This window comes from Caballeronia sp. INML2, assembly GCF_023631365.1.
Taxonomy (GTDB): domain Bacteria; phylum Pseudomonadota; class Gammaproteobacteria; order Burkholderiales; family Burkholderiaceae; genus Caballeronia; species Caballeronia turbans.
Window position 1 is genome coordinate 1 of the sequence record NZ_JALQDH010000007.1, and the last position, 53,082, is coordinate 53,082.

Sequence of the window (53,082 nt, forward strand, 5' to 3'; positions counted from 1 at the left end):
GGCGGCCGACGCCCCGATCCCGTAGCGCCGGGGCGGGGGGGGGGGGGTGGATACGACGAGCCGCCGCGTAAACACACCCACCCCCCCCCCCCCCCCCCCCCCGCCCCCCCCCGCCCCCCCGCGTCGCGTTTTTGACCGCGCTAAAGACGGTGAAAGTGGCGCGGACCAGAGTGATCGCGCGGCGCGTCTGGCGCAAGCGCGCGCTCTGCTGAAACAGGCAACCGAGCAGCCGAAGGCGCGTCCCACTGATCGCGCGCCGCAGCCCGCCGAGCCTGCAAGCAAACCGTCCGAACCCGAGCCCATTCCCTTCACGGATCCGTTCGAAGACGCCGATCCTTTCGAGCCCTTCGAACAGTGCGTGCCTTGCGAAGGACCGCACGCCGAATCGGCCGAGCCGGTCTACAGCCGCTCCAGTCAGCGCACTCGAAAGACTTCGGCTACCGAAGTCGGCAATTCCAAACGCCCGCAACGCTCCCTGAAGGGGCGCGCGCTCGCGTTTCTCTCGCGGCGCGAATACAGCCGCGCGGAGTTGTCGCGCAAACTGCGCCCGTACGTCGACGAGGCCGATTCGCTCGAATCCCTTCTCGACGGCCTCGAGCGCGACGGCTGGCTGTCGAATGAGCGCTTTGTCGAAAGCGTCGTGCATCGGCGGGCGTCGCGCATGGGCGGCAGCAGGATCATCGACGAGTTGAAGCGTCACGCCGTCGGCGATGCGCTCATCAGCGAAACCGCCGACAAGCTCGCGCAATCCGAGACCGCGCGCGCCCGGGCCGTTTGGGAGAAGAAATACGGCATGCCGCCCGAGACGCCTGCCGAGCGCGCCAAGCAGGCCCGTTTCCTGGCCGCGCGGGGTTTTTCGAGCGGCACGATCGGCAAGATCCTGAAAGGCGGCGAGGAAGACTGGAGCGAAGAGATCGTCGACGACTGAGCGCCGTCCATCTCCTGCGAACCGCACGCGCGTTTCATTCGTCACGCGTATGCCCGGCTCCAAATACCCAATATGCTAAAATTCCACGGTTTTCCCCGTACCGGCTCACTTTCAGCATGCCTCTCTCGCCTCCCGCTCCCCGACAATTGCGCCATCGTCGCGCGATTCGGCTGGAAGCGTTCGAGCGTGACGATGGCCTGTGGGATATCGAAGCCTGTCTAACCGATGAGAAGCCGCGCGACTTTCGCCTCGCGACGGGCGTCCGGCCACACGGCCTGCCGATCCATGAACTCTGGCTGCGCATCACCATCGACCGCAAGCTCACCATCGTCGACGTCGAAGCATCGTCGGACTGGTCGCCCTATGGCGGTCTGTGCGCCGAGTCCAATCCGGTTTATCGCAAGCTCATCGGGCTCAATCTCCTCCAAAGTTTTCGCCGCGAAGCCAACAAGCTGCTGCGCGGCGCGGCCGGCTGCACGCATCTCACCGAATTGTGCGGCGTTTTGCCGACCGCAGCCATTCAGGCATTCGCCGGCGACGTCTGGAAGATCGAGAACGGCAATCCGTTCAATCAATCCGACGCAGTTCATTCCTCCACGACCGCAGCGCGGGACGAGCCGCCGTTTCAGCTCGGCCGATGCCACGCATTGCGCTTCGACGGTCCCGCAGTCAAGGAGTATTACCCGCGCTGGTTCGGTCACGCACCCGCCGGGCAAACGGATACCGGCACAACGGTACAGGACAGGCCGGAGACAAAGTCCGCCTCGTAGCGCGCAGGCTGCGCTTGCGCGTACGCACGGAATTCAAACAAGAATCGAAGAAGATCAGCGGTTCAAACACATAGAAGTTCACTCCAACTCTCAGACTGAAGGAATCACGCATGAAGATTCACGAGTACCAGGGTAAGGAAATCCTGCGGAAATTCGGCGTCGCGGTCCCGCGCGGCAAACCCGTGTTCTCGGTGGATGATGCGGTCAAGGCCGCGGAAGAGCTGGGCGGCCCGGTTTGGGTCGTCAAGGCGCAGATTCACGCCGGCGGCCGCGGTAAGGGCGGCGGCGTGAAGGTCGCGAAGTCGATCGAGCAGGTCCGCGAGTACGCGAACCAGATCCTCGGCATGCAGCTCGTCACCCACCAGACCGGCCCCGAAGGCCAGAAGGTGAATCGCCTCCTGATCGAAGAAGGCGCGGACATCAAGAAGGAACTGTACGTCGGCCTCGTGCTCGACCGCGTTTCGCAGAAGGTCGTCGTGATGGCGTCGAGCGAAGGCGGCATGGACATCGAAGAAGTCGCGGAAAAGACGCCCGAGCTGCTGCACAAGTTCGCCGTCGAGCCGTCGACGGGTCTGCAGGACGCAGACGCGGATGACCTCGCACGCAAGATCGGCATCCCCGACGCATCGATCCCGCAAGCGCGCGCGATCCTGCAAGGCCTGTACAAGGCGTTCTACGAAACTGATGCATCGCTCGCGGAAATCAACCCGCTGATCGTGACCGGCGAAGGCAAGGTCATCGCGCTCGACGCCAAGTTCAACTTCGATTCGAATGCGCTCTTCCGTCACCCGGAAATCGTCGCGTACCGCGATCTGGACGAAGAAGATCCGGCTGAAGTCGAAGCGTCGAAGTTCGACCTTGCGTACATCTCGCTCGACGGCAACATCGGCTGCCTCGTGAACGGCGCGGGTCTGGCGATGGCGACGATGGACACCATCAAGCTGTTCGGCGGCGAGCCGGCCAACTTCCTCGACGTCGGCGGCGGCGCGACGACGGAGAAGGTGACCGAAGCGTTCAAGCTGATGCTGAAGAATCCGAACCTGAAGGCGATTCTCGTGAACATCTTCGGCGGCATCATGCGCTGCGACGTGATCGCGGAAGGCGTGATCGCGGCGTCGAAGGCAGTGCATCTGCAAGTGCCGCTCGTCGTGCGCATGAAGGGCACGAACGAAGACCTCGGCAAGAAGATGCTGGCTGATTCGGGCTTGCCGATCATCTCGGCGGACAGCATGGAAGAAGCCGCGCAGAAGGTCGTCGCGGCAGCCGAAGGCAAGTAAGCGCGTTTTCGCTTACCGAGCCTAAGAGAGCGTTCCACCAGATACGAATGGCGGCGCCGGGCGCGAGCCTGAGCGACGCCAAACGAACAGAGGTCACTACATGTCGATTCTGATCAACAAAGACACGAAGGTCATCACGCAGGGCATCACCGGCAAGACCGGCCAGTTCCACACGCGGGCGTGCCGCGAATACGCGAACGGCCGCGAAGCGTACGTCGCGGGCGTGAACCCGAAGAAGGCCGGAGAGGACTTCGAAGGCATTCCTATCTATGCGTCCGTCAAGGAAGCGAAGGCTGAAACGGGCGCCACCGTTTCGGTGATCTACGTGCCGCCCGCAGGCGCAGCCGCTGCGATCTGGGAAGCCGTCGAGGCCGATCTCGATCTCGCGATCTGCATCACGGAAGGCATTCCGGTTCGCGACATGCTCGAAATCAAGGACCGCATGCGCCGCGAAAACCGCAAGACGCTGCTGCTCGGACCGAACTGCCCCGGCACGATCACGCCGGACGAGCTGAAGATCGGCATCATGCCGGGTCACATCCACAAGAAGGGCCGCATCGGCGTGGTGTCGCGTTCGGGCACGCTGACGTATGAAGCGGTCGGTCAGTTGACGGCGCTCGGCCTCGGCCAGTCGTCGGCGGTCGGTATCGGCGGCGATCCGATCAACGGTCTCAAGCACATCGACGTGATGAAGATGTTCAACGACGATCCGGAGACGGACGCCGTCATCATGATCGGCGAGATCGGCGGTCCGGACGAAGCGAATGCCGCTTACTGGATCAAAGACAACATGAAGAAGCCGGTCGTCGGCTTCATCGCGGGCGTGACGGCGCCCCCGGGCAAGCGCATGGGCCACGCTGGCGCGCTGATCTCGGGCGGGGCGGACACGGCGGACGCCAAGCTGGAAATCATGGACGCGTGCGGCATCAAGGTCACGAAGAATCCGTCGGAGATGGCGCGTCTGCTGAAGTCGGTTCTCTGACATCGAGCGGGCAAATTACGCGAGGGTTTGGTACTCTTACTGATTCCTTTCGTATAAAGCCGATCAAAAGCGAGGGAGCGTTGCTTCCTCGCTTTTTCATTTCGGCGCCTGCTTTCTCTTTGCTACATGCTCGAATTCTTCTCAACGCTTCATTGGGGCGCGGTCGTTCAGATCATCGTGATCGACATTCTGCTCGGCGGCGATAACGCCGTCGTGATCGCGCTCGCTTGCCGCAACCTCCCCGATCAGCAGCGCACGCGCGGCATCGTGCTCGGTACGCTCGGCGCGATCATCCTGCGCGTCGTGCTGATTGCGTTCGCCGTGATGTTGCTCGACGTTCCGTTCCTCAAGTTCGTGGGCGGCATGCTGCTTTTGTGGATCGGCGTGAAGTTGATGCAGCCGGATCACGACGAGCATCAGATCACCGCATCGGACCGTCTGTGGGCGGCGGTGAAGACGATCATCATCGCGGATGCCGTGATGAGCCTCGACAACGTGATCGCGATCGCCGGCGCGGCCGAAGCCGCCGATCCGCGTCATCGGCTCGCATTGGTGATCTTCGGGCTGATCGTGAGCATTCCGCTCATCGTGTGGGGCAGCACGCTGGTGTTGAAGCTGCTCGACCGCTTCCCGGTCGTCGTGCTGCTCGGAGCGGGCCTGCTCGGATGGATCGCGGGCGGGCTCATCATCGACGATCCGTTCATCGACCGATGGCCCGCGCTCAACACCGAACTCGCCGGCTATACGGCACGCGCCGCCGGCGCGTTGTTCGTCCTTGCGCTGGGCTGGCTGCTCAAGCGCCGCGCGCTCGCCGAGGGCAATCGCGCGGCTGGCTGAGCACACGTCCGCGAAATTGCCTAGGCCGTTCGGCCGACTGTCGCCCGTTGCGCTCCCTCAATACGATCGAAGCGTCCTGACCGCATCGCGCGGCAGGGCGCTTTCTTGTTTTCTTGGAGCAGCAATGACGACGATGGCTTGTAGTTTGGGCGCGCCGTGCGAACGGCGCGCAGGGTGGTTCGGGAGGCGCGCGCAAGAAGTGCTGACGCGCGGCTTCACGTTGATCGAACTGATGATCGTGCTCGCGATCGTCGGCGTGGTCGCGGCGTATGCGATACCCGCTTACCAGGATTATCTGGCGCGAAGCCGCGTGGGCGAGGGCATCACGCTCGCGGCGGCCGCGCGGCTCGCGGTCGCTGAGAACGCGGCGAGCGGCGCGGATCTCGCGGGCGGGTTTTCGTCGCCGCCGGGCACGCGCAACGTCGAGTCCATTCACGTCGACAGCGACACCGGGCAGATTACGATCGCCTACACGACGCGCGTCGCGCCCGCGGGTTCGAACACGCTCGTGCTCGTACCCTCGACGCCCGATAACGCCGATACCCCGACCGCGCGCGTCGCGTTGAGCCGCGGCGTCGTGCAGGCAGGCTCGGTGACATGGGAATGCTTCGCGGCCGCAAAGACGGACTCGTCGCTGCCCGCGCCGGGCGCCGGTCCGTTGCCGGCGCAGGCGCCGACGCTCCGGGCGAACCTCGCACCGCCGGAGTGCCGCGCGTAAGCGGTGCGAAAGTTCGGCACGAGAGGTAAGCGCGGCGGCAGGATTTACGGCGCCGCCGCGTCTTTGCGACGTCGTTTTTGCACGATAAGCAGCGATTTCGTTGCAATTCCGGCCGTTCGACGGACAGCGGGGGCAAAGTTTTGTATAGTGCGCCGGTTGGTGCGACACGCACGCTCGTGTCCGTATGCCCCACGTTACGGGGCATCGACTAGAGGGTTATTGAATCGGCCTCGGCCGGATCACCATGCCCTCCACAGGCGGCCCCCTTGTGGGCCGCAATTTAGGCAGTAGACGTGCTGTTTGTGAGCACGGTTTCTTTTAGTGAAAGCGGGACCCGGAGTAGTTTGCCGGATACCGCATTGCATTGACCTGATTACCGTCAGGTCCCGCCCAGTCAGCGGCTTCCTCTCCGCCGACAGGGCGGAATGATGTGTGCATTTCCTGCGCCACTAGGCGACGGAGTCGCTAGCCGATACGAGCGAAAGCTCGGTGTGTCATTGTTTTGCCTCACCTGCAGTCTGGGCGAGGAAGTGAACCTGCTGTACGACCAGCAGTAGCCTAGGAAGACATGCGTCACTGGCAACGGTGGGGTGTGAAGCTCTTCTGACAACGTAGCCCCTGGACGTTTCGGGCAGACCGGTTCCGCGAGGAACGATCTGGAGACTCCCAGCAGCAAGGGGGTTGAGGAGCTAGGCTGGCTGATAAGGTTAACGTACGTGAACTGCTGATAAACCTCGTAAGCACTGAGGAGCCAAAGCTGCTTGAACATCGGGCTCTAACCAAAAGGTACGTGGCTGGTTAATCCGCTCAACCGTCGGATTACGTCGTCATCAAGCCACCGGGGAAGAGGCAGAACCTACGTCAGTCGTGTGACATGCCGGGAACGTGGTAAGCCTGTATGGTTGCCAGTGCTGTACTGCTGGCAGGCGAACCGTAAGGGACGCTGTTGATTGTGCAGGTATGGGAGGACGGAAAAAGCGAATGCTGGGCTGTAATGGTTCGGATAGGGGCTTAGACATCGCCCCACGCGAAAGCGGGCAGACTTCCGTCTGGTCTACCGTCGTAAGACGGCTGACTACCCTCTGTAACTTGGTGAGGTACGGGCGCATGCGCTCGTACTGAGGTGTTTGATCGAGATATGGGTGCATGCGCCCATATTGAGGTGTTTGTTGTTCCCCAGCGGGGTGTGTCTTCCCGCTGGGGAAGATGCGCCTCCTGCCGGGGATCTAATCCAAGGTAGGAGAGCAGCATGAAAGTATCCAGTCGAAAGACCGGATCTGCGCTTTCCCACGCGCCGGATAACTGGTACGCCGTCGATTGGCGTCGGGTTGAACGGAACGTGAGAGGGATGCAGATCCGAATTGCGAAGGCGACGCGGGAAGGCGACTGGCGCAGGGTGAAAGCCTTGCAACGGATGCTTACCCGCACGTTGTCCGCAAAGTTGTACGCGGTACGACGTGTTACGCAGAACCAGGGTGCGCGAACGGCTGGAGTCGATCGCGAACTGTGGGATTCGCCTGAAAGCCGATGGCGTGCCGTCGGCAGGTTAAAGCGGCGTGGATACAGGCCTCTGCCTTTACGGAGAGTCTTTATCCCCAAAGCCAATGGAAAGGAGCGCCCTTTGGGCATCCCAACCATGCGGGACAGGGCGATGCAAGCCCTGTATTTGCTGGCTTTGGAGCCGGCGTCGGAGTCGACGAGCGATCCGAACTCGTATGGGTTCAGGTTAAACCGCTCGACGGCCGACGCCATGTCCCAGATTTTCGTTGTCATGGCCCGGCGCAGTTCATCGCAATGGGTGCTCGAAGCGGATATCAAGGGGTGCTTTGACCACATCAACCACGACTGGCTGGAACGACATGTCCCGATGGATAGGGAAGTCCTTCGGAAGTGGTTGAAGGCTGGCCTGATTTACAAGGGACAGCTACAGGCGACTGAGGCCGGTACGCCGCAGGGAGGCATCATCTCCCCGACGCTGGCAAACGTGACGCTGAACGGGCTGGAGCGTGAACTGATTGCGCACCTCGGTGCGAAATTCGGGATCGCAAAGGCAAAGAAGCTGAAAGTGAATGTGGTTCGATATGCGGATGACTTCGTGATCACCGGCGACTCGAAAGAGATTCTGGAAAACGAGGTCAGGCCTTGGGTGGAAGCATTCCTTGCTGTACGAGGCTTGCGACTGTCCGAGGCGAAAACGCGTATCACACACATTGACGAAGGCTTCGATTTCCTTGGGTGGAATTTCCGGAAGTACTCGGGGACACTGCTCATCAAGCCGAGCCGGAAGAATGTGCAGACGTTCTACCGAAAGGTGGCGGATACGATCAGCGGTCACAAGACGGTGAAACAGGCGGAACTGATCCGCCTGCTGAACCCGATGTTACGGGGCTGGGCGCAGTATCACAGCTCGGTGGTTGCCAAGCAGGCCTACAGCCGCATGGAGTCGCTGGTGTTTTTCCGACTCTGGCGGTGGTCGAAACGGCGGCATCCGAACAAGAACACCGATTGGGTGAAGCAGAAGTACTTTCACTCGACCGGTAGTCGAAATTGGGTGTTCGCTGTCCCGATAGTTCGGGACGATGGGAGTACGGGGTTGCTTGAGCTGTACCAACTCAGCGGTATGGAAATCAGGCGACACAAGAAGGTCAAGGGTGACTTCAATCCCTTTGATCCGCAGTGGGAGCAATACGGGGAGCAGTTGCGACAGATGCGCATGTGGGAATCAATGCGCTATCGCAAGCAATGGGCTTCGCTGTATATGTCACAGAGCGGGATGTGTGCGCACTGTGGTAGTGCCCTGACGGAAGAGACTGGCTGGCACGATCATCATCTTGAATACCGGATGCATGGCGGATCAGACGCTCTCTCCAACCGGGTTTTGCTCCATCCGGACTGCCACCGGCAGGTGCACGTTGGTAAACTTGTCGTAACTAAGCCGGCCCCGTCGTTGCAATGACGGGGCTTTGTATAAGAAATCTGTAGGCTCGAGCCGTATGCGGGGAAACTCGCACGTACGGTTCCTAGGGGGCTCCTCTTTCGCAAGGAGGGGGGGCTACCCTACCCGACGTTCCTTGCCCTCATGCCTTCCCACTACGCACGCTTTCTTTGTTTTGCTGTCCTGTGTCTTGCGTTGACGATTCCTTTCGCGGTCGTCAACCATACGTATCCGATTCCGACTTTCTACGCTGAATACAGCGCGCTCGCGCTCTATCTGGCGCTCGGCGCGACGGTTGCGCTGCTCGTGCGCGTATCGGAGCCAAAGGTGCCGTTCGCGTCGCCGGTCGTCGCGCTGATGCCGCTCGCGTTCGGCGTGCTGCTCGTCGCGCAGACGCTGTTGTTGCCGGTCGCTCAGCCATCGATGAACTGGCTCGGCGGCGCGTATCTGCTTGCATCGTTCGTCGCGGTGCATACGGGCTTCGGACTCGTGCGGGCAGGGCTTGCCGAGAAGACGCTGAGAATCGGCGCGGCGGCGCTGATGGTCGGCGGACTGTTCGCAGTCTTCTGCCAGATCGTGCAGTTGCTGCATCTCGAAGTGAAGTTCACGCCATTCGTGGTCGCGTACAACGTGATGGTCGAAAGGCGCCCCTTCGGCAATATGGCGCAGGCGAATCACCTCGCGACCGTGATCGCGTTCGCGCTGGCGGCGGCGTTGTATTTCGTGCAGGCGCGGCGGCTGCCGATCGTGTTGTGGCTGATTCTGTCGGCGGCTTACTCACTCGGGCTCGCGCTCACGGTGTCGCGCGGTCCGTGGCTGCAAACGGCGGTGATCGTCGTCGCCGGATTCTGGATGGCGTTCGTTATCGGGCGTCCGGTTGCGTCGGAGGGTTTCGACGGCCCGGGCCGGCGTGATGTGCGTGCGTGGATCGTCCCGATTCTGCTTGCAATCGTCTTCTTCGCCGTGAACGCGGCGGTGCGCTGGGCGAACGTGCGCTACGACTTCGGTCTTGCGCAATCGGCGGCGGAGCGCATGCAGGAAGCCAGTCAGATCGCGCCGCGCCTCGCGCTCTGGAAATACGGCTGGACGATGTTCAAGACGCATCCGTTGCTGGGCGTCGGCTGGGGCGAGTTTCCGCGCTATCAGTTCGATCTCGTCCGCGATCTCGGCGGTGTCGAGGTTGCGAATAATGCGCACGACATCTTCATCGACCTGCTCGCAAAAACGGGCGCGCTCGGGATGGCGATTCTCGTCGCGGGCATCGTGTTCTGGCTGATTCGCGTGCTGCGCGCGCCGCAGACGCCGGCGCGCATTTTCGCCCTGTCGCTGCTCGGCGTGCTGATGATGCACGCGCTCGTCGAGTATCCGCAGCAGTACATGTTCTTTCTCATGCCGGCGATGCTCGTCATCGGGCTGCTGGAGACGCGGCCGCTGCGCCTCGTCGCGCGTCCGCTGTCGTATGGCGTGTACGTCGTGCTCGTGCTCGGCGGGCTCGCAGCGCTCTATCCGACGATGCGTGACTACAACCGCGCCGAAGTGCTCTATTACGGATCGCGGCCGGCGGAGCAATATCGGGACAATCCGTCGTTCCTGTTCACGGCGTGGGGCGAATACGGTGCGGCGACGCTGTTGCCGATCAACGCGCAGAACGTCGAGGAGAAGCTCGCCGCGCATCGGAAGGCAATCGCGCTGCTGCCGGGCGAGACGGTGTTGCGCCGATACGCGGTGCTGCAGGCGCTTGCCGGACAGCGCGCCGAAGCGCTCGACACGATGGCGCGCCTGAAGATCTTCGCCACTCAGTTACACGACTGGCCGAAGCAACTTGCCGCCGTCTACGATCTGGTCGACGAGGCGGGCAAGCCGCTCGCTTCCTTCAGGGCGGATCTGGTGAAGCTGTATGGGGTGCCGGCGCAGAGTCAGGAGTCTTCGGCGGACGACGACGAGGAGTGAGGCGGATCAGGGTGTCGGCGATGTGTGATCGTCCGCCACCCAATCGCCGGATTTTCCTCCGTGCTTCTCCATCACGCGCACGTTCGTGATGGTCATCCCCCGATCCACCGCCTTGCACATGTCGTAAATGGTCAGGAGCCCGACCTGCACGGCGGTCAGCGCTTCCATCTCCACACCCGTGCGTCCGACCGTCTCCACACGCACTTCGCAATGCACGCCGGGCAGCGCCTCGTCGATCGTGAAATCCACCGCGACGCGCGTCAGCGCCAACGGATGACACAGCGGGATCAGATCGGCCGTGCGCTTCGCCCCCTGAATCGCGGCGATGCGCGCGACGCCGAGCACGTCGCCTTTTTTCGCGCGGCCTTCGCGGATCAGCGCGAGCGTGCCGTCGAGCATCGCGATCGAGCCGCGCGCCACGGCGACCCGCCGCGTTTCGTTCTTTGCGCCGACATCGACCATGTGCGCCTCGCCGGCGGCATCGAAATGGGTGAGTCCGGACATAGCGTCTCCTTCGAATGGGCGCCTATCATACCAGCGTGATTTCGCGCGGTTTTTCGCGAAAGGTCGCGCTCCGGCGCGACGCAGGGCCGACGCGGGACGCCCCCCGCGCAACACTTGATACGATAAGCTCGTTTCAGTTTTCGAGCCGACCATCGGCGCTTCGACCGTTTCGCGCCATGCATCCGACACGTCCGAGCCGCGTGCTCATCTCCCTGCTGTGTGTTGCCCTCGCCATGCCGCCCGCGGCGCTGGCGCAATCGAGTGCGCCTTCCGCGAGTTCGACCGGCACGCTCGCGGCCTCGCAACTGCGTTCATCGCAGGAAAGCACTGTCAGCGACGTGCCAGCCAATGTCGCGGATGGCGTGTTCGGCGTATACGGCGGCGCGCAAAGCCGTTTCGCGAATCGTCCGGGCACGATGTCGGGCCTGCGCGCACCGCTCTCGTCGGTGCAGCTTCCGGATCTCGGCGATGGCTCTGGCGGCTCGCTCACCCCACAGGCCGAGCGCAAGGTCGGCGAGCGGATGATGCGTGAAGTGCGCGCCGATCCCGACTATCTCGACGACTGGCTGCTGCGGGATTACCTCGATTCGATCTCCTCGAAGCTCTCCGCGGCCGCAGCGACACAGTATCTCGGCGGCTATCGGCCGGATTTCGATCTTTTTGCCGTGCGCGATCCGCAGATCAACGCATTCTCGATGCCGGGCGGCTTCATCGGCGTGAATACGGGCTTGGTCGCCGCGACGCAGACCGAGTCGGAACTGGCGTCGGTGATCGGCCACGAAATGGGGCATGTGCTTCAGCGCCACATCGCGCGCATGCTCGGCACGCAGGAAAAGAGCACCTACGCGGCGCTCGCGGCGATGGTCGCCGGCATGCTCGCGGGGCTGCTCGCGCACAGCGGAGATCTGGGCATGGGCATCGCGATGGGCGGACAGGCGTTCGCCGTCGACAATCAACTGCGCTTCTCGCGCGCGGCCGAGCACGAGGCCGATCGCGTCGGGTTCCAGATGCTCGCCGCCGCCGGATACGATCCATACGCGATGGTGGCGTTCTTCGAGCGCCTCGACCGCGCGTCGATGGCCGATAACGGCGTGCCGCCCTACGTGCGCACGCATCCGCTCACGACCGATCGCATCGCCGACATGGAAGGCCGCGCGCGGCGCGTGCCGTACCGGCAGCCACGCCAATCGGCGGAATATGCGTTCGTGCGTGCCCGCGCGCGCGCGCTGCAGGTGAATTACGCGAGCGATTATCGCGAGGTCGCGAGCCGGCTCAAATCGGAAATCGAGGATCAGACGGCGCTCAATCCGGCATCGAACTGGTATGGAATTGCACTCGCGCAATCGTTGATGGGCAATTTCGATGCGGCCAACGACGCACTCGCCAAAGCACGCCAGCTGTTCGAGGGCGAGGAGGCGAGCGCGGCGGCGGCATCGGCGCAGGTTCAGCAGGAGGATCGCGCGCATGCGCCGCAGGACGTGGCCGCGACCGCGCCGCCCGTGCCTTCGCGAAAGGGCGGCGCGCAGTCGCTGCGCAACGCCGATCCTTCGATGACCGCAACGCCGCTCGATCACGCACGCGCGGCGCTGAATCTCGGCCACGCACCGCAGCCCGATTCGACGCCGGCGACGGCGCCTCGCGCGAGCAGCGACATTGCGCTGGCGCCGGTTCACGTCGAAGGCCGAACGGCACCGGCGCCAAAACCGCAGCCCGCGCCGCAAGCATTACGCAGCACGCCGAGCCTCGACGTGCTCGCCGCTGACATCGCCCGCCGCGCGGGCCGCAACGACGACGCGATCCGCCTCGCGGACATCGCGCAGAAACGCTGGCCGGCGTCCCACGCGGCCATCGACGTGCATCTGCAGACGCTGCTTTCCGCACGCCGCTTCGCCGAAGCGCAGACGCTCGCACGCCGCGAAACGCGCGCCGAGCCGACGCGGCCCGACTGGTGGTTCTATCTCGCGCAGGCGAGCGCGGGTCTGAACGATCCGCTGCAACAACATCAGGCGATGGCGGAGAAGTTCGCGCTGGACGGCGCGTGGCTATCCGCGATCCGGCAACTGAAGGAAGCGCGCGATGTGAAGACCGCGAGCTTCTACGATCTTTCAACGATTTCCGCGCGCCTGCGCGATTTTGAAATGCGCTACAGGGAAGAGCGCGAGCTGGAGAAGAACGGCTAGGTCAGTCTTTCTTCGCGGCGGCGCGGTTTGCCGGACTCGCGACGAAGCCGAAACGCGTCGCGACGTCGGCGCGTGCGATCGGCTGCACGGGCAGATCGACGCCATCGCGCCAATGGAAAATGCCGCCCTTGCCCGCATCGTCGAGCGACGCGTGATTCGCGAACAGTTCGAGATCGTGGTCGTGCATGGCGGCCACGCGCGCCGGCGATGCGTCGTCGGAAAAGAGGATGCCGCCTTCGTCGTCGATGTACGCCTGCGCCGGCTCGAATGCCGCGCCGGCCTGATCCGTCAGGCGTAATACGCCGTCCGCCGCGTGCAGGCGCACGATCCACGGCGTGTAGGCCAGTTCCACATAGACGCGCTGCGGACCGTTCTGGAAGAACCACTGGCCGTCTGCATCGCTTTCGTAGTTGCGGTTGATGAAGCCCAGCAGCGCTTCATGCCGGATCGGCGTCCCGAGTTCGCCGGCAGCCTGGGCGGCGTCGTCGCGCATGCGCCACTGGCCGCGTCGGTCGAGCAGCAGCCAGCCCGTGCAGTGCGGAACGTTGGGCCATTTGGCGAGCGCCTGTTTGACGATTTCATCCATGATCGTTCACGAAACGAAGTTCTCCAGATAGCCGAACACACGCAGCGACAGCCAGTCGATCCGGCCGGGAAACGGCCCCGTCATGAAGCCGACGTGCCCGCCGTGGTTCGGCTGGTCGAGCGTGACTCGCTCGGACACTTCAGCAAGCGAGGGCAGCGCGAACTCGGGCAGGAACGGATCGTTGCGCGCGTTCAGCAGCAGCGCGGGCACTTCGATGTGCTTCAGATGCGCGCGGGTGGTCGCCGTCGACCAATAGTGATCGGTGTCGCGAAAGCCGTGCAGCGGCGCCGTGACGACGTTGTCGAACTCGTACAGCGTGCGCGCCGCGAGCACGGCGTTGCGATCGTAAAGACCAGGATACTGGCCGAGCTTCGCGAGCGCCTTCTTCTTGAGCGATTTCAGGAAGCTGCGCGTATAGACCATGCCGAAGCCCTGCGAGATCGCGAGGCCGCCGGCGTGGACGTCGAGCGGCGCGGAGATGGCCGCGGCCGCGCTGACGATCGACGCATCCTTGCCGCTTTGGCATAGCCAGTGCAAAAGCACATTGCCGCCGAGCGAGACGCCCGCCGCGACGACCGGCCCGGGATGCGTCTGCGCGAGCCGACGCAGGATCCAGTCGACTTCTGCGCTATCCGCGAGATGGTAGAAGCGCGGCAGCAGGTTGAGCGGGCCGCTGCAACTGCGAAAATGCGGCACGACACCACGCCAGCCGCGCGCGCGGGCGGCGGCCATCATCGTGCGCGCGTAGTGCGAATCTGAATTGCCTTCGAGGCCGTGAAAGAGCACGAAGAGCGGGGCATTCGCGGCGGGTTCGTCGCCGGTTTCGTGCGCGAGGAAGTCGAGATCGATGAAATCGCCATCGGGCGTGTTCCAGCGCTCGCGCCGATAGCCCACATCGGGTTTTCGACCGAACAGGGCAGGGACGATGGTCTGTGCGTGGCTCGTCGGCAGCCAGCGCGGCGCGTTGTACAGCCATTCCGAGCCCGGCAGCCCCGGAACGCGCGCGGTTGCCTTCAGCGCGACGGCAGGCGCTTTGTCCACGAATGACGAATCGTGTTTCATCAACGGATCGCGCTTCATGGCCCCTCCCCGACAGACGTCTTCTTCAGCGCTTCAAATCTACCTTCAGTGCAGCGGCCCCTGGCCGTGACGCAGCCTGGCCGCGAACTGGCCCGCCGTATCCGGCGGCATCTCGCTCGCGTGAATGTGCGCGATGCGCCACTCGCCGCGCTCGTGAACCATCACGTAGGTCGTGTAGATCATGCGCGGTACGCTCGCGGGCGCGGCCTGCTGGTGCGCCTCGGCGATCGCATAGACCACCGTGCCTAAGCTGTCGTACACGCGGATATCGAGCGGCTCGATGGTCACCGCCTGCGTTTCGAATTGCTTGCCGAGACCGGCGCGGATGCTTTCCAGCCCGTGCAGATGCGTGCCGTCCGCGCAGACGCAGGTGGCGAACTCCTCGTCGATCCACAACGACATGACACTGTCGATGCTGTTGTCCGCGACCGCCTGATAGTAAGCGTTGAGAGTATCGGCTGCGGCTTCGAAGAGGCGGGCGAAACGTGGCATGGCTCGTGGGTCTCTGGCATTCGGTGCTCGGCGCCGCGCGAAGCCGCTGATGGCGGCAGGCGACGGAACGGCGCGCTGCATCGGTCATTGGTCAAAGCATGCCCCCGTTCGGAGACATTCGCGTGTCCGCACCCGCACACACGGCTGGAAACCGTCGAGTTGGACACGCGTTTTCGACGCGTGAGCGCAACATCAACGATGCGCGAGCAGCATCCCGCGCAAATCGCCGAAGACCTGTTCGGCCGAGAGTTCGCGCAAGCAGTTCAGATGGCCGAGCGGACACTCGCGGGCAAAGCACGGACTGCATTCAAGATGCAGCCATTGTACCTTTGCGAGATCGGACAAGGGCGGCGTGTGGCGCGGATCGGTCGAGCCGTAGACCGCGACGAGCGGCCGGCGCGACGCGGCCGCGACGTGCATGAGGCCGGAATCGTTGGTGACGACCGCGCTCGCCCGTGAAATGAGCGCGCACGCTTCGCCGAGCGACGTCTGGCCGCACAGGTTGCGCACCATCGGCGCACGCTCCGCGATGGCCTGCGCGATCGGCGCATCCTTCTTCGAGCCGAGCGCGATGATGCGCGCATACGGGAACGACTGCGCGATGAATTGCGCGAGCGACGCGAAATGCTCCGGCGGCCAGCGCTTGGCGGGCCCGTACTCCGCGCCCGGGCAGAACACGACGAGCGGCGCCCGCGTGTCGAGATTGAAGCGCGTCGAGACGCGCGCGGCTTCGTTCGGATCGAATTCGAGACGCGGCACGGGAAGCGTCTGCGCCTCGGGCTCTCCGGCGGCATCGGGCTGGGCGAATTTGTCGACGAACGGCAGCTTCGCGCCCGGCGCGTAGGCGAGCGCGGCGTAATGCGCGGTCATCGGCGGACGCTCGGTCTTCGGCGGATTCGCGTGACGCACGTTCAAGAGCCCGTAGCGGCTCTCGCCCGTGTAGCCGATACGCAAATTGATGCCAGCCATCCACGGAATCAGCGCGGATTTGACGGAGTTGGGCAGCACGTAGGCGGCGTCGTAGCCGACATCGCGCAAATCGCTCGCGAGCTGCCAGCGGCGCAGCAGTTGCAGCTTGCCGTGGGCGAGATCCGTCGCGTAGACGTCGCGGATCTCGGGCATGCGCTCGAGCACGGGCGCGACCCAGCCCGGCGCGACGGCATCGATCGCGATGCGCGGATGCAGTTTGCGCAAGAGCGTAAAGAGCGGCTGCGCCATCAATGCGTCACCGATCCAGTTCGGTGCTATAACCAGCGCACGGCGCATCTGTCGTTATCCGATCTCAAAATGAACGCGGCCCGCCGCCTTGGGGCGAGCCGTCGATTGTCGTGGGTCTGATGTGCGCCTTTTGCTACGGCGCGGAAACAGGGCGGCGGCGCCCGGCGCGTTTTCAGTGACCGCCCTTGAGCACTTCGCCGTCTTTCAGCTTGTAGCGCGTGCCGCAGTACGGGCAGCGCGCTTCGCCGTGCGTCACGTCGATGAACACGCGCGGATGCGTGCTCCAGCGCTGCATCTTCGGGTTCGGGCAGAAGGCGGGCAGATCTTTCGCCGACAATTCCACCAGCGGCATTTCCTTCAGGTCGCTCATTGCTATCTCTTGTCAGATGTCCTGCTAGCGGCGAGTGTCAGGCTCGCCGCGTCGCATGAGGTCGGTTAAACCTTCGCGAGCCAGCTCGCGTATTTCTCGTTCTTGCCGCCGACGACGTCGAAGAACGCGCTTTGCAGCTTCTCCGTGATCGGACCGCGCTTGCCGGAGCCGATCGTGCGGTTGTCGAGCTCGCGGATCGGCGTGACTTCGGCGGCGGTGCCGGTGAAGAACGCTTCGTCGCAGGTGTACACCTCGTCGCGGGTGATGCGCTTTTCGATCACCGGGATGCCGAAATCGCGCGCGAGCGTGATGACGGTATCGCGCGTGATGCCGTCGAGGCACGAGGCGAGATCGGGCGTGTAGATCTTGCCGTTGTTCACGAGGAAGAAGTTCTCGCCGGAGCCCTCGGACACGTACCCGTCCACGTCGAGCAGCAGGGCTTCGTCGTAGCCGTCGGCGACGGCTTCCTGATTCGCGAGAATCGAGTTCACGTACCAGCCGGATGCCTTCGCGCGGACCATCGACACGTTCACGTGATGGCGCGTGAACGACGACGTCTTCACGCGAATACCCTTCGCGAGTCCGTCTTCACCGAGATACGCGCCCCACGGCCAGGCGGCGATGGCCACGTGAATCGTGTTGCCCTTGGCCGACACGCCGAGCTTTTCCGAGCCGACCCAGATGATCGGGCGGATGTAGCAGCTTTCCAGATTGTTCGCCTTGACGACTTCCAGTTGCGCGGCTTCGAGCGTGGCAGCGTCGAACGGGACCTCCATCTGGAAAATCTTCGCGGAGTTCAGCAGGCGCTTCGTGTGTTCCTTCAGGCGGAAGATCGCCGTGCCCTGCGCGGTCTTGTACGCGCGCACGCCTTCGAAAACGCCCATGCCGTAGTGCAACGTGTGGGTCAGAACGTGGATCTTGGCATCACGCCAGTCGATCAGCTTGCCATCCATCCAGATCTTGCCGTCGCGGTCGGCCATTGACATACGGTTCTCCTAGCTGTCTCGGTTCAAGTGGGTTTCGGCAGGCCGCCCGCGTTCTGAAGGGGCGGCGGCGCCCGGCGCGCTTTCTTGCTCGGATTCCGTAGGGGAAGTCGCGTGTCGAGGGCGCAAAGGCGGCGAAAGACCGTCATTTTAGCGTCTTTTCACGACGAAACCGACCTTGGCACGCCTTTCACGCCGCTATAATTTGCCTTTCGCCGTCCGCTGAAAAACCGCGGGCTGAAACGGCGAAGCTCACCATTCCCGATTTTCCCGGTTTTTCCCGATCCATCGCGCATTCGATCGAGGCCGCGCAATGGCATCACGGGTTGTCTTGTTCGCCTCGCATTTGCTCATGCTCGACCGGCTGTCCGACACGAATCGCCGCGCGTTTTTCGAGGGCGTGCGCACCTTCTCTCCCGCCGTCCTGGCGACGTTCTCCTGGGGCCTCGTGACCGGCGTCGCGATGACGAAGTCCGTACTCACCGTGCCGCAGGCGCTCGGCATGTCGTTCGCGGTGTACGCGGGCTCGTCGCAGCTCGCGGTGCTGCCGCTCTTCGCCGCCAAGCTGCCGCTCTGGACGATTCTCCTGACCGCCGCGATGGTCAACCTGCGCTTCGTCATCTTCAGCGCGGGCCTCGCGCCGCATTTCTCCTACTTGCCGCTCAAGCGGCGTTTGCTGCTCGGCTATTTCAACGGCGACATCATCTATCTGATGTTCTCGAAGCGAAATTTTCCGGTCGGCTGGCAGCCCGGCAAGGAGGCGTTCTTCTGGGGACTGGCGGTGTCGAGCTGGCTGTCCTGGCAGAGTTCGTCGGTGATCGGCATTCTGCTCGCGAGCCTGATTCCGGATAACTGGGGCCTCGAGCTCGCGGGCACGCTCGCGCTGATTCCGCTCATCGTTTCTGCGATCGCCACGCGCTCGACGCTCGCGGCCGTCGCCGTCGCCAGCGTGGTCGCGCTGCTGGCGTTCGATCTGCCGTATCGCTTCGGCTTGCCGCTCGCGGTATTCGCGGCGCTGTTCGCGGGCACGCTCGCGGACGTGATAGCGGAGCGCACCGGCCCTAAGCAGGCCACCGACGAAAAGAAAGCCGACAAACCCGCCGCCACGAGGCCACTCCGATGAGCGCCCTGCATGTCTGGCTCGCGATTGTCGGCATGGGCCTCGTCACCGCGGTGACGCGGGCACTGTTTCTGGCCGGCGGCGAACGCATGGTGCTGCCGCCGCGCGTGCAGCGCGTGCTGCGCTACGCGCCGGCCGCGGCGCTGGCGGGCGTCGTCGTGCCCGACCTGCTGGAGACGTCGGCGGGCATTTCGCTCGCGCTGTCGAATCATGCGCTATGGGCGTCGGCGGCCGGACTCGCGTACTACCTGTGGCGGCGCGGCATGATGGGCACGATCGCCGTCGGCATGCTCGTGTTCACGCTGCTGCGGCTCGCGGCGTGAACGCGCCACGCCCGGGTCGCATGCGTCGGCGCCAAATACGCGTCATCAACGATTGCCCGCTAAAAGCGGACAGGGCGATCGGTTAAAATGATGGTCTTTCCCGAGTGAGCGAGGTCGAAAGTGTCTCCGGCAGTCACCGCGCCAGGATGGTCCAACCCGCTGTCCAACCCGCCGCTCCCGGCTGCGTGCACGCGCCCGAGCGCCGCTCGCGCGCCTCTCCGGATTCATCTGTCCGATCCCTTTCTCCCGCTTCTTGCACGCGCGTTCGGCTTCACCGCGCGCCCTTCGCCTCCAGCCTGATCCGCGCGCGAGCCGTCCTGCCCGGCGGCCCGCGCGCGGCGACTCCACGAACCGGCCGCCCCGACGGCCGTCCCCGCCCGAACCGCTTCTTTACCTACGTTGACTCCCATGACGAAAGTACTGCGTTTCACCGATCTGATCGCCGAAGGCAAAGTCTCCGGCAAGCGTGTGTTCATCCGCGCGGATCTCAACGTGCCGCAAGACGATGACGGCAACATCACCGAAGACACGCGCGTGCGCGCCTCTGTCCCGGCAATCAAGGCCGCCCTCGACGCGGGCGCGGCCGTGATGGTCACGTCCCATCTGGGCCGCCCGACCGAAGGCCAGTTCAAGCCGGAAGACTCGCTGGCCCCGGTCGCGAAGCGTCTGTCGGAGCTGCTCGGCCGCGACGTGCCGCTCGTCGCCGATTGGGTCGACGGCGTCCAGGTGCAGCCGGGCAACGTCGTGCTGCTCGAAAACTGCCGCTGCAACAAGGGCGAGAAGAAGAACGACGACGGCCTCGCGCAGAAAATGGCGAAGCTCTGCGACGTCTACGTGAATGACGCGTTCGGCACCGCGCACCGCGCCGAAGCCACGACGCACGGCATCGCGAAGTACGCGCCGGTGGCATGCGCGGGCCCGCTGCTCGCCGCCGAGCTCGACGCGCTCGGCAAGGCGCTCGGCAACCCGAAGCGACCGCTCGTCGCGATCGTCGCGGGCTCGAAGGTGTCGACCAAGCTCACCATTCTGAAGTCGCTCGCCGAGAAGGTCGATCAACTGATCGTCGGTGGCGGCATCGCGAACACGTTCATGCTGGCGTCGGGCCTCAAGATCGGCAAGTCGCTCGCGGAGGCCGATCTCGTCGACGAAGCGAAGGAAATCATCGAGCAGGCGCGCACGCGCGGCGCATCGGTGCCGATTCCGAGCGACGTCGTGACGGCCAAGGAATTCGCCCCGACCGCGAAGGCGCAGATCAAGCCCGTCGCGGATGTCGCCGACGACGACCTGATCCTCGACATCGGCCCGGATACGGCGAAGGCGCTCGCGGCGCAGCTCGAAACCGCCGGCACGATCGTCTGGAACGGCCCGGTCGGCGTGTTCGAGTTCGACCAGTTCGGCAACGGCACGAAGACGCTCGCGCAGGCGATCGCCAATTCGTCGGCGTTCTCGATCGCGGGCGGCGGCGACACGCTCGCGGCCATCGCGAAGTACAACATCCACGACAAAGTGAGCTACATCTCGACCGGCGGCGGCGCGTTCCTGGAGTTCCTGGAAGGCAAGAAGCTGCCCGCGGTGGAAGTGCTCGAGTCGCGGGCCTGAGGCGTTGGCGGCCCGAGGCAATCCGGCGAAAGCAGGTAAGAAGGGCGCGCAAGCAGCCGGCGGCGCGCAAGACGATGTGACGCAGGACGTGATCGACAGCGGCGCGCCCGATGCCGCCCCTGAAGCAGCGCTGGCGATCGCGCAAGCGGCGCAAACAGATCAGGCAGCATCCGAAGGCGAAGCCGCGGCCGCAGTGCCGCCCCCGCCTCCGGTCATCATTGGCGGCATGCCCGCCCATGCCCTGAAGGAAATCGACAAAGCGACGCCGGCACGAACCGGCGCGCGCGCGCAACCGGTGAGCAACACCTCACTGCAAGCGCAACGTGCTCGCAGCGTAGTTACGGGCGATCCTACTGAGACGAGGAATTCCATGCATCGCGCTACAAAGATTGTTGCCACCATCGGCCCGGCTTCCACTAGCCCGGACATCCTGCTGCAAATGCTGCAGGCGGGTCTCGACGTCGTACGTTTCAACTTTTCGCACGGCACCGCCGACGACCATCGCCAGCGCGCTGAAATCGTCCGCGAGGCGGCGCGTCAGGTGGGCCGCGAAGTCGCGATCATGGCGGACCTGCAAGGCCCGAAGATCCGCGTCGGCAAGTTCGAGAACAACAAGACGATGCTCGTCGCGGGCAACCCGTTCATCCTCGACGCCAACTGCACGCTCGGCAATAACGAGCGCGTCGGCCTCGACTACAAGGATCTGCCGCGCGACCTGCGCGCAGGCGACGTGCTGCTGCTCAACGACGGCCTCATCGTGCTCGACGTGACGCGCGTGATCGGCGAGGAAATTCACACGACGGTCAAAGTCGGCGGCGAGCTCTCGAACAACAAGGGCATCAACCGCCAGGGCGGCGGTCTCACCGCGCCCGCGCTGACCGAGAAGGACATGGAGGACATCAAGACGGCGATGTCGCTCGGCGCGGACTTCGTCGCGGTGTCGTTCCCGAAAAATGCGACGGACATGGAAATGGCGCGTCAACTCGCGAACATCGCGGGCGCGCCGTATGGCATCAAGCCGAAGATGATCGCGAAGATCGAGCGCGCCGAAGCGATTCCGGCATTGCAGGGCATTCTCGACGCATCGGACGGCATCATGGTCGCGCGCGGCGATCTCGCTGTGGAAGTGGGCAACGCGGCGGTGCCGGCGCTGCAAAAGCGCATGATCCGCATGGCGCGCGAGTCGAACAAGCTCGTGATCACCGCCACGCAAATGATGGAATCGATGATCCACGCGCCCGTGCCGACGCGCGCGGAAGTGTCGGACGTCGCGAACGCCGTGCTCGACGGCACCGACGCCGTGATGCTCTCCGCCGAAACGGCAGCCGGCAAGTATCCGGTGACGACCATCGAGACGATGGCGGCCGTGTGTGTCGAGGCGGAGAAGTCGGAAGAGTCGCAGCTCGACCGCGATTTCCTCGACCGCACGTTCACGCGCATCGACCAGTCGATCGCGATGGGCGCGCTCTTCACCGCCTTTCATCTCGGCGCGAAGGCCGTGGTCGCGTTGACCGAATCCGGCTCGACGGCGCTGTGGATGTCGCGTCACTGGACGCACGTGCCGATCTTCGCGCTGACGCCGCGCGTGTCGAGCGAGCGCACGATGTCGCTGTACCGCAACGTGACGCCCCTGCACGTCGACACCAACATGGATCGCGACACCGCGCTGAATCAGGCGCTCGAAGTGGTCGTGTCGAAGGGCTATGCGGCGCGCGGCGACATGGTCGTGCTGACCGTCGGCGAGCCGATGGGTCAGGCGGGCGGCACCAACACGCTCAAGATCGTGCGTGTGGGCGACCACTTCTAAGCATTTTTGAGAAATCTGCGCGGTCAAACGCCGCGCGATTGCCGCAGGTCCGGAGCGCCCGCCGTCCAGCAGCGGCGGGCGCCCAATCAAGCGCGCAAGACGACGCGGAGCAATGCGTCAGTCGAGGCGACGATCAAGCCGAAAACCGCCCGAGAGCGGAATCGAGCGCGCTGCAGAATTCGTTTCACATCATGGAGTCTCACCACAATGCCTCTCGTATCAATGCGTCAACTGCTGGATCACGCAGCCGAACACGGTTACGGCCTCCCGGCATTCAACGTCAACAATCTGGAACAAGTGCAGGCGATCATGTCGGCCGCGAACGAAGTGAACGCGCCCGTCATCATGCAGGCGTCCGCCGGCGCGCGTAAGTACGCGGGCGAAGCGTTCCTGCGCCATCTGATCGAAGCGGCCGTCGAGTCGTATCCGCATATTCCGGTCGTGATGCATCAGGATCACGGCCAGTCGCCGGCCGTGTGCATGGCCGCAATCCGCTCCGGCTTCACGAGCGTGATGATGGACGGTTCGCTCGAAGCCGACGGCAAGACGGTCGCTTCGTACGAATACAACGTCGCGGTGTCGAAGCAGGTCGTGGAGTTTTCGCATTCGATCGGCGTCACCGTCGAAGCCGAGCTGGGCGTGCTCGGTTCGCTCGAAACCATGAAGGGCGACAAGGAAGACGGCCACGGCGCCGAAGGCACGATGACGCGCGAGCAGCTTCTGACCGACGTCGAGCAGGCCGCCGACTTCGTGAAGCAGACGCAGTGCGATGCCCTGGCGATTGCGATCGGCACGTCGCACGGCGCGTACAAGTTTTCGAAGAAGCCGACGGGCGACATTCTCGCCATCGACCGCATCCGGGAAATCCACCAGCGCATTCCGAACACGCACCTGGTGATGCACGGTTCGTCGTCCGTGCCGCAGGAATTGCTGGCCGAGATCCGCGAATTCGGCGGCGACATGAAGGAAACCTACGGCGTGCCGGTCGAAGAGATTCAGGAAGGCATCAAGCACGGCGTGCGCAAGGTGAACATCGATACCGATTTGCGCCTCGCGATCACCGGCGCGATTCGCCGCTATCTGTTCGAAAATCCGTCGAAGTTCGATCCGCGCGACTATTTGAAGCCCGCGCGCGAAGCGGCGAAGGAAATCTGCCGCCAGCGCTACATGCAGTTCGGCTGCGAAGGCATGGCGGGCAAGATCAAGCCGGTTTCGCTCGACAAGATCGCCGAGAAGTACAAGTCGGGCGCCCTCGCGCAGATCGTCAAGTGAGCGCGAAATAAGCCTGATCTGAGCCAGGCGTTATTTGTAAAGTAAAATCAACGGGTTCCGGGTTCGGAGCCCGTTCGCTTTTTTTCTCTCGCCGCGCTGGATGCCGAAGCGCGGCGTTAACCATTTCAGCACCCTTTCCGGTACATGACGATGTCCACGCTATACGAATCCACGATCAGATCGCTGCCGCTGCTCGGCCGCGGCAAGGTCCGCGACAACTACGCAGTCGGTCAGGACAAGCTCCTGATCGTAACGACCGACCGCCTTTCCGCATTCGATGTCGTCATGGGCGAGCCGATTCCGAACAAGGGCCGCGTGCTGAACACGATGGCCGATTTCTGGTTCGAGAAGCTCGGTCATATCGTGCCGAATCACAACACGGGCATCGATCCTTCGACTGTCGTCGCGCCCGACGAGGTCGAGCAGGTGAAGGGCCGCGCGGTCGTCGTGAAGCGCCTCGAGCCGATCCTCGTCGAAGCGGTCGTGCGCGGCTATCTCGCGGGCAGCGGCTGGAAGGACTATCAGGCGACGGGCGCGGTGTGCGGCGTCGAGTTGCCGCCGGGGCTGCAGAATGCGCAGAAGCTGCCCGAGCCGATTTTCACGCCGGCGGCGAAAGCCGAAATGGGTCATCACGACGAAAACATCACCTACGATGAGATGGAGCGCCGCATCGGCACCGAACTGTCGGCGACGATCAAGCGCATCTCCATCCAGTTGTACAAGGAAGCGGCCGAATACGCGGCCACGCGCGGCATCATCATCGCGGATACGAAGTTCGAGTTCGGCCTCGACAACAAGGGTGAGCTGTATCTGATGGACGAAGTCCTGACGGCCGATTCGTCGCGCTTCTGGCCCGCCGATGGCTATCAGGTCGGCACGAATCCGCCGTCCTTCGACAAGCAGTTCGTGCGCGACTGGCTCGAAACGCAGCCGTGGAAAAAAGAGCCGCCCGCGCCGGCGCTGCCGGACGAGGTGATCGCCAAGACGTCGGAAAAGTATCAGGAAGCGTTGCAGCGTCTCACTGGCAAGACGCTGTCTTAAGGTTCGGCACGCGCGCCGCTCACGAAAAGAGCGGCGCGGGCATATCTCTGGGAAATTGGAATGAGCGAAGTGAAGGCCCCGGATCTGGCAAAAGGGCACACACACGAAGCGCCGCTCGTCGGCGTGTTGATGGGTTCCAGCTCCGACTGGGACGTGATGAAGCACGCCGTCGCGATGCTTCAGGAATTCGGCGTGCCGTACGAGGCGAAAGTGGTCTCGGCGCATCGCATGCCGGACGAGATGTTCGCCTACGCGGAAAGCGCGCGTGAGCGCGGCGTGCGTGCGATCATCGCGGGCGCGGGCGGCGCGGCGCATCTGCCGGGCATGCTGGCCGCGAAGACCACCGTGCCGGTGCTCGGCGTGCCGGTGGCGAGCAAATATCTGAAGGGCGTCGATTCGCTGCATTCGATCGTGCAGATGCCCAAGGGCGTGCCGGTCGCGACCTTCGCCATCGGCGAGGCGGGCGCGGCGAACGCGGCGCTGTTCGCCGTATCGATGCTGAGCGTCACCGATGCCGCATACGCCGACGCGCTCGCCGCTTTCCGTGTGAAGCAGAATCAGGCGGCGCGGGACATGGCGCTGCCGCCGCTTTGATGACCCCGCGCGCGGACCGCGCGTCGCGCAATCGCTGATGCCCACAGCCAGCCACCCAAGCCCCACGATGAACCCACACAATTCTCCGATCTCCCCCATCCTGCCGGGCGCATGGCTCGGCATGGTCGGCGGTGGCCAGCTCGGCCGCATGTTCTGCTTCGCCGCGCAATCGATGGGCTATCGCGTCGCCGTCCTCGATCCGGACGAGACGAGCCCCGCGGGCGCTGTCGCGGATCGCCACATCCGCGCCGCCTATGACGACCGCGCGGCGCTCACCGAACTCGGCCGCCTGTGCGCGGCGGTATCGACGGAATTCGAGAACGTGCCTTCCGCGAGCCTCGAATTTCTCGCGTCGTGCACGTTCGTCAGCCCGGCTGCGAGCTGCGTGGCGATCGCGCAGGACCGCGTCGCGGAGAAGCGCTTCATTGCGGCATCGGGCGTGCCGGTCGCGCCGCATGTCGTGATCGAATCGCCGCAGGCGCTCGCCGCGTTGCCCGACGAGAAGATCGCGGCGGTGCTGCCGGGCATTCTCAAGACCGCGCGTCTCGGCTACGACGGCAAGGGGCAGGTCAGCGTGCGCAATGTCGCGGACGTGCGCAACGCGTATGCGTCGCTGTCGGGCGTGCCGTGCGTGCTCGAGAAGCGCATGCCGCTCAAGTACGAAGTGTCCGTGCTGATCGCGCGCGGCGGCGACGGCAAGTCGGCCGTGTTTCCGCTCGCGCAGAACGTGCATGTGAACGGCATTCTCGCGAAGACGGTCGTGCCTGCGCCCGATGCTTCGGCATCGCTTGTCGCGCAGGCGCAGGACGCCGCGCTGACCATTGCCGCGAAGCTCGGTTATGTCGGCGTGCTGTGCGTCGAATTCTTCGTGCTGGAAGATGGCACGCTGATCGCCAACGAAATGGCGCCGCGTCCGCACAATTCCGGCCACTACACGGTCGATGCCTGCGCGACGAGCCAGTTCGAGCAACAGGTCCGCGCGATGACCGGCATGCCGCTCGGCGATACGCGCCAGCATTCGCCCGCCGCGATGCTGAACCTGCTCGGCGATATCTGGTTCGATGGCGACAAGGCGCGAGCGCCCGCATGGACGGAGGTTGCGGCGATGCCGGCCGCGCGGCTGCATCTCTACGGCAAGGAAGAGGCGCGCCGGGGCCGCAAGATGGGCCACATCAATTTCACGGCGGCGACGCTCGAGGAAGCGCGCACGGCGGCGCGTGACTGCGCGCGGATGCTGCATATCCCGCTCGATTGAGACTTACCGAAGCAGCAGGCAATGACCATTCACTTTCCGAGCGCCGCGCAGATCGCTGAAGCCGCGGCTTTGCTCGATGCGGGCGAACTCGTCGCGTTTCCGACCGAGACGGTCTACGGGCTCGGCGGCGACGCCGAGAATCCGGACGCCATCGCGCGTATTTATGCGGCGAAGGGCCGTCCGGCGAATCATCCGGTGATCGTGCATCTCGCGCCCGAAGCCGATCCGGGCTACTGGGTGCGGGAGTTGCCCGCAGATGCGCAGAAGCTCATCGATGCGTTCTGGCCGGGGCCTTTGACGTTGATCCTCAAGCGCGCGGCCCATATTCCGGCGGCGGTCAGCGGCGGCCAGGATTCGGTGGGCGTGCGATGTCCGTCGCATCCGGTGGCGCAGCAACTGTTGTCGGCGTTCCACGCGCGGCGGATCGGCACGGGGAAGCAGGGCGGCGTCGCGGGGCCATCGGCCAACCGGTTTGGTCATGTCAGTCCGACGACCGCGCAGCACGTGCGCGACGAGTTCGGCAGCGCGGTGCACGTGCTCGATGGCGGCGCGGCGGACGTCGGCATCGAATCGACGATTCTGGATTTGTCGCGCGGGTTTCCGGCGCTGCTGCGGCCGGGACATGTGAGTCCGCAGCAGATCGCGGATGTGATCGGTACTGCGCCGAGGTTGCCGGATGGGGCGGATGCCACGGCGCCGCGCGCTTCCGGGACGTTGAAGGCGCATTACGCGCCGCGCACGCCGCTTGCGTTGTTGCCGTTCGCGTCGATCGAGCCGTTGCTCGCGGCTCACGATCGGGTGAGCGGAAGGAAGATCGCGCTGGTCGCGAGGGCGTCAAGCGCGGGGGAATGGGCGCATGCGGCGCATGTGCATTTCGCGGCCGCGCCGGAAAATCCGCAGAGTTACGCGCGCGATTTGTATGGTTTGTTGCGTGCGCTGGATCGGGCGGATGTCGAGCGGATTCTCATCGAGAAACTGCCGGATACGGTCGAGTGGATCGCGGTGAATGATCGGCTTGGGAGGGCGGCGGCGGCGTTCGAGCGGGAGGAGTGAGGGCGCGCGGGGGCCTCATTTGTGAAGATGGGTTGCGGGGATTTCGGTTTTGGATCAAGCGGTTATCATCTAGGGTTTCCTCCGCGTGTGCGGAGATAGACCCGATCCCATCCTCGTCATCGATTCGGACCCGCGGTTTCCTCCGCGTGTGCGGAGATAGACCCTCGCGATGAGCGATGGCTCGGCGATGGATCTAGTTTCCTCCGCGTGTGCGGAGATAGACCGTCCGACCATGACAGCGTGAGCGGCAAGCCGTCGTTTCCTCCGCGTGTGCGGAGATAGACCCATTGCGCGGCGAGTCGCAAGCGTAGAGCACAAGTTTCCTCCGCGTGTGCGGAGATAGACCCATGATCCAGGAAGAGCTGTGCGCAATCCTCGCGTTTCCTCCGCGTGTGCGGAGATAGACACCTGCATCCGCCGCCGCACGATCTGTTCGGCCCGTTTCCTCCGCGTGTGCGGAGATAGACCGTGGATGGCCTGAGCCATGACCGCGACGACTTTGTTTCCTCCGCGTGTGCGGAGATAGACCGTGGTCAGTCAACTGCAATGGACCTCCAAAAAAGTTTCCTCCGCGTGTGCGGAGATAGACCCTGGTCGTAGACGGGATCAAGATAGGATTGGCCGTTTCCTCCGCGTGTGCGGAGATAGACCCTGAGGATCGAGGTACTGGGTCTGAGCTTTGTAGTTTCCTCCGCGTGTGCGGAGATAGACCCCCATATGCCGGATCGATGATGGCGATGGGCGCGTTTCCTCCGCGTGTGCGGAGATAGACCCCCGATAGGCGAACCCATACCCGAGTTCTGCCAGTTTCCTCCGCGTGTGCGGAGATACACCTTTCAGAAGATCGCCTCGGCGGTGGCGTGATGTTTCCTCCGCGCCCGCGCACACCTCTTCCAAGCCTCAAAACAAAACCGCCCGGCGATCTCTCGCCGGGCGGTTTTCCATTCGCAACCGAAAGAACCCGCTTACTTCCCCAACCCCGACTTCGCAATCGCCTGCTCCGCCGCCTGCGCATAGAGCGCGCCCAGATGCGTCGTCGGATGCACGGTGTCTGCGTACATGTACGTCTGGTCCGCGCCCGCGACGGTCAGCGTCTCCGGCGAGCAGAACAGCGAGGTGGCGAACGCTTGCGGATTGGGCTCGCCGAACTTCTGCGCCGCCGCCGCCATCGCCTGCAGGTTACAGGCCGTCCCGGTGTTCGAAACCGCGAATCCAAGCTGCTGATAATTCGCCGTGACATTGGCGAGCACCGGCACGATGTCCAGATAAATCACCTTCGGCATCAGTCCCGACTGCGTAAGCGCTGCCGCAAGCGCCTGATTGAAGCCGAGCGATGCCTGTGTGAGCAACGCGCGATTGGCCGCCGAGCTCATCATGCCCTGCGGCGTGGCGCCGATGTCCGGCACGTTCGACACCAGTACGTGCGTCGCGCCGCTCTGCACGACCTTGCCGATCAGACCGGCGAGGTCGATCGCCGCCTTGCCGATCGCTGCGCTCGCCTGTGCCGGCGTGATCGCGCCGGCCACGGCCCGCTGGAAGTTATAGAGGATGTCGTTGCCGCCGCCGTTCACAATCACGAGCTGGTTCGAATTGAAGCTGCCGTGTGCGCTGAGATAGTTCTGCACCTGCTGAACGATCGGCACCGTGAGCGCGCCCGTGTAATTCGCGGGATCGGTCGACACGTGATTGATCCCGATCGGATTCGTCACGAGCGCGCCACCTTGCGCGTAGCCGAGACCCGCTTGCGTGGCAGGCGGCGTGCCGAAGCCGCCCGTCATCGCCGGCGTGAGCGTATCGCCGTAATACTGCGCGACATTCTGCACCCAGACCTGACCCGGATTCGTCGTGAACCGGCCGCCGCCGAAGTTCGCCGCCGCGACCGGCGAATAGGTGCCGACGTCGGAAAGACTGTCGCCGAACGACACCACCTGCAGTTTCACGCCGCCCGCCGGCGTGGAATTGTTGTCATCGCCGCCGCCACCGCACGCGGCGAGCAGAGCGAAGGCCGCGCTGGCCGTCGCGACTTGGGCAAAGCGCACCAGTGCGGCGCGCGTCGAGCGTTGCTTGTTCATGGACCTCGTCTCCCTTCTTCGGTGTTTTCTAGTTCGATTGCGGCGCCTGACCTTGTTGCGGTCCGCCTGCCGCGTACCTGCGAGTTTAAGCGATGCCGCCCGCCCGCTCCGGTGCACACCTGCACCGGGCCAGCGGCGTGCCCGACAGCGTACACGCCGCGCGCACGTTACCGGACGTCACTTCGTAGAAGAAATCTTCGGTCCCGCCGGCTTTCCGTGCCCGCGAGCGCCGTATTCAGCCGATGGCCGAGCCGTTCAATCCGCCGCGCCCGGCCTGCGCACGCCTTCGTAGACCCATTCGAGCAGCGCATCGTGCGCGGCGCGCGCGGCTTCGGCGCGCGGATCATTGATGAAGCTCACGACGACATAGCTCTCGCCGTTCGCCGCGCCGACATAGCCCGCGATCGCCCGTACGTCGCGCAGCGTGCCGGTCTTGATGTGCGCGTTGCCGAGCGCGCCCGCGTTGGTGAGGCGGTTGCGCATCGTGCCGTCGACGCCCGCGACGGGCAGCGATTCGACGAACACCTGCGCGACCGGACTCGCGTTGGCCGCCATCAGCAGGTCGGCGAGCGAGCTCGCCGAGATGTGCTCGTCGCGCGAAAGGCCCGAGCCGTTGTCGAGCGTGAGGCCGCTCATCGGCAGGGCGCTGCGCTTCAGGAACGCCTGGATCGCCGCGGAGGATTTCGCGGTCGTCGCCGGCGGCTTCGATTGCGCCGCGCCGATCGTGAGGAACAGGTTGCGCGCCATCACGTTGTTGCTGAACTTGTTGATGTCGCGCACGACGTCCGACAGCACCGGACTGCGATGCGTGCCGACGAGCCGCGCGTTCGACGGCGTCGGGCCTTCGCGCGTCGTGCCCTGGAACGTGCCGCCCGCCTGCTTCCACAGTGCGAGAAAGCCGCCCGCGAAGAACGTCGAGTGATCGAGCGCCGCGACGTTGATCGTGCGCGAGCCGCAACGCAACGGATAGTCGCCGATGAACGATGCCTGCACGAAGCCGCCCTGTGTCTGCGCGACGCTCGGCGACGCCGCCTGGAGCGAGCCGGTGCAGGCGCCGCGCGTGACGCGCAGTTCGTTGTCGATCTGCAATTGCGCGAGTTGCGGCAGCACGTCGATGGAGACTTGTCCGTCGGGGCTCGGCGTCAGCGTGAAGGACAGCGACTTGAATGCGTACAGCAGCGGGTCCGGGCCGACGTTGTAGGGCGCGGTGTCATCGTTGTCGAAGGCGGGCAGATCGCGCGTGGAAGCGTCGAAGTAGCGCTTGTCGAGCACGAGCGCGCCATCGATGCCCGTGATGCCGTTCTTGCGCACCTGCTCGACGAGATCGATCAGCTCCTCCGGCACGAGCTTTGGATCGCCAGTACCCTGGATGTACAGATTGCCGTGCAGGACGCCCTGAGCATCGACGTCGCCGTCGGCATACGCGGTCGTCTTCCAGCGATAGTCCGGGCCGAGCATCGAGAGGCCGGCGTATGTGGTGACGAGCTTCATCGTCGAGGCGGGCAGCATCGGCTGGCTCGCGTTGACCGAGACGAGAGGCAACGGCGCGCCGACGCGCTGCACGACGACGCTCATCGACGAAAGCGGTACGTGCGCGTGCGCGAGCGCCGTCATCACCGATGCGGGCAGCGGTCCGGCGGGCACGCTCGCCTTCTCGGCACGCTCGCGCTCGGCCTTCGCGCGCTTCGCTTCGTTTTTCGCCGCGTGCTTCGACCGGGTTCCACCGATCGCCGCGCGCTCCGGCGATTGCGCCTGCGATTCGGACTTCGAGCCGCCGCGCGCCTCGGCGTAGGGCATATGGCCGAGCGCTGCGCAGGCGAAGGTTGCGGCGAGCGCGAACGAAGAGAGACGGCTGGGCAGGAAGCGAAATGCAGACGGCATGGACGAGCGTTGTTCTTGGACTGGATGGCAGGCGGCGGCGCGTGGCCGGGCAGGGGTGCGCCGCGCGGGAAGCGGCTATTGTAGACAAGCTGGCTTGCGGAAATCGTACGGGCTGAAAATCTTCGTCGGGCGATGGGCGTCGGGCGCGGCACGCCGTTGTCTTCCGAACGTGGACGATCGGCGCGGTTAAGTCCCGTTTAAGCCTGTGGCAAGCCCGCGCGGCTACAATGGGTCGCGGCTACGAGGCTGCCCATGTAACCACGAACAGACATGTGCCATGCGAATCCTGCTTGTCGAAGATGACCGGATGATTGCCGAAGGCGTACGCAAGGCGCTGCGCGCGGACGGCTTCGCAGTCGACTGGGTACAGGACGGCGAGGCTGCGCTCACCGCCGTCGCGGGCGAGTCCTATGACCTCATGCTGCTCGACCTCGGTCTACCCAAACGGGACGGCCTCGATGTGCTGAAAACTTTGCGCGCGCGGGCCAACGCCCTGCCGGTGCTGATCGTCACGGCGCGCGACGCGATTGCGGATCGCGTGAAGGGACTCGATGCCGGCGCGGACGATTACCTCGTCAAGCCCTTCGATCTCGACGAGCTCGGCGCGCGCATGCGTGCGCTCATCCGCCGGCACGCGGGGCGGGGCGAATCGCTCGTGCGCCACGGTGATTTGACGCTCGATCCGGTCGGTCATCAGGTGACGCTCGCGGGCGCGCCCGTGTCGCTGTCGGCGCGCGAGTTCGCGCTCCTCGAAGCGCTGATGGCGCGGCCCGGCGCGGTGCTGTCGAAAAGCCAGCTCGAGGAAAAGATCTATGGCTGGGGCGAGGAGATCGGCAGCAATACCGTCGAGGTGTATATCCATTCGCTGAGAAAGAAGCTCGGCGCCGATCTCATCCGCAACGTGCGTGGCCTCGGTTACATGGTCGCGAAGGACGCCTGATGCGGTCGATCCGCCGGCAATTGCTGATCTGGCTGCTCGCGCTCGTCATCGTCGGCGTGGGGTTTGCAGGATGGCTCATCTATCGGCAGGCGCTCGCGGAAGCCAACGAACTCTTCGACTACCAGTTGCAGCAGATCGCGGCCGCGCTGCCTTCGGAGCCGTTTTCGTCGGTGCTGAGTTCGCGCAGCGAGAGCGACGAGGGCGTCGTCATCCAGATCTGGAATCGCAACGGCGTGCTGATGTACTACTCGCATCCGCGCGTGCCGCTCGCGCCCCACGCGGAGCTCGGCTTTTCCACCGAAATGACGCCGCGCGGCGAATGGCGCGTGTATAGCGCGATCGTCGGCGACAACGTCGTGCAGCTCGCCCAGCCGCTGTCGATCCGCAATCGTGTCGCGGCGGGCGTCGCGTGGCGCACGCTGTGGCCGCTCGTGCTGCTGCTGCCGCTGCTCGGGCTTGCGATCTGGGTGATCGTGGGACTCGGCCTCGCGCCCTTGCAGCGCGTGACGCGCGCGCTCGACACACGTCATCCCGAAGCGCTCGATCCGCTCTCCGATCAACGTCTGCCGCAGGAAGTGCGGCCGGTCGTGCGCGCGCTGAATGCGCTGCTTTCGCGGCTGTCGGCTGCGCTCGATACGCAAAAGGCCTTCGTCGCCGACGCCGCGCACGAACTGCGCACGCCGCTCGCGGCGGTGCAGATCCAGGCGCAGCTCGTCGCGCGTGCGCAGGACGACGAAACGCGCCGCGAGGCGCTCGGGGATCTGCATGAAGGCATCGCGCGCGCCACGCGGCTTGCGGAACAATTGCTGGCTCTCGCGCGATCGGAGCCGGACGGCAAGGGTGTCGAGACGCAAGTCGATCTGCGCGAACTGCTGGAAGGCTGCGTGCGCGGTTATGTGCTGGTCGCGCAGGAGCGCGGCGTCGATCTCGGCATCGAAGTGAGCGAGCCGGCGATCGTGAAGGGCGATGCCGATTCGCTGCGCGTGATGTTCAACAATCTCATCGACAACGCGACGAAGTACACGCCCAAAGGCGGTCGCGTGGATGTCTGCCTGAAGGTGCGCGACGGACGTCCGGTCGTCGAAATCTCCGACACCGGGCCGGGCATTCCGCAAGAAGAACGCGAAAGAGTGTTCGACCGGTTCTATCGCGTCGGCGAGGGCGCGAATCGCGCACGCACGGATGTCGCGGGCAGCGGTCTCGGGCTCGCGATCGTGCGCCGCATCGCGGTTCAGCATGGCGCGGCGGTGTCGCTCGGGGAGTCGGAAGCGGGCGGGCTCAAGGTCACTGTGACGTTCTGATGCCGCGGTCGTTGGTTGACCGTTCTTGAAACAACGAGCAGCAGTCGACTAAGTTGAATGTGTCAGAAAGTAATGCAATGAGTTCGACCCAGTGCAGTATAAGCAAGCCGCACTACCAGGGGCGTCTGTTCGCGGAAACAGACGCCCCTTTACGTTTTTAAGAAAGGTTTAAGCGACACCCCGTAATCTTGCTCCATCGACATAGCGCGCTTCTCAAGCGCACATCCCCTCGTCAGGAGCACACGATGAAAGCGAAGATCCTCACCCGCAGCGCCGTCGCAGCGGCCGTTGCCGTTGCCTTGTCGGCGGGCTACGTGGCTGGGCACAACAACGTCCCGGCGCCGCAGGTCATCTCGCCCGCCGCAGCCGCGCTGATGCCCGCCGAAGCCGCGGCAAAAACAGGCATTCCCGATTTCTCCGGCCTCGTCGAGACATACGGTCCGGCCGTGGTGAATATCAGCGCGAAGCACGTCGTCAAGCAGACGTCGAATCGCCGCGGCCAGAGTCAACTGCCGATGGACCCCGACGATCCCTTCTATCAGTTCTTCAAGCGCTTCGGCGGCATGCCCGGCTTCGGCGGCGGCGACGGCGGTCCCGGTGCGGATCGTCCGAGCGAAGGTCTTGGTTCGGGCTTCATCGTGAGCAGCGACGGTTACATCCTGACGAACGCACACGTGGTCGACAACGCGAATGTCGTCACCGTGAAGCTCACGGACAAGCGCGAATATCGCGCGAAGGTCATCGGCGCGGACAAGCAGTCGGATGTCGCCGTGCTGAAGATCGACGCGAAGGACCTGCCGGTGGTGAAAATCGGCGATCCTAACGGCAGCAAGGTCGGCCAGTGGGTCGTCGCGATCGGCTCGCCATACGGATTCGACAACACCGTGACCTCGGGCATCATCAGCGCGAAGTCGCGCGCGTTGCCCAACGAAAACTACACACCGTTCATCCAGACCGACGTGCCGGTGAATCCGGGCAATTCGGGCGGCCCGCTTTTCAACCTGCAAGGCGAGGTGATCGGCATCAACTCGATGATCTATTCGCAAACGGGCGGCTTCCAGGGGCTTTCGTTCGCTATCCCGATCAATGAGGCAATCAAGGTCAAGGACGCGCTCATCAAGACGGGACACGTGGATCGCGGCCGTCTCGGCGTGACGGTGCAGGGCATGAACCAGACGCTCGCGAATTCGTTCGGCATGAAGTCGCCGCAAGGCGCGCTCGTGAGTTCGGTCGAGCCGGGAGGACCGGCCGCGAAGGGAGGGCTGCAGCCGGGCGACGTGATCACCGCGCTCAACGGCGTGCCGGTGACGGATTCCACTTCGCTGCCGTCGCAGGTCGCGGGCCTCTCGCCGGGTACGTCCGCGAAAGTGACGGTGTGGCGCGACAAGAGCGCGAAGGATCTTTCCGTGACAATCGGCGCGCTGAAGGATGCGAAGACCGCGAGCGCGAACACCGGCGGCGCCGACAGCGCGTCGGCGCAGGACGCGCGCCTCGGCGTCGCGGTGCGCCCGCTCACGCCGGAAGAGCGGCAGAACGATTCGCTTTCGCGCGGCCTGCTCGTGCAGCAGTCGAACGGCGCGGCGGCGAACGCGGGCATTCAGCCGGGCGATGTGATTCTCGCCGTGAACGGCCAGCCGGTCACGTCGGTGCAGCAATTGAAGTCGATGGTCCAGCACGCGGGCGACAGCATCGCGCTTCTGATCCAGCGTGACGATGCCCAGATCTTCGTGCCGGTCGATCTCGGCTGACGCGCGGCCGTCGGCTTGCGCGATGCGGGCACGAACCATGCTCTGCGGTTGCCTGGTGCCCCATCGCGTGACATCGACGCATCGGGCGTGACGCCGCCGGCTCCCGGGCGCGGCGGCACCGGACAAAGGAGCAGAAACATGACGAGCAAGACCACGGGCAAGCTGGCGGCCGCAATTCTCGTTGCGGCGATGAGCGCCGGCATGACGGGCGGCGCCTGGGCGCAGCAAGCGGGCGGAGCGGCGGGTGGCACGACGAGCGACACGTCGAGCGCCGGCAATACCAACGGCGGCGGTCTGCCGCAGATCCAGCAGCAAGGCGACGTCTCCTACACATCGGGCGGCGTGGGACTCGACGAATCGCGGGCATTGTTGCGCGAACAGGCGCACTGGCCGTTGTCGCTGCGCTTCACGGGCCCGACCGCCGACTATCTCTCGGGCGTGCAGGTTCGCATCGTCGACGGCAAGGGCGGCGAGACGCTTTCCACCGAGTCGATGGGGCCGTACATGCTCGTCAAACTTCCGCCGGGCAGCTATACGGTCTACGCGAAGTACAAGGACCAGGAGAAAAAGCAGGCGGTGACCGTTGCCGGACCGGGCAAGGCCAAGGCGGCGTTCCACTGGAACATTCAGTAAGCGCGAGCGTCGAAAGGGGATACGCCCGGGCATCGAAAGCGCTCACGCAGTATCGGAAGTTTGTCTCATAATTAAGCCACGGGTGTCTCGATGACTCGTGGCTTTTTTCTTGGGATGTCGGTTCTCACGCGGGAGGGGCAGCACGATGGGCACGGAACTGAACGACGGACACCAGACGGCGCATCACATCGAGATCACGCTGAATGGACGGCGCTGCCGCGTGATCCATCAGGGCGTGACCTACGCCGATACGCACGCGTCCCTCACGCTCATCGAGCCGGGTGTGGAGAAAGTTCACTACTTCCCGCGCGCCGACGTAAACATGGCGCGCCTGGAACGCTCCATCCACACCACGCATTGCCCGAGCAAGGGCGAGGCCACGCACTATCACCTGCTGACCGAGGACGGCCCGGTCGAGAACGCCGCGTGGAGCTACGAAGCGCCGCTCGACGCCGCCGTAAAGATCAAGGGCTATCTCGCGTTTTACGGTTCGCGCGTCGATCGTATCGACGAAACGTCATAGGCGCGCATCCGAACAGACAGCCGAGGCCGGCTCGGCCATAACGAACGCATGCGATCCTTTTCGCGGAGGCTCGAATGGAAGTCACCGATGCCCTGTGCGTTCCGCTCGACCCGGCGCATGTCCGGGAAGCCTTGGGCGATCTCGCGCTGCTGCGCGCGAGCCTCGACAATTGCGAATCGTTCACACGCACGCCCGGCGGCGAGTATGTCCTCACGCTGATCGTGCCGCTCGGCGCGCTGCGGGCGCGCTACCAGATCCGCGCTCATGCCGCCGGGCGCACGCGTCAGGCGGCGCGCGCGCCAGGCGATACCACCGAAACCACCGAATCCGACGATGCCGTGTACGCCCGCACGCTGAGCTTCAAGGCGCGCGGCGAAGGCGTCGGCTCCTTGCGCGGGCAGATCGCGGTCGCGTTGAACCCGGACGACGACGGCGCCGCTACCTGGATCGAATACACCGTCTGGGCGACGGTATCGGGCCCGCTCGCCGGCTTGCCTGCCCGCCAGATCGAAAACGCGCTGCGCGAAGGCGCCGATGATTTCTTCGCCGAGTTCTGCGAAGTGGTGCGCGCGAAGCACGCGTTGCCGTCGATGCGCGCCGCGGGCGAGCGCACCGAGCGCCGGCACGTCTTCTTGCGGCCGAGCGCGATGTCGGCGGCGTTTTCGCGTCGCTCGGGCGCGATGCGCGGGCCGTCCGCCGATGCCCACGCGAGCGGCGTGCTGCGGCATCGGCTGAACGGGCATGGTTTCGTGCATCACGAGCGCGATCACTCCCACGATCCGCATCCGCTCGGCTTGCCCGTCTGGGCGTGGGCGGCGATGCTCGTGTGCGTCGCGCTGTTTGCCTACCTCGCACAGCATATCGCGCTCAAATGACGGTTACACGCCGCGAAACGCCCGTCGATAAGCCGACGGCGACGTCTTCAGCGTCTGCGCGAATTGCTGGCGCAGCGTCGCGCCGGTGCGAAAGCCGCTCTGTTCCGCGATGCGATCGATCGGAAGATCCGTGCCTTCGAGCAAGCGCTGCGCGAGCGCGACGCGTTGCCCGACGAGCCACGTGCTCACCGTCGCGCCCGTCGTTTCGCGAAAGCGCCGCGTGAAGTTGCGGCGGCTCATCGCCATGCGCGCGGCGAGCGCATCGAGTGAATGTTCGGTTTGGAGATTGGCGCGCAGCCAGTCGAGCAGACCGGCGAGCTTTTCGCCGTTCGGGCGCTCGGGAACCGGCTCGTCGATGAATTGCGCCTGCGATCCCTGCCGATGCGGCGGCACGACGAGCCGCCGCGCGACCTGATTCGCCGCGTGCGAGCCGGCCAGCTTGCGCAGCACGTGCAGGCAGCAATCGAGTCCGGCCGCGGTGCCGGCTGAAGTCGTGATGTTTTCGTCGTCGATATAGAGCACATTCGGATCGAGCCGGACCCTGGGATAGCGGCGCGCGAAATCGTCGGCCCACGCCCAGTGCGTCGTGGCCGCGCGGCCGTCGAGCAGGCCCGCCGCCGCGAGCACATACGAGCCGAGGCACAGCCCGACGACTTGCGCGCCGCGTGCATGCGCCGCGCGAAGCGCGTCGAGGAGCGCTTCGGGTGGCATCTCGTCCGGATCGCGCCACGACGGCACGATGATCACATCGGCGCCGGCGAGGGCGTCGAGCGAATGCCGGGCCGCGATCGTAAAGCCGGCGGAGGTTGCGAGCGCGTCCGGTTCGGCGGCGCAGACACGAAAGTCGAACGACGGCACGCCGATGCCGCTGCGCTCCTCGCCGAACACGATGCAAGGCACCGCAAGATGAAACGGGCTGATGCGGTCGAACGCGACGACGGCGATCGAATGGCGGGTCATGGCGCGGCTCCGGCGAAACGTCGATCTCGACATTTTGGCCCGATTCCGATGAAAGTTGGCGATCGGGCCACTTCTGGATACCGCGCGGGCGCGGCGACAATGCTTCGACCATCCACGAAGGAGCTGACCATGCCGCGCCGCGCCCTGATCGTCATCGATGTGCAGAACGAGTACATCGACGGAAACCTGTTGATCGAATATCCCGATGTGAACGTGTCGCTCGCGAATATCGCGCGCGCGATGGACGCCGCCGGGAAGCACGGCGTGCCGGTCGTCGTCGTGCAGAATTTCGCGCCGCCGGGCGCGCCGATCTTCGCGCGCGGCTCAGCAATGGCCGAGCTGCACGAAACGGTGGCGTCGCGGCCGCGCGCGCATTACATCGAGAAATCGCTGTCGAGCGCATTCGCCGGCACCGGTCTCGCCGACTGGCTGACGGCTCACGACATCGACACGATCGCGATCGCGGGCTACATGACGCACAACTGTGACGATTCGACCGTCAAGCACGCGGTGCATGCCGGCCTTGCCGTGGAATTTCTCGCGGATGCAACGGGCGCCGTGCCCTACGAAAACAGCGCGGGCCGTGCGACTGCGGAGGAGATCCACCGCGTGTTCACGGTGGTGATGCAATCGCGTTTCGCCGCCGTTCTCGGCACGGACGACTGGATCAGGGCATTGGAGAGCGGCGACGCGCCCGCGCGCGACAACATCTACGCGTCGAACCAGCGGGCGCGCGCCGCGAATTCAGGCGCTGGCCGGTAAGAGCAGGGCCGGGCTGCAGCGCAGGGCGTCGAAGCACGCGTCGATGAGCGCTTCGGCGTCGCGCTCCGGATGGACGATATCCGGCAGCATCAGCGAATCGTGCAGGATGCCGGTGAAGAGGCAGTGAAGCATCGTAGTTGCGCGGTTCGTATCGAGCGTTGCGGGAAGCTGCTTCTTTTCGACGGCGTTGCGCAGCGCACGCTCGATGCGCTCCATGCCGTCGCGCATGTTGTTCTGATGCCGCTCGCGCACCGGGCCCATTTCCTCGACGAACTCGCATTTCATGAAGAGGATGTCGAAGACGCGCCGGCGCTGCTCGTCGGTCGTGATGTTGCGCATGCACCAGACGAAAAGCTCCCGAAGGCGCTCGAGCGGATCCTCTTCCTTGCCGTCGAGCGTGGTTTCCACGAGTTCGTCGAGCGGCAGCAGGCTGCGGTCGAACATCGCGTTGAAGAGATCGCCCTTGTTGGCGAAATGCCAGTAGATCGCGCCGCGCGTGACGCCCGCCGCCTGCGCGATGTCCGCCAGCGTCGTACGTGATACGCCTTTTTCGTAAAAGACGCGCTCGGCCGCGTCGAGCACCCGGTTGCGCGTTGCCTGCGCTTCTTCCTTGGTTCGTCTGACCATATCGTGCGGCCTTTCGGGCCGTCTGCTCCTGCTTTCTGCCGTTGAAGGGGCGCGCCCGCGCGCCCTTGTCGAAGATTGGTCGACCGTAATCGATTCCCCTGAGCGATTTTTTCTCAACTCCAATGGGGATAAACACGTACAGTTTTTTACATTCATCCACGAATGTATATACAATACCACCCGTTTACCAATATTCACAAATTCAGCCGACGATCAGATTTCGAATTAAGCTTCGTTTCCATTGCCCCGTTCCGGCCGTCCTTGGGCCACAGGCGGCGCTTCACAGCGTCGCGCACGGGCATGAAACGCCGGCCACTGGCCACGGCGCCGCTCATTCGTCGGACAGGTTTTGATTATTGGCAGCGTCCTCAGGGACGCTCGTGCGCGGCATTGCCCGGGGAAGGCCGCCGCGCACCTATTTCACTCTCAGTCTTAGACAGAGGTCGCTCCATGCGCGTCGAACGGGTTCCACTCCGCTTAATCACCGCCGCGACGGCTGCCGTGTTTCTGGCAGCGTGCGGGCAAAAACAATCAGCGCCTCCGCCGCAAACGCCCGAAGTGGGCATCGTCACCGTGCAGCCCACGAGCGTGCCGGTCGTCGTCGATTTGCCGGGCCGCACCAATGCCTACCTCGTCGCGCAAGTGCGCGCCCGGGTGGATGGCATCGTGCTGCGCCGTGAATTCACGGAAGGCTCCGAGGTCAAGGCCGGCCAGCGGCTCTACAAGATCGATCCGGCGCCGTACATCGCCGCGCTGAACAACGCGAAGGCGACGCTGGCGAAGGCGCAGGCGAACGTCGCGTCGCAGAACGCGCTCGTGGCGCGCTACAAGATTCTCGTCGCGGCCAACGCGGTGTCGAAGCAGGACTACGACAACGCCGTCGCCGCGCAAGGCCAGGCCGTGGCGGATGTCGCCGCGGGCAAGGCATCGGTCGATACCGCGCAAATCAACCTCGGCTATACCGACGTCGTTTCGCCGATCACCGGCCGCACCGGCTTGTCGCAGGTCACGCCGGGCGCGTATGTGCAGGCGAGCGCCGCGACGCTGCTCACGACCGTGCAGCAACTCGATCCGATCTATGTCGATCTGACGCAATCGAGCGTCGAGGGCCTCCAGTTGCGCAGGCAGATTCAGGAAGGCCGCCTGCAGACCGAAGGCATCCACGCCGCGAAGGTCACACTCGTGCTCGAAGACGGCCGCACTTACACCGAACAGGGCAAGCTGCAGTTCTCCGACGTGAGCGTCGACCAGAGCACCGGTTCGGTGACCGTGCGAGCGATCTTCCAGAACAAGGACCGCGTGCTCCTGCCGGGCATGTTCGTGCGTGCCCGCATCCAGGAAGGCACGAACGACCACGCACTCGTCGTGCCGCAGATCGGCGTCACGCATGACCAGAAGGGCACGCCGACCGCGCTCGTCGTCAACAAGGACGACAAGGTCGAGCTGCGTCAGCTCGTCACGAGCGCCACTTTCGGCAACAACTGGGTGGTCGACAGCGGCCTGAACGCGGGCGATCGCGTGATCGTGAACGGCGTGGAGAAAGCGAAGCCCGGCATGCAGGTGAAGCCGGTCGACGCGAAATTCCCCTATCCGGCATCCGACGCGCAGGCAGCGCAGGCACCGGGCGCATCCGGCGCGCAAGGCGCCGCCGCCCCGGCGAACGGAAGCGGCGCCAGTGGTGCGCAGGCCGCATCGGCCGCTTCGGGCGCGTAATAAAAGGGAGCCTGTTACATGGCAAAGTTTTTTATCGATCGACCGATCTTCGCGTGGGTGATCGCGATCATCCTGATGCTCGCGGGGATGGCGTCGATCTTCACGCTGCCGGTCGCGCAGTATCCGACGATCGCGCCGCCTGCGATCCAGATCAGCGCGACGTATCCGGGCGCATCGGCGAGCACCGTCGAAAACACGGTGACGCAGGTGATCGAGCAGCAGATGACCGGTCTCGACCACTTGCTGTACCTGTCGTCCACATCCGATGACTCCGGCACGGCCACGGTCACGCTGACGTTCGCGGCGGGCACGAACCCCGACATCGCGCAGGTGCAGGTGCAGAACAAGCTGCAGCTCGCCACGCCGCTTCTGCCGCAGGTCGTGCAGCAGCTCGGCACCAAGGTCACGAAGTCGAGCTCGAGCTTCCTGCTCGTGCTTGCGTTCGTGTCCGAAGACGGCAGCATGAGCAAGTACGACCTCGCGAACTACGTGGCGTCGAACGTGGCGGACCCGCTCTCGCGTATCAACGGCGTCGGCACCACGACGCTGTTCGGCTCGCAGTACGCGATGCGCGTCTGGCTCGATGCGACCAAGCTCACGAACTACTCGCTCACGCCGGTGGACGTGAAGAACGCCATCAACAACCAGAACGTGCAGGTGGCGGCGGGCGGTCTCGGCGGCACGCCGGCGGTCGCGGGGCAGATGCTCCAGGCGACCATCACGGAAGCGACGCTGCTGCGCACGCCGGAGCAGTTCGGCAACATCCTGCTGAAGGTGAATCAGGACGGCTCGCAAGTGCGCCTGAAGGATGTGGCGAAGATCGACCTCGGCGGCGAAAACTACAACTTCGATACGAAGTACAACGGACAGCCGACGGCCGGCTTCGGTATCCAGCTCGCGACGGGCGCGAACGCGCTGCAGACGGCGAAGCTCGTGCGGCAGAAGATCGACGACCTGTCGAAGTACTTTCCGCACGGCCTCGTCGTGAAGTATCCGTACGACACGACGCCGTTCGTGCGCCTGTCGATCGAGGAAGTGGTCAAGACGCTGATCGAAGGCATCGTGCTCGTGTTCCTCGTGATGTATCTGTTCCTGCAGAACCTGCGGGCGACGATCATCCCGACGATCGCGGTGCCGGTCGTTCTGCTCGGTACGTTCGCGATCATGTCGGCGGTGGGCTTCTCGATCAACGTGCTGTCGATGTTCGGCCTCGTGCTGGCGATCGGCCTGCTCGTGGACGATGCGATCGTGGTCGTGGAAAACGTCGAACGGGTGATGTCCGAGGAGCACTTGTCCCCACGCGACGCGACCCGCAAGGCGATGGGCCAGATCACCGGCGCACTGATCGGCGTGGCGCTCGTGCTGTCGGCGGTGTTCGTGCCGGTGGCGTTCTCGGGCGGCTCGGTCGGCGCCATCTACCGGCAGTTCTCGCTGACGATCGTCGCGGCGATGGTGCTGTCCGTGATGGTCGCGCTGATTCTCACGCCGGCGCTGTGCGCGACGATCCTGAAGCCGCATCCGGAAGGGCATCAGCCCGAGAAGACGGGCTTTTTCGGCTGGTTCAACCGCACCTTCAACAAGAGCCAGGAGAAGTATCACAGCGGCGTGCAGCACGTGATCCGTCGCTCGGGACGCTGGCTGATCATCTATATCGTCGTGATCGTCGCGGTGGGCATGCTGTTCCTTCGTCTGCCGAAGTCGTTCCTGCCCGATGAAGACCAGGGCACGATGTTCGTGCTCGTGCAGGCGCCGGCCGGTTCCACGCAGGAATACACGGCGCATGTGCTGAAGGACGTGCAGGACTATCTGCTGAAGGACGAGAAGGCGATCGTCGAATCGGTGTTCACGGTGAACGGCTTCTCGTTCGCGGGCCGCGGCCAGAACTCCGGTCTCGTGTTCGTGCGGATGAAGGACTACGCGGACCGCCAGCATAGCGACCAGAAGGTGCAGGCGCTCGTCGGGCGGATGTTCATGCACTTCGCGCCCTACAAGGACGCGATGATCTTCCCGGTCAATCCGCCATCGATTCCTGAACTCGGCACGGCGGCGGGCTTCGACTTCGAGCTGCAGGACCGCGCGGGCGTCGGCCACGCGAAACTGATGGAAGCGCGCAACATGCTGCTCGGCATGGCGGCGAAGGACCCGACGCTCGCGCAGGTGCGCCCGAACGGCCTGAACGACACGCCGCAGTTCAAGGTGAACATCGACCGCGAGAAGGCCAATGCGCTCGGCGTCGCGGTGTCGGACATCGACCAGACGTTCTCGATCGCATGGGCGTCGCAGTACGTGAACAACTTCCTCGACGTCGATAACCGGATCAAGAAGGTGTACGTGCAGGGCGACGGACCGTTCCGCATGAATCCGGACGACATCAACAAGTGGTACGTGCGCAATGGCGCCGGAACGATGGTGCCGTTCGGCGCGTTCGCGACCGGCAACTGGACCTATGGTTCGCCGAAGCTCGAGCGTTACAACGGTATTTCGGCGATGGAAATCCAGGGCGCGGCCGCGCCGGGCAAGTCGACCGGCCAGGCGATGACGGCGATGGAAGCGATCGCGGCGAAGCTGCCGGCGGGCATCGGCTACGAATGGACGGGTCTGTCGTATCAGGAGCGTCAGTCGGGCTCGCAGGCGCCGATCCTGTACGGCATCTCGATCCTCGTCGTGTTCCTGTGTCTCGCGGCGCTGTACGAAAGCTGGTCGATTCCGTTCTCGGTCATCATGGTCGTGCCGCTCGGCGTGCTCGGGGCGCTGCTCGCAGCGACGCTGCGCGGCCTGGAAAACGACGTGTTCTTCCAGGTCGGCCTCTTGACGACGGTGGGCCTTTCGGCGAAGAACGCGATTCTGATCGTGGAATTCGCGCGTGAGTTGCGCATGCAGGGCATGTCGACGGTGGCAGCGGCGATGGAAGCGGCGCGCCTGCGGTTGCGCCCGATTCTGATGACGTCGCTCGCGTTCATTCTCGGCGTGATGCCGCTCGCGATCAGCAACGGCGCGGGCTCGGCAAGCCAGCATGCAATCGGCACCGGCGTGATCGGCGGCATGTTGACCGCGACCTTCCTCGCCATTTTCATGATCCCGATGTTCTTCGTCGTGATCTCGAAATTCAGCAAGAGCAAGGACGTGCCGTCGCCGGGTACATCGGGTGATGTCGAAGGTCCGCATGGCGGCTCGCAGAACGGCTCCGATAAGGAAGGACATTGAAATGCTTAAACATTCCTTGATCGCGGCCGCCGTGGCGGTATTCGCCGCGGGCTGCACGCTCCAGCCGAAATACGAACAGCCCGCGGCGCCCGTCGCGCAGACGTTTCCGGAAGGCGGCGTGTACGCGCACCAGCCGGACGCGTCGTCGTCGGCGAGCAATGGCCGCACCGCGAATGGGCAGAGCGCGCCCGAGATCGGCTGGCGCGATTTCTTCGCCGATCCACGCCTGAAGAGAATCGTCGAGCTCGCGCTAAAGAACAATCGCGACCTGCGCGTCTCGGTGCTCAACGTCGATGCGGCGCGCGCGCAGTATCAGATCACGCGCGCCGGGCTCTTCCCGGCGCTCGAAGGCGCCGCGTCGCAGAGCAAGCAGCGCACGCCGAAGAATCTGTCGTTCTTCAACCAGACGATCTCGAACACGTATTCGGTCGGCCTGAACGCGTCGTGGGAAATCGACTTCTTCGGGCGAATCCGCAGCCTGAAGGATCAGGCGCTCGCGCAATATCTGTCGACGGCCGAATCGCGCAAGGCGGCGGAAATCGCGCTCGTGTCGTCGGTGGCGGACCAGTATCTGACGATGCTCGCCTACGACGATCAGCTCACCGTCACGCAGAACACGCTGAAGACGGCGCAGGAATCGTTCCGCATCACGAAGCTGCAGTACGACAACGGCACCGGCACCGAGCTGGACTTGCGTCAGTCGGAAGGCGTCGTCGAAGAGGCGCAGGCGAACCTGCAGACCCAATCGCGTTTGCGCGCGCAGGCGGAAAACGCGCTGGTGCTGCTCGTGGGCGAACCGCTGCCTGCGGATCTGCCGGCCGGCATGCCGCTCGACACGCAGAACCTGCTGTCCGACATTCCGGCGGGCCTGCCGTCGGATCTCCTGACGCGCCGTCCCGATATCGCGGCGGCGGAGCAGTCGCTGCTCGCGGCCAACGCGAACATCGGCGCGGCGCGGGCGGCGTTCTTCCCGCGCGTTTCGCTGACGGGCAGCTTCGGCACGCTGTCGCCGACGCTCGGCGGACTCTTCAAGCCGGGCTCGGCCGCGTGGTCGTTCGCGCCGCAGATCACGGTGCCGATCTTCGAGGGCGGCCAGAACAAGGCCAATCTCGATCTCGCGAACGTGCAGAAGCGCATCGAGATCGCCAACTACGAGAAGGCGATCCAGACCGCGTTTCGCGAAGTCGCGGACGGCCTCGCCGCGCGCGGCACCTTCGACGAGCAGATCAAGTCGCTCGAGCGCTTCGTGACTTCGCAGAGCCGGCGTCTGGAGTTGTCGGACCTGCGTTATCGCAACGGTGTGGACAGCTATCTCGCGGTGCTGACCGCGCAGACGGCGCTGTACGAGGCGCAGCAGTTGCTGATCACGGCGCGGCTGAACCGCCTGACCAACCTCGTCGATCTGTATCAGTTCATGGGCGGCGGATGGATCGAGCGCTCCGGCGAAGCGCCGCGCCCGGCGGACGCGCCTGTCGATTACGGCTCGCAGGGCACGCCGCCGCAGCCGGCCTCGGCTCCCGCGGCGGGCTGAACCGCCTGACGTGATCGACGCGATGCAAGCGAAGCCCGGCCAAGCGCCGGGCTTTTTCATTGCGCTTTCAGCGATGTCTCAATTTCTCCGCGTATTCCGCAGATTTGTTCTGGCTGTTATCAATTTGTGACAGAACGGCGGTTTGATTGAGTCTGATCGATCGCGATCGATAACTATAATCGGCGGCTCGTCACAGTCGCGACGCCGCGTTTCCGTTTGAGATACATCAAGATCGGTTGCCATCGGGCGCAAACGAGCGACGTGACAATTTAGTCATCCTGAAAACATCGTCTGTTCGGGAAGCGATCGGCTTTTCCGGCGCCCGGGCACACCGGGCGCCGCGATCCGCGACTTTCGCATCGCACGAGAACACGTCGCGTGCGCGGCCCGCCATGAACGCGAGGACGCGCTCGCCTTTCATCTTCAGCCAACAAAGAGGCCTGCGTCCCATGCGTCTCAAACGGATTCCATACCGCCTCATCGGTATCACGACGGCCGCCCTGCTTGCGGCCGGTTGCGGGGAGAAGCCTCCCGCGATGGCGCCGCACACGCCGGAAGTCGGCGTCGTCACGCTCGCGCCGGCCGCGGTGCCGGTCGTCGCGGAACTGACGGGCCGCACGAGCGCTTTCCTCGACGCCCAGGTGCGCGCGCGCGTCGACGGCATCGTGCTGCGCCGCGAATTCACCGAAGGCAGCGTCGTGAGGGCGGGGCAGCGGCTTTACAAGATCGATCCGGCACCGTACATCGCACAACTGAACAACGCGAAGGCGTCGTATGCGAAGGCCCAGGCGAACCTCGTGTCGACGTCCGCGCAGGCCGAGCGCTACAAGGTGCTCGTCGCGTCGAACGCGGTCAGCAAGCAGGACTACGACAACGCCGTGGCCGCGCTCGGGCAGGCCGAAGCCGATGTCGCCGCCGTGAAGGCCGCGATCGACACCGCGCAGATCAACCTCGGCCATACCGAGGTCACGTCGCCGATCTCGGGACAAACAGGCATTTCTCAGGTCACGCCCGGCGCCTATGTCCAGGCAGCGCAGGCGACGCTGATGGTGACGGTTCAGCAGCTCGATCCGATGTACGTCGATCTCACGCAATCGAGCCTCGACGGCCTCAAGCTGCGCCGCCAGATCCAGGAAGGTCGCCTTGCGACGAACGGCCCGAACGCCGCGAAGGTCACGCTGATTCTGGAAGACGGCCGCGTCTACTCCGAGCAGGGCAGGCTGCAATTCAGCGATGTGACCGTGGACCCCACGACCGGCTCGGTCACCGTGCGCGCGGTATTCCCGAACAAGGACCGCGTGCTGCTGCCGGGCATGTTCGTGCGGGCGCGCGTCGAGGAAGGCGTGAATCCGAACGCGCTCGTCGTGCCGGTGCAGGGCGTCACGCATGACCAGAAGGGCACCGCGCTCGCGATGGTCGTCGACAAGGACAACAAGGTCGCGATGCGTCCGCTCGTGACATCCGGCACGCACGGCCAGAACTGGGTGGTAAACAGCGGCTTGAATCCCGGCGACCGCGTGATCGTCGAGGGCATCGACAAGGCGCGTCCGGGCACGGAAGTGAAGGCGGTGCCCGCGCACCTGCCCGAAGCGCCCGCCGATGCGACGGCCGCCGCGCCCGCGTCCGGCGCCGCCGGCGGTTGAGGACGGGAGACACGCTTCATGGCCAAGTTCTTCATCGACCGCCCCATTTTCGCGTGGGTGATCGCGATCATCCTGATGCTGGCGGGCATCGCGTCGGTGGCGACGCTGCCGGTCGCGCAGTATCCGACCATCGCGCCGCCGTCCATTCAGATCGCAGCGACGTATCCGGGCGCGTCGGCGCAGACCGTCGAAAACACGGTCACGCAGGTGATCGAGCAGCAGATGAGCGGCCTTGACCACCTGCTCTATCTGTCCTCCGCCTCGGACGACAGCGGCACCGCCACCGTCACGCTGACCTTCGCGGCGGGCACCAACGCCGACATCGCGCAGGTGCAGGTGCAGAACAAGCTGCAACTGGCCACGCCCAATCTGCCGGCCATCGTGCAGCAACTGGGCACCAGCGTCACCAAGTCGAGCAGCAGCTTCCTGCTCGTGCTGGCGTTCGTGTCCGAAGACGGAAGCATGAACCGCGACGACCTCGCGAACTACGTGGCCTCGCACGTGCAGGATCCGATCAGCCGTCTGAACGGCGTCGGCACCGTGACGCTGTTCGGCTCGCAGTACGCCATGCGGATCTGGCTCGATCCGAACAAGCTCGCGCAATACGGCCTCATGCCGGTGGACGTGCAGAACGCGCTGCAGTCGCAGAACGTGCAGGTCGCGGGCGGGCAACTGGGCGGCGTGCCCGCCGTGCCGGGCCAGTCGATGCAGGCGACCATCACCGAAGCGACACTCCTGCGCACGCCCGAGCAGTTCGGCAACGTGCTCCTGAAAGTGAACCGGGACGGCTCGCAGGTGCGCATCCGCGACGTGGCGCGCGTCGGTCTGGGCGGCGAGAGCTACAACTTCGAGACGCAGTACAACGGCCGTCCGGCGGCGGGCTTCGGCATTCAGCTCGCGACCGGCGCGAACGCGCTCGCCACCGCCAACGCCGTGCGCGCGAAGATCGATCAGCTCTCGAAGTTCTTCCCGCATGGTCTCGTCGTGAAGTACCCGTACGACACCACGCCGTTCGTGAAGCAGTCCATCTCCGACGTCGTGAAGACACTCATCGAGGCCATCGTGCTGGTGTTCCTCGTGATGTACCTGTTCCTGCAGAACCTGCGCGCAACGCTGATTCCGACTATCGCCGTACCGGTGGTGCTGCTCGGCACGTTCGGGATCATGGCGGCCGCGGGCTTCTCGATCAACACGCTGTCGATGTTCGGCCTCGTGCTCGCGATCGGCTTGCTCGTCGACGATGCGATCGTGGTCGTGGAGAACGTCGAGCGCGTGATGACGGAAGAGGGCTTGCCGCCGAAGGAAGCCACGAAGAAGGCGATGAGCCAGATTACCGGCGCGCTCGTCGGCGTGGCGCTCGTGCTGGCGGCCGTGTTCGTGCCGGTCGCGTTCTCGGGCGGCTCGGTCGGCGCGATCTATCGCCAGTTCTCGCTGACGATCGTCTCCGCGATGGGCCTCTCGGTCCTCACCGCGATGGTGCTCACCCCGGCGCTGTGCGCGACCATGCTGAAGCCGCACCCGCAAGGACACGAGGAGAAAAAGACGGGCTTTCTCGGCTGGTTCAACCGCACGTTCGCGAAGAGCCAGGCGAAGTATCACGGCGCCGTGGCGCATGTCATCAGGCGCTCGGGGCGCTGGCTCATCATATATCTCGTGGTCGTCGTGGCGGTCGGCATGCTGTTCGCGCGCCTGCCGAAGGCGTTCCTGCCGGATGAAGACCAGGGCACGATGTTCGTGCTGGTGGCCACGCCCGCCGGCGCCACGCAGGAAATGACACAGCGCGCGCTCGACGATGTCGCCGGTTATCTGCGGAAGAAGGAAAGCTCGACCGTCGAATCGGTATTTACAGTGAACGGCTTCAGCTTCGCGGGCCACGGCCAGAACTCCGGCCTCGTCTTCGTGCGGCTGAAGGACTTCAATCAGCGCACGGGCGCCAACGAAAAAATTCAGGCGCTCGTGGGCCGCACGTTCGGCGCGTTCGCCGGTTACAAGAACGCGCTCGTCTTTCCGGTGAACCCGCCATCCATTCCGGAACTGGGCACGGCGTCGGGCTTCGACTTCGAGCTTCAGGACCGCGCCGGTCTCGGGCACGAAAAGCTCATGCAGGCGCGCGGCATGTTGCTCGGCATGGCCGCGAAAGATCCGGCGCTCGCCCAGGTGCGGCCGAACGGCCTCGACGACGCGCCGCAGTTCAAGGTGAGCATCGACCGGCAGAAGGCGCTCGCGCAGGGCGTCGACCCGTCGATGATCGACCAGACGTTCTCGATCGCGTGGGCATCGCGGTACGTGAACAACTTCCTCGATACCGACAGCCGCATCAAGAAGGTCTACATGCAGAGCGATGCCCCGTTCCGCATGTCGCCGGAGAACATCAACAGCTGGTACGTGCGCAATGCGTCCGGCTCGATGGTGCCGTTCTCGTCGTTCGCGACGACCGAGTGGAGCTACGGCTCGCCCAAGCTCGAGCGTTACAACGGCCAGTCGTCGATCGAAATACAGGGTGTCGCGGCTCCGGGCAAATCCACCGGACAGGCGATGGCCGCGATGGAAGCGCTCGCCGCCAAGCTCCCCGCGGGCATCGGCTTCGAATGGACGGGACTGTCGTATCAGCAGATCCAGTCGGGTTCGCAGGCGCCGATGCTCTACGGCATCTCGATTCTCGTCGTGTTCCTGTGTCTCGCGGCGCTGTACGAGAGCTGGTCGATTCCGTTCTCCGTGATCATGGTCGTGCCGCTCGGCGTGATCGGCGCGCTGCTCGCCGTGTCGTTGCGCGGACTGGAGAACGACGTGTTCTTCCAGGTGGGCCTGCTCACCACGGTGGGTCTGTCGGCGAAGAACGCGATTCTGATCGTCGAGTTCGCGCGCGATCTCCAGCTCTCGCAAAAGATGGGGCCGGTCGAGGCGGCACTCGAAGCCGCGCGCCTGCGCCTGCGCCCCATTCTGATGACCTCGCTCGCGTTCATTCTCGGCACGATGCCGCTCGCGATCAGCAACGGCGCCGGTTCGGGTAGCCAGCACGCGATCGGCACGGGTGTGATCGGCGGCATGGTGACCGCGACTTTCCTCGCCATTTTCATGGTGCCGATGTTCTTCGTCGTCGTGCGCTCGCGTTTCGGCGGCGACAAGGAAGACACGGATGCCGCGCTCGCGCGATACGAAGCGCAGCGGCGCGCGCAACCGGGCAACGAAGGACACTGACATGCGTAGACTTTCCCTGATTGCAATGGCCGTCGCCGCGCTGGCGACAGGCTGCACGCTGGCACCGACGTACGAGCGCCCCGCGATGCCCGCATCGGCGAGCTTTCCCGCGGACGGCGTCTACGCGACGCAGCCGCGCGCGGCGAGCGGCGGTACGCGCAGCGCGAACGGGGTGGCCGCGGCGGATATCGGCTGGCGTGACTTTTTCGTCGATGCAAGGCTGCAACGGCTCATCGATATCGCATTGAAGAACAATCGCGATCTGCGCGTTGCGCTGCTTAACGTGCAGGCTGCGCAGGCGCAATACCGCATCACGCGCGCCGGGCTGTTCCCGACGCTCGGCGCGCAGGCGTCCCAGACGAAGTCGCGCACGCCGGCGGATCTGTCGTTCTTCAACCAGACCATTTCGAACACGTATGACGTGGGCTTGAACGCGTCGTGGGAAATCGACCTGTTCGGCCGCGTGCAGAGCCTGAAGGATCAGGCGCTCGCGAAGTATTTCGCGACGGCATATGCGCGCAAAGCCGCGGAAATATCGCTGGTGTCGCAGGTGGCGACACAGTATCTGCAAGTGCTGCAAGCCGATGACCTGCTCGCCGTGACACGCCAGACGCTCAAGAGCGCGAGCGATTCCTACGGCATCGTGAAGCTCCAGTTCGATAACGGCGTGACATCCGAGCTCGATCTGAGCCAGTCGCGCACGGTGATGGAAAGCGCGGCGGCGAATCTTCAGGCGCAGGAGCGCGCGAGCGCAGGCGGTGAATGCGCTCGTGTTGCTGCTCGGCGAGCCGATGCCGGACGATCTGCCCGGCGGCATGCCGCTCGACGGACAGAACCTGCTCACGGATATTCCGGCGGGCTTGCCGTCGGATCTGCTGCTGCGCCGGCCGGACATCATGGAGGCCGAGCAGAACCTGCTGGCGGCGAATGCGAATATCGGCGCGGCGCGTGCGGCGTTCTTCCCGAGCATTTCGCTCACCGGCAGTTTCGGCACGTTGAGCCCGACGCTCGGCGGCCTGTTCAAGGCGGGCTCGGCGGCATGGAGTTTTGCGCCGACCATCACGTTGCCGATCTTCGACGGCGGGCAGAATCTGGCGAATCTGGATGCCGCGAACATCGGGAAGAAGATCGAGATCGCGCAATACGAGAAGGCGATTCAGTCGGCATTCCGCGACGTGGCGGATGGGCTCGCTGCGCGCGGCACCTATGATCAGCAGATCGGGGCGCTCGAGCGCGATACGGCCGCGCAGCAGCGTCGGCTGGATCTGTCGACGTTGCGGTACCGGCAGGGCGTGGATAGTTATCTCGGCGTGTTGACCGCGCAGCAGGACCTGTACGCGGCGCAGCAGACGTTGATCGCGGCGAGAACGCAGCGATTGGCGAATCTCGTGGCGCTGTATCAGGCGCTGGGAGGCGGGTGGATCGAGCGGACGGGGGGGCAGGGCCTCGTAAGGTGAAGGCTGCGCCTTGGGCTTTCATGAATGGCCTGTGTTCGTGTTGGTTTATTAGCGCTGCCCCTGTGCGGGGCGGCAGTCACTTTCTTTGCTGCTGCAAAGAAAGTAACCAAAGAAAGCAGCTCGAGACGCCCGCGGTCACA

General features: G+C 64.7%; 41 protein-coding genes, 1 pseudogene and 1 CRISPR repeat array. Of the genes and pseudogenes, 31 read left to right on the forward strand and 11 right to left on the reverse strand.

Annotation, left to right across the window (positions count from 1 at the left end; all coding sequences use genetic code 11):
* Nucleotides 1-187 precede the first annotated feature (187 nt).
* The 8 genes from recX to NCT32_RS02380 all read left to right on the forward strand — a co-directional run bounded on the left by recX (nucleotide 188) and on the right by NCT32_RS02380 (nucleotide 10,397).
* A complete protein-coding gene (gene recX / locus NCT32_RS02345) occupies nucleotides 188-928 on the forward strand; it encodes a recombination regulator RecX (RefSeq protein ID WP_250489870.1) in 741 nt (246 codons plus the stop codon).
* A gap of 80 nt (nucleotides 929-1,008) precedes the next feature.
* Complete coding sequence (locus NCT32_RS02350) at nucleotides 1,009-1,698, forward strand: DUF2889 domain-containing protein (protein WP_409241522.1); 690 nt, start codon at nucleotides 1,009-1,011, stop codon at nucleotides 1,696-1,698.
* Between the two features lie 95 nt (nucleotides 1,699-1,793).
* Nucleotides 1,794-2,975: an ADP-forming succinate--CoA ligase subunit beta gene (gene sucC / locus NCT32_RS02355; protein ID WP_311394659.1), complete on the forward strand. Its 1,182-nt coding sequence runs from the start codon at nucleotides 1,794-1,796 to the stop codon at nucleotides 2,973-2,975.
* Nucleotides 2,976-3,075: 100 nt separating this feature from the next.
* On the forward strand, nucleotides 3,076-3,957 hold the full coding sequence (sucD, locus tag NCT32_RS02360) for a succinate--CoA ligase subunit alpha (RefSeq protein ID WP_008351350.1): 882 nt from the start codon (nucleotides 3,076-3,078) through the stop codon (nucleotides 3,955-3,957).
* Nucleotides 3,958-4,083: 126 nt separating this feature from the next.
* Nucleotides 4,084-4,794, forward strand: a complete 711-nt coding sequence (locus NCT32_RS02365) for a TerC family protein (protein ID WP_061117710.1) — start codon at nucleotides 4,084-4,086, stop codon at nucleotides 4,792-4,794.
* Between the two features lie 124 nt (nucleotides 4,795-4,918).
* Nucleotides 4,919-5,512: a pilin gene (locus NCT32_RS02370; protein ID WP_284508476.1), complete on the forward strand. Its 594-nt coding sequence runs from the start codon at nucleotides 4,919-4,921 to the stop codon at nucleotides 5,510-5,512.
* Nucleotides 5,513-6,761: 1,249 nt separating this feature from the next.
* Entirely contained in the window at nucleotides 6,762-8,468 is a 1,707-nt protein-coding gene (ltrA, locus tag NCT32_RS02375; protein WP_250489867.1) for a group II intron reverse transcriptase/maturase, read from the forward strand.
* A gap of 123 nt (nucleotides 8,469-8,591) precedes the next feature.
* On the forward strand, nucleotides 8,592-10,397 hold the full coding sequence (locus NCT32_RS02380) for a PglL family O-oligosaccharyltransferase (protein ID WP_061117709.1): 1,806 nt from the start codon (nucleotides 8,592-8,594) through the stop codon (nucleotides 10,395-10,397).
* 6 nt (nucleotides 10,398-10,403) lie between these two features.
* On the opposite strand, the gene moaC is transcribed toward NCT32_RS02380, so the two are convergent.
* Nucleotides 10,404-10,901 (reverse strand): cyclic pyranopterin monophosphate synthase MoaC, encoded by a 498-nt coding sequence (moaC, locus tag NCT32_RS02385; protein WP_061117708.1) that lies wholly within the window; start codon nucleotides 10,899-10,901, stop codon nucleotides 10,404-10,406.
* Between the two features lie 176 nt (nucleotides 10,902-11,077).
* Here moaC and NCT32_RS02390 point away from each other — a divergent pair, with 176 nt between their 5' ends.
* The gene (locus NCT32_RS02390; protein WP_250489868.1) at nucleotides 11,078-13,081 is read left to right on the forward strand and encodes a M48 family metalloprotease; all 2,004 of its coding nucleotides are present in this window, start codon (nucleotides 11,078-11,080) and stop codon (nucleotides 13,079-13,081) included.
* 1 nt (nucleotide 13,082) lies between these two features.
* Here the strand turns inward: NCT32_RS02390 and NCT32_RS02395 are convergent, their stop codons facing one another.
* The 6 genes from NCT32_RS02395 to NCT32_RS02420 all read right to left on the reverse strand — a co-directional run bounded on the left by NCT32_RS02395 (nucleotide 13,083) and on the right by NCT32_RS02420 (nucleotide 17,813).
* Nucleotides 13,083-13,667 (reverse strand): DUF2946 family protein, encoded by a 585-nt coding sequence (locus NCT32_RS02395; protein WP_061117706.1) that lies wholly within the window; start codon nucleotides 13,665-13,667, stop codon nucleotides 13,083-13,085.
* A gap of 6 nt (nucleotides 13,668-13,673) precedes the next feature.
* On the reverse strand, nucleotides 13,674-14,747 hold the full coding sequence (locus NCT32_RS02400) for a YheT family hydrolase (protein ID WP_061117705.1): 1,074 nt from the start codon (nucleotides 14,745-14,747) through the stop codon (nucleotides 13,674-13,676).
* Between the two features lie 45 nt (nucleotides 14,748-14,792).
* Nucleotides 14,793-15,239 carry a nuclear transport factor 2 family protein gene (locus NCT32_RS02405; protein WP_061117704.1) on the reverse strand — a complete coding sequence of 149 codons (447 nt, stop codon included), beginning with the start codon at nucleotides 15,237-15,239 and terminating at the stop codon, nucleotides 14,793-14,795.
* Between the two features lie 192 nt (nucleotides 15,240-15,431).
* Entirely contained in the window at nucleotides 15,432-16,505 is a 1,074-nt protein-coding gene (waaF, locus tag NCT32_RS02410) for a lipopolysaccharide heptosyltransferase II (RefSeq protein WP_061117703.1), read from the reverse strand.
* A gap of 124 nt (nucleotides 16,506-16,629) precedes the next feature.
* Nucleotides 16,630-16,827: a zinc-finger domain-containing protein gene (locus NCT32_RS02415; protein ID WP_008351333.1), complete on the reverse strand. Its 198-nt coding sequence runs from the start codon at nucleotides 16,825-16,827 to the stop codon at nucleotides 16,630-16,632.
* Nucleotides 16,828-16,892: 65 nt separating this feature from the next.
* Complete coding sequence (locus NCT32_RS02420) at nucleotides 16,893-17,813, reverse strand: branched-chain amino acid transaminase (RefSeq protein WP_086960938.1); 921 nt, start codon at nucleotides 17,811-17,813, stop codon at nucleotides 16,893-16,895.
* Nucleotides 17,814-18,162: 349 nt separating this feature from the next.
* On the opposite strand from NCT32_RS02420, the gene NCT32_RS02425 reads away from it, so the two are divergent.
* The 9 genes from NCT32_RS02425 (at nucleotide 18,163) to NCT32_RS02465 (ending at nucleotide 27,874) form a co-directional block, all read left to right on the forward strand.
* Nucleotides 18,163-18,933, forward strand: a complete 771-nt coding sequence (locus NCT32_RS02425) for an AzlC family ABC transporter permease (protein ID WP_061117875.1) — start codon at nucleotides 18,163-18,165, stop codon at nucleotides 18,931-18,933.
* A complete protein-coding gene (locus NCT32_RS02430; protein ID WP_061117701.1) occupies nucleotides 18,930-19,253 on the forward strand; it encodes an AzlD domain-containing protein in 324 nt (107 codons plus the stop codon). The genes NCT32_RS02425 and NCT32_RS02430 overlap by 4 nt, the downstream gene beginning before the upstream one ends.
* A gap of 408 nt (nucleotides 19,254-19,661) precedes the next feature.
* Nucleotides 19,662-20,852, forward strand: a complete 1,191-nt coding sequence (locus NCT32_RS02435) for a phosphoglycerate kinase (RefSeq protein WP_061117700.1) — start codon at nucleotides 19,662-19,664, stop codon at nucleotides 20,850-20,852.
* 4 nt (nucleotides 20,853-20,856) lie between these two features.
* Nucleotides 20,857-22,659, forward strand: coding sequence for a pyruvate kinase (gene pyk, locus NCT32_RS02440; protein ID WP_409219253.1), 1,803 nt, complete (start codon nucleotides 20,857-20,859; stop codon nucleotides 22,657-22,659).
* A 207-nt stretch (nucleotides 22,660-22,866) separates the two neighbouring features.
* On the forward strand, nucleotides 22,867-23,931 hold the full coding sequence (gene fba, locus NCT32_RS02445) for a class II fructose-bisphosphate aldolase (protein WP_035497826.1): 1,065 nt from the start codon (nucleotides 22,867-22,869) through the stop codon (nucleotides 23,929-23,931).
* 150 nt (nucleotides 23,932-24,081) lie between these two features.
* Nucleotides 24,082-24,972, forward strand: coding sequence for a phosphoribosylaminoimidazolesuccinocarboxamide synthase (locus NCT32_RS02450; RefSeq protein ID WP_061117873.1), 891 nt, complete (start codon nucleotides 24,082-24,084; stop codon nucleotides 24,970-24,972).
* Nucleotides 24,973-25,032: 60 nt separating this feature from the next.
* On the forward strand, nucleotides 25,033-25,566 hold the full coding sequence (gene purE / locus NCT32_RS02455; RefSeq protein WP_061117699.1) for a 5-(carboxyamino)imidazole ribonucleotide mutase: 534 nt from the start codon (nucleotides 25,033-25,035) through the stop codon (nucleotides 25,564-25,566).
* 67 nt (nucleotides 25,567-25,633) lie between these two features.
* A complete protein-coding gene (locus tag NCT32_RS02460; protein ID WP_061117698.1) occupies nucleotides 25,634-26,821 on the forward strand; it encodes a 5-(carboxyamino)imidazole ribonucleotide synthase in 1,188 nt (395 codons plus the stop codon).
* A gap of 21 nt (nucleotides 26,822-26,842) precedes the next feature.
* On the forward strand, nucleotides 26,843-27,874 hold the full coding sequence (locus tag NCT32_RS02465; RefSeq protein WP_061117697.1) for an L-threonylcarbamoyladenylate synthase: 1,032 nt from the start codon (nucleotides 26,843-26,845) through the stop codon (nucleotides 27,872-27,874).
* 74 nt (nucleotides 27,875-27,948) lie between these two features.
* A CRISPR array of direct repeats spans nucleotides 27,949-28,708; the repeat unit is 28 nt; unit sequence GTTTCCTCCGCGTGTGCGGAGATAGACC.
* Nucleotides 28,709-28,839: 131 nt separating this feature from the next.
* Here the strand turns inward: NCT32_RS02465 and NCT32_RS02470 are convergent.
* Complete coding sequence (locus NCT32_RS02470) at nucleotides 28,840-29,946, reverse strand: SGNH/GDSL hydrolase family protein (RefSeq protein WP_061117696.1); 1,107 nt, start codon at nucleotides 29,944-29,946, stop codon at nucleotides 28,840-28,842.
* Nucleotides 29,947-30,201: 255 nt separating this feature from the next.
* Complete coding sequence (gene dacB, locus NCT32_RS02475; RefSeq protein ID WP_061117695.1) at nucleotides 30,202-31,827, reverse strand: D-alanyl-D-alanine carboxypeptidase/D-alanyl-D-alanine-endopeptidase; 1,626 nt, start codon at nucleotides 31,825-31,827, stop codon at nucleotides 30,202-30,204.
* A 277-nt stretch (nucleotides 31,828-32,104) separates the two neighbouring features.
* On the opposite strand from dacB, the gene NCT32_RS02480 reads away from it, so the two are divergent.
* From NCT32_RS02480 to NCT32_RS02505, 6 genes are all read left to right on the forward strand, one after another.
* Nucleotides 32,105-32,767, forward strand: a complete 663-nt coding sequence (locus NCT32_RS02480; RefSeq protein ID WP_061117694.1) for a response regulator — start codon at nucleotides 32,105-32,107, stop codon at nucleotides 32,765-32,767.
* Entirely contained in the window at nucleotides 32,767-34,068 is a 1,302-nt protein-coding gene (locus tag NCT32_RS02485) for an ATP-binding protein (protein WP_061117693.1), read from the forward strand. The genes NCT32_RS02480 and NCT32_RS02485 overlap by 1 nt, the downstream gene beginning before the upstream one ends.
* Before the next feature lie 245 nt (nucleotides 34,069-34,313).
* Nucleotides 34,314-35,816 carry a DegQ family serine endoprotease gene (locus tag NCT32_RS02490; RefSeq protein WP_061117692.1) on the forward strand — a complete coding sequence of 501 codons (1,503 nt, stop codon included), beginning with the start codon at nucleotides 34,314-34,316 and terminating at the stop codon, nucleotides 35,814-35,816.
* A 138-nt stretch (nucleotides 35,817-35,954) separates the two neighbouring features.
* Nucleotides 35,955-36,449, forward strand: a complete 495-nt coding sequence (locus NCT32_RS02495) for a carboxypeptidase regulatory-like domain-containing protein (protein ID WP_250489869.1) — start codon at nucleotides 35,955-35,957, stop codon at nucleotides 36,447-36,449.
* Nucleotides 36,450-36,594: 145 nt separating this feature from the next.
* Nucleotides 36,595-36,972 (forward strand): DUF427 domain-containing protein, encoded by a 378-nt coding sequence (locus tag NCT32_RS02500; RefSeq protein WP_061117691.1) that lies wholly within the window; start codon nucleotides 36,595-36,597, stop codon nucleotides 36,970-36,972.
* Nucleotides 36,973-37,046: 74 nt separating this feature from the next.
* Nucleotides 37,047-37,847 carry a CoxG family protein gene (locus tag NCT32_RS02505; RefSeq protein WP_061117690.1) on the forward strand — a complete coding sequence of 267 codons (801 nt, stop codon included), beginning with the start codon at nucleotides 37,047-37,049 and terminating at the stop codon, nucleotides 37,845-37,847.
* 3 nt (nucleotides 37,848-37,850) lie between these two features.
* On the opposite strand, the gene NCT32_RS02510 is transcribed toward NCT32_RS02505, so the two are convergent.
* On the reverse strand, nucleotides 37,851-38,807 hold the full coding sequence (locus tag NCT32_RS02510; protein WP_250476341.1) for a helix-turn-helix domain-containing protein: 957 nt from the start codon (nucleotides 38,805-38,807) through the stop codon (nucleotides 37,851-37,853).
* 123 nt (nucleotides 38,808-38,930) lie between these two features.
* On the opposite strand from NCT32_RS02510, the gene NCT32_RS02515 reads away from it, so the two are divergent.
* Nucleotides 38,931-39,569, forward strand: coding sequence for a cysteine hydrolase family protein (locus NCT32_RS02515; protein ID WP_250489872.1), 639 nt, complete (start codon nucleotides 38,931-38,933; stop codon nucleotides 39,567-39,569).
* Here the strand turns inward: NCT32_RS02515 and NCT32_RS02520 are convergent.
* Nucleotides 39,552-40,196, reverse strand: a complete 645-nt coding sequence (locus NCT32_RS02520; RefSeq protein WP_061117688.1) for a TetR family transcriptional regulator — start codon at nucleotides 40,194-40,196, stop codon at nucleotides 39,552-39,554. The genes NCT32_RS02515 and NCT32_RS02520 overlap by 18 nt on opposite strands.
* A gap of 450 nt (nucleotides 40,197-40,646) precedes the next feature.
* Here NCT32_RS02520 and NCT32_RS02525 point away from each other — a divergent pair, with 450 nt between their 5' ends.
* The 6 genes and pseudogenes from NCT32_RS02525 to NCT32_RS02550 all read left to right on the forward strand — a co-directional run bounded on the left by NCT32_RS02525 (nucleotide 40,647) and on the right by NCT32_RS02550 (nucleotide 52,942).
* Nucleotides 40,647-41,909, forward strand: coding sequence for an efflux RND transporter periplasmic adaptor subunit (locus NCT32_RS02525; protein WP_061117687.1), 1,263 nt, complete (start codon nucleotides 40,647-40,649; stop codon nucleotides 41,907-41,909).
* A gap of 18 nt (nucleotides 41,910-41,927) precedes the next feature.
* Complete coding sequence (locus NCT32_RS02530) at nucleotides 41,928-45,113, forward strand: efflux RND transporter permease subunit (RefSeq protein ID WP_061117686.1); 3,186 nt, start codon at nucleotides 41,928-41,930, stop codon at nucleotides 45,111-45,113.
* Between the two features lies 1 nt (nucleotide 45,114).
* Nucleotides 45,115-46,644: an efflux transporter outer membrane subunit gene (locus tag NCT32_RS02535; protein WP_061117685.1), complete on the forward strand. Its 1,530-nt coding sequence runs from the start codon at nucleotides 45,115-45,117 to the stop codon at nucleotides 46,642-46,644.
* Nucleotides 46,645-47,093: 449 nt separating this feature from the next.
* Nucleotides 47,094-48,287, forward strand: a complete 1,194-nt coding sequence (locus NCT32_RS02540) for an efflux RND transporter periplasmic adaptor subunit (protein ID WP_061117870.1) — start codon at nucleotides 47,094-47,096, stop codon at nucleotides 48,285-48,287.
* An 18-nt stretch (nucleotides 48,288-48,305) separates the two neighbouring features.
* A complete protein-coding gene (locus NCT32_RS02545) occupies nucleotides 48,306-51,485 on the forward strand; it encodes an efflux RND transporter permease subunit (RefSeq protein WP_061117684.1) in 3,180 nt (1,059 codons plus the stop codon).
* 1 nt (nucleotide 51,486) lies between these two features.
* Nucleotides 51,487-52,942: pseudogene (locus NCT32_RS02550) on the forward strand (efflux transporter outer membrane subunit).
* Nucleotides 52,943-53,082 lie beyond the last annotated feature (140 nt).

Coding starts and splice junctions, on each gene's coding strand:
- NCT32_RS02380 (WP_061117709.1), top strand. CDS start 8,592: ATGCCTTCCCACTACGCACGCTTTCTTTGTTTTGCTGTCCTGTGTCTT.
- fba (WP_035497826.1), top strand. CDS start 22,867: ATGCCTCTCGTATCAATGCGTCAACTGCTGGATCACGCAGCCGAACAC.
- NCT32_RS02420 (WP_086960938.1), bottom strand. CDS start 17,813: ATGTCAATGGCCGACCGCGACGGCAAGATCTGGATGGATGGCAAGCTG.
- dacB (WP_061117695.1), bottom strand. CDS start 31,827: ATGCCGTCTGCATTTCGCTTCCTGCCCAGCCGTCTCTCTTCGTTCGCG.
- NCT32_RS02390 (WP_250489868.1), top strand. CDS start 11,078: ATGCATCCGACACGTCCGAGCCGCGTGCTCATCTCCCTGCTGTGTGTT.
- NCT32_RS02495 (WP_250489869.1), top strand. CDS start 35,955: ATGACGAGCAAGACCACGGGCAAGCTGGCGGCCGCAATTCTCGTTGCG.
- waaF (WP_061117703.1), bottom strand. CDS start 16,505: ATGCGCCGTGCGCTGGTTATAGCACCGAACTGGATCGGTGACGCATTG.
- NCT32_RS02365 (WP_061117710.1), top strand. CDS start 4,084: ATGCTCGAATTCTTCTCAACGCTTCATTGGGGCGCGGTCGTTCAGATC.
- NCT32_RS02460 (WP_061117698.1), top strand. CDS start 25,634: ATGAACCCACACAATTCTCCGATCTCCCCCATCCTGCCGGGCGCATGG.
- NCT32_RS02405 (WP_061117704.1), bottom strand. CDS start 15,239: ATGCCACGTTTCGCCCGCCTCTTCGAAGCCGCAGCCGATACTCTCAAC.
- moaC (WP_061117708.1), bottom strand. CDS start 10,901: ATGTCCGGACTCACCCATTTCGATGCCGCCGGCGAGGCGCACATGGTC.
- NCT32_RS02525 (WP_061117687.1), top strand. CDS start 40,647: ATGCGCGTCGAACGGGTTCCACTCCGCTTAATCACCGCCGCGACGGCT.
- purE (WP_061117699.1), top strand. CDS start 25,033: ATGAGCGAAGTGAAGGCCCCGGATCTGGCAAAAGGGCACACACACGAA.
- NCT32_RS02470 (WP_061117696.1), bottom strand. CDS start 29,946: ATGAACAAGCAACGCTCGACGCGCGCCGCACTGGTGCGCTTTGCCCAA.
- NCT32_RS02465 (WP_061117697.1), top strand. CDS start 26,843: ATGACCATTCACTTTCCGAGCGCCGCGCAGATCGCTGAAGCCGCGGCT.
- NCT32_RS02500 (WP_061117691.1), top strand. CDS start 36,595: ATGGGCACGGAACTGAACGACGGACACCAGACGGCGCATCACATCGAG.
- NCT32_RS02530 (WP_061117686.1), top strand. CDS start 41,928: ATGGCAAAGTTTTTTATCGATCGACCGATCTTCGCGTGGGTGATCGCG.
- NCT32_RS02505 (WP_061117690.1), top strand. CDS start 37,047: ATGGAAGTCACCGATGCCCTGTGCGTTCCGCTCGACCCGGCGCATGTC.
- NCT32_RS02540 (WP_061117870.1), top strand. CDS start 47,094: ATGCGTCTCAAACGGATTCCATACCGCCTCATCGGTATCACGACGGCC.
- NCT32_RS02545 (WP_061117684.1), top strand. CDS start 48,306: ATGGCCAAGTTCTTCATCGACCGCCCCATTTTCGCGTGGGTGATCGCG.
- NCT32_RS02485 (WP_061117693.1), top strand. CDS start 32,767: ATGCGGTCGATCCGCCGGCAATTGCTGATCTGGCTGCTCGCGCTCGTC.
- NCT32_RS02450 (WP_061117873.1), top strand. CDS start 24,082: ATGTCCACGCTATACGAATCCACGATCAGATCGCTGCCGCTGCTCGGC.
- ltrA (WP_250489867.1), top strand. CDS start 6,762: ATGAAAGTATCCAGTCGAAAGACCGGATCTGCGCTTTCCCACGCGCCG.
- sucD (WP_008351350.1), top strand. CDS start 3,076: ATGTCGATTCTGATCAACAAAGACACGAAGGTCATCACGCAGGGCATC.
- NCT32_RS02520 (WP_061117688.1), bottom strand. CDS start 40,196: ATGGTCAGACGAACCAAGGAAGAAGCGCAGGCAACGCGCAACCGGGTG.
- NCT32_RS02425 (WP_061117875.1), top strand. CDS start 18,163: ATGCTCGACCGGCTGTCCGACACGAATCGCCGCGCGTTTTTCGAGGGC.
- NCT32_RS02535 (WP_061117685.1), top strand. CDS start 45,115: ATGCTTAAACATTCCTTGATCGCGGCCGCCGTGGCGGTATTCGCCGCG.
- NCT32_RS02415 (WP_008351333.1), bottom strand. CDS start 16,827: ATGAGCGACCTGAAGGAAATGCCGCTGGTGGAATTGTCGGCGAAAGAT.
- NCT32_RS02480 (WP_061117694.1), top strand. CDS start 32,105: ATGCGAATCCTGCTTGTCGAAGATGACCGGATGATTGCCGAAGGCGTA.
- NCT32_RS02435 (WP_061117700.1), top strand. CDS start 19,662: ATGACGAAAGTACTGCGTTTCACCGATCTGATCGCCGAAGGCAAAGTC.
- NCT32_RS02370 (WP_284508476.1), top strand. CDS start 4,919: ATGACGACGATGGCTTGTAGTTTGGGCGCGCCGTGCGAACGGCGCGCA.
- NCT32_RS02490 (WP_061117692.1), top strand. CDS start 34,314: ATGAAAGCGAAGATCCTCACCCGCAGCGCCGTCGCAGCGGCCGTTGCC.
- NCT32_RS02395 (WP_061117706.1), bottom strand. CDS start 13,667: ATGGATGAAATCGTCAAACAGGCGCTCGCCAAATGGCCCAACGTTCCG.
- NCT32_RS02400 (WP_061117705.1), bottom strand. CDS start 14,747: ATGAAGCGCGATCCGTTGATGAAACACGATTCGTCATTCGTGGACAAA.
- NCT32_RS02430 (WP_061117701.1), top strand. CDS start 18,930: ATGAGCGCCCTGCATGTCTGGCTCGCGATTGTCGGCATGGGCCTCGTC.
- NCT32_RS02510 (WP_250476341.1), bottom strand. CDS start 38,807: ATGACCCGCCATTCGATCGCCGTCGTCGCGTTCGACCGCATCAGCCCG.